This window comes from Klebsiella sp. Shm-1, from assembly GCF_040804525.1.
GTDB classification, from domain to species: domain Bacteria; phylum Pseudomonadota; class Gammaproteobacteria; order Enterobacterales; family Enterobacteriaceae; genus Klebsiella; species Klebsiella pneumoniae.
This window is the reverse complement of sequence record NZ_CP161823.1, coordinates 4,832,498-4,889,463: the sequence shown is the minus strand read 5'-3', so window position 1 is coordinate 4,889,463 and position 56,966 is coordinate 4,832,498. Positions and strand designations below refer to the sequence as shown.

Annotated in this window: 48 protein-coding genes and 2 pseudogenes (1 of these 50 cut by a window edge); 29 read left to right on the top strand and 21 right to left on the bottom strand. The window is 56.3% G+C overall.

Features of this window, described 5'->3' with window-relative positions; all coding sequences use genetic code 11:
- The first annotated feature begins 174 nt into the window (after positions 1-174).
- The 3 genes from aphA (at position 175) to AB1E37_RS23845 (ending at position 1,795) form a co-directional block, all read left to right on the top strand.
- The gene (gene aphA, locus AB1E37_RS23855) at positions 175-888 is read left to right on the top strand and encodes an acid phosphatase AphA (protein ID WP_004151745.1); all 714 of its coding nucleotides are present in this window, start codon (positions 175-177) and stop codon (positions 886-888) included.
- A 130-nt stretch (positions 889-1,018) separates the two neighbouring features.
- Positions 1,019-1,435, top strand: coding sequence for a secondary thiamine-phosphate synthase enzyme YjbQ (locus tag AB1E37_RS23850; protein ID WP_002884951.1), 417 nt, complete (start codon positions 1,019-1,021; stop codon positions 1,433-1,435).
- 3 nt (positions 1,436-1,438) lie between these two features.
- A complete protein-coding gene (locus AB1E37_RS23845) occupies positions 1,439-1,795 on the top strand; it encodes an MmcQ/YjbR family DNA-binding protein (protein WP_002884953.1) in 357 nt (118 codons plus the stop codon).
- Here the strand turns inward: AB1E37_RS23845 and uvrA are convergent, their stop codons facing one another.
- Positions 1,796-4,621, bottom strand: a complete 2,826-nt coding sequence (gene uvrA, locus AB1E37_RS23840) for an excinuclease ABC subunit UvrA (protein WP_004146620.1) — start codon at positions 4,619-4,621, stop codon at positions 1,796-1,798. It abuts the gene before it with no gap.
- A gap of 251 nt (positions 4,622-4,872) precedes the next feature.
- Here uvrA and ssb1 point away from each other — a divergent pair, with 251 nt between their 5' ends.
- Positions 4,873-5,397 (top strand): single-stranded DNA-binding protein SSB1, encoded by a 525-nt coding sequence (ssb1, locus tag AB1E37_RS23835; protein WP_004151744.1) that lies wholly within the window; start codon positions 4,873-4,875, stop codon positions 5,395-5,397.
- 124 nt (positions 5,398-5,521) lie between these two features.
- Here the strand turns inward: ssb1 and AB1E37_RS23830 are convergent, their stop codons facing one another.
- A complete protein-coding gene (locus tag AB1E37_RS23830) occupies positions 5,522-7,102 on the bottom strand; it encodes a lytic transglycosylase F (RefSeq protein ID WP_032448200.1) in 1,581 nt (526 codons plus the stop codon).
- Positions 7,103-7,689: 587 nt separating this feature from the next.
- Between AB1E37_RS23830 and AB1E37_RS23825 the strand changes: the two genes are divergently transcribed.
- Positions 7,690-9,948, top strand: a complete 2,259-nt coding sequence (locus AB1E37_RS23825) for a TonB-dependent siderophore receptor (protein WP_004209968.1) — start codon at positions 7,690-7,692, stop codon at positions 9,946-9,948.
- A 263-nt stretch (positions 9,949-10,211) separates the two neighbouring features.
- Here AB1E37_RS23825 and AB1E37_RS23820 read toward each other — a convergent pair whose 3' ends face one another.
- From AB1E37_RS23820 to AB1E37_RS23810, 3 genes are all read right to left on the bottom strand, one after another.
- Positions 10,212-10,580: a helix-turn-helix transcriptional regulator gene (locus AB1E37_RS23820; protein WP_004177844.1), complete on the bottom strand. Its 369-nt coding sequence runs from the start codon at positions 10,578-10,580 to the stop codon at positions 10,212-10,214.
- Between the two features lie 33 nt (positions 10,581-10,613).
- Complete coding sequence (locus AB1E37_RS23815) at positions 10,614-12,374, bottom strand: tannase/feruloyl esterase family alpha/beta hydrolase (RefSeq protein WP_004152934.1); 1,761 nt, start codon at positions 12,372-12,374, stop codon at positions 10,614-10,616.
- Positions 12,375-12,747: 373 nt separating this feature from the next.
- Complete coding sequence (locus AB1E37_RS23810) at positions 12,748-12,978, bottom strand: potassium:proton antiporter (protein ID WP_004146634.1); 231 nt, start codon at positions 12,976-12,978, stop codon at positions 12,748-12,750.
- Between the two features lie 21 nt (positions 12,979-12,999).
- On the opposite strand from AB1E37_RS23810, the gene bamA reads away from it, so the two are divergent.
- Positions 13,000-15,423: an outer membrane protein assembly factor BamA gene (gene bamA / locus AB1E37_RS23805; RefSeq protein ID WP_284302719.1), complete on the top strand. Its 2,424-nt coding sequence runs from the start codon at positions 13,000-13,002 to the stop codon at positions 15,421-15,423.
- 551 nt (positions 15,424-15,974) lie between these two features.
- Complete coding sequence (iraM, locus tag AB1E37_RS23800; RefSeq protein ID WP_002885039.1) at positions 15,975-16,328, top strand: anti-adapter protein IraM; 354 nt, start codon at positions 15,975-15,977, stop codon at positions 16,326-16,328.
- 38 nt (positions 16,329-16,366) lie between these two features.
- On the opposite strand, the pseudogene AB1E37_RS23795 reads toward iraM, so the two are convergent.
- Positions 16,367-16,648: pseudogene (locus tag AB1E37_RS23795) on the bottom strand (inositol monophosphatase); the annotation flags it as partial.
- 50 nt (positions 16,649-16,698) lie between these two features.
- Between AB1E37_RS23795 and AB1E37_RS23790 the strand changes: the two are divergent.
- A protein-coding gene (locus AB1E37_RS23790) for an IS3-like element ISKpn1 family transposase (RefSeq protein ID WP_085955203.1) occupies positions 16,699-18,062 on the top strand; the annotation gives its coding sequence in 2 pieces (ribosomal slippage) (positions 16,699-17,167 and positions 17,167-18,062; 1,365 coding nt in all).
- Positions 18,063-18,091: 29 nt separating this feature from the next.
- Here the strand turns inward: AB1E37_RS23790 and AB1E37_RS23785 are convergent.
- The 3 genes and pseudogenes from AB1E37_RS23785 to AB1E37_RS23775 all read right to left on the bottom strand — a co-directional run.
- Positions 18,092-18,577 (bottom strand): annotated as a pseudogene (locus AB1E37_RS23785) (inositol monophosphatase); the annotation flags it as partial.
- Between the two features lie 10 nt (positions 18,578-18,587).
- Complete coding sequence (locus AB1E37_RS23780) at positions 18,588-19,601, bottom strand: LacI family DNA-binding transcriptional regulator (protein ID WP_032448202.1); 1,014 nt, start codon at positions 19,599-19,601, stop codon at positions 18,588-18,590.
- Positions 19,598-20,368, bottom strand: a complete 771-nt coding sequence (locus tag AB1E37_RS23775; RefSeq protein ID WP_004178284.1) for an MBL fold metallo-hydrolase — start codon at positions 20,366-20,368, stop codon at positions 19,598-19,600. Before AB1E37_RS23775 ends, AB1E37_RS23780 begins: the two co-directional genes overlap by 4 nt.
- A 163-nt stretch (positions 20,369-20,531) precedes the next feature.
- Here AB1E37_RS23775 and AB1E37_RS23770 point away from each other — a divergent pair, with 163 nt between their 5' ends.
- The 4 genes from AB1E37_RS23770 to AB1E37_RS23755 are packed head-to-tail and all read left to right on the top strand — an operon-like array spanning position 20,532 to position 24,479.
- Entirely contained in the window at positions 20,532-21,563 is a 1,032-nt protein-coding gene (locus AB1E37_RS23770; RefSeq protein ID WP_004177837.1) for an ABC transporter ATP-binding protein, read from the top strand.
- Between the two features lie 29 nt (positions 21,564-21,592).
- Positions 21,593-22,732, top strand: coding sequence for an extracellular solute-binding protein (locus AB1E37_RS23765; RefSeq protein WP_004177835.1), 1,140 nt, complete (start codon positions 21,593-21,595; stop codon positions 22,730-22,732).
- A 59-nt stretch (positions 22,733-22,791) separates the two neighbouring features.
- Positions 22,792-23,625, top strand: a complete 834-nt coding sequence (locus AB1E37_RS23760) for an ABC transporter permease (protein ID WP_004177833.1) — start codon at positions 22,792-22,794, stop codon at positions 23,623-23,625.
- The gene (locus tag AB1E37_RS23755; protein ID WP_020802409.1) at positions 23,622-24,479 is read left to right on the top strand and encodes an ABC transporter permease; all 858 of its coding nucleotides are present in this window, start codon (positions 23,622-23,624) and stop codon (positions 24,477-24,479) included. Before AB1E37_RS23760 ends, AB1E37_RS23755 begins: the two co-directional genes overlap by 4 nt.
- Before the next feature lie 46 nt (positions 24,480-24,525).
- Here the strand turns inward: AB1E37_RS23755 and AB1E37_RS23750 are convergent, their stop codons facing one another.
- Positions 24,526-24,807 carry a YjcB family protein gene (locus tag AB1E37_RS23750; protein ID WP_002885064.1) on the bottom strand — a complete coding sequence of 94 codons (282 nt, stop codon included), beginning with the start codon at positions 24,805-24,807 and terminating at the stop codon, positions 24,526-24,528.
- A gap of 506 nt (positions 24,808-25,313) precedes the next feature.
- Here AB1E37_RS23750 and AB1E37_RS23745 point away from each other — a divergent pair.
- Entirely contained in the window at positions 25,314-26,918 is a 1,605-nt protein-coding gene (locus AB1E37_RS23745; protein ID WP_004177824.1) for an EAL domain-containing protein, read from the top strand.
- Here AB1E37_RS23745 and soxS read toward each other — a convergent pair.
- Positions 26,903-27,232, bottom strand: coding sequence for a superoxide response transcriptional regulator SoxS (soxS, locus tag AB1E37_RS23740; RefSeq protein ID WP_004151738.1), 330 nt, complete (start codon positions 27,230-27,232; stop codon positions 26,903-26,905). The genes AB1E37_RS23745 and soxS overlap by 16 nt on opposite strands.
- 84 nt (positions 27,233-27,316) lie before the next feature.
- Between soxS and soxR the strand changes: the two genes are divergently transcribed.
- The 4 genes from soxR (at position 27,317) to AB1E37_RS23720 (ending at position 32,235) form a co-directional block, all read left to right on the top strand.
- The gene (gene soxR, locus AB1E37_RS23735) at positions 27,317-27,775 is read left to right on the top strand and encodes a redox-sensitive transcriptional activator SoxR (protein WP_002885077.1); all 459 of its coding nucleotides are present in this window, start codon (positions 27,317-27,319) and stop codon (positions 27,773-27,775) included.
- Positions 27,776-28,034: 259 nt separating this feature from the next.
- Positions 28,035-28,703: a glutathione S-transferase family protein gene (locus tag AB1E37_RS23730; protein WP_032448203.1), complete on the top strand. Its 669-nt coding sequence runs from the start codon at positions 28,035-28,037 to the stop codon at positions 28,701-28,703.
- A 388-nt stretch (positions 28,704-29,091) separates the two neighbouring features.
- Entirely contained in the window at positions 29,092-30,441 is a 1,350-nt protein-coding gene (locus tag AB1E37_RS23725; protein ID WP_032448204.1) for an NCS2 family permease, read from the top strand.
- Positions 30,442-30,588: 147 nt separating this feature from the next.
- On the top strand, positions 30,589-32,235 hold the full coding sequence (locus AB1E37_RS23720) for a Na+/H+ antiporter (protein ID WP_002885082.1): 1,647 nt from the start codon (positions 30,589-30,591) through the stop codon (positions 32,233-32,235).
- 162 nt (positions 32,236-32,397) lie between these two features.
- Here AB1E37_RS23720 and AB1E37_RS23715 read toward each other — a convergent pair whose 3' ends face one another.
- Entirely contained in the window at positions 32,398-33,279 is an 882-nt protein-coding gene (locus AB1E37_RS23715) for a LysR family transcriptional regulator (protein WP_004177821.1), read from the bottom strand.
- A 105-nt stretch (positions 33,280-33,384) separates the two neighbouring features.
- Between AB1E37_RS23715 and AB1E37_RS23710 the strand changes: the two genes are divergently transcribed.
- The 7 genes from AB1E37_RS23710 to AB1E37_RS23680 all read left to right on the top strand — a co-directional run bounded on the left by AB1E37_RS23710 (position 33,385) and on the right by AB1E37_RS23680 (position 40,530).
- Positions 33,385-33,792, top strand: a complete 408-nt coding sequence (locus AB1E37_RS23710; protein ID WP_002885086.1) for a CidA/LrgA family protein — start codon at positions 33,385-33,387, stop codon at positions 33,790-33,792.
- Complete coding sequence (locus AB1E37_RS23705) at positions 33,789-34,478, top strand: LrgB family protein (RefSeq protein WP_002885088.1); 690 nt, start codon at positions 33,789-33,791, stop codon at positions 34,476-34,478. The genes AB1E37_RS23710 and AB1E37_RS23705 overlap by 4 nt, the downstream gene beginning before the upstream one ends.
- Positions 34,479-34,988: 510 nt before the next feature.
- Entirely contained in the window at positions 34,989-35,546 is a 558-nt protein-coding gene (locus AB1E37_RS23700) for a fimbrial protein (protein ID WP_004192602.1), read from the top strand.
- Positions 35,547-35,606: 60 nt separating this feature from the next.
- Positions 35,607-36,296 carry a fimbrial assembly chaperone gene (locus tag AB1E37_RS23695; protein WP_004210006.1) on the top strand — a complete coding sequence of 230 codons (690 nt, stop codon included), beginning with the start codon at positions 35,607-35,609 and terminating at the stop codon, positions 36,294-36,296.
- On the top strand, positions 36,250-38,829 hold the full coding sequence (locus AB1E37_RS23690; RefSeq protein WP_032435449.1) for a fimbria/pilus outer membrane usher protein: 2,580 nt from the start codon (positions 36,250-36,252) through the stop codon (positions 38,827-38,829). Before AB1E37_RS23695 ends, AB1E37_RS23690 begins: the two co-directional genes overlap by 47 nt.
- Before the next feature lie 35 nt (positions 38,830-38,864).
- Positions 38,865-39,413, top strand: a complete 549-nt coding sequence (locus AB1E37_RS23685) for a fimbrial protein (RefSeq protein WP_004151734.1) — start codon at positions 38,865-38,867, stop codon at positions 39,411-39,413.
- A gap of 19 nt (positions 39,414-39,432) precedes the next feature.
- Positions 39,433-40,530 (top strand): type 1 fimbrial protein, encoded by a 1,098-nt coding sequence (locus AB1E37_RS23680; RefSeq protein ID WP_002885139.1) that lies wholly within the window; start codon positions 39,433-39,435, stop codon positions 40,528-40,530.
- A gap of 46 nt (positions 40,531-40,576) precedes the next feature.
- Here the strand turns inward: AB1E37_RS23680 and actP are convergent, their stop codons facing one another.
- The 3 genes from actP to acs all read right to left on the bottom strand — a co-directional run bounded on the left by actP (position 40,577) and on the right by acs (position 44,682).
- Positions 40,577-42,229, bottom strand: a complete 1,653-nt coding sequence (gene actP / locus AB1E37_RS23675; protein WP_024623073.1) for a cation/acetate symporter ActP — start codon at positions 42,227-42,229, stop codon at positions 40,577-40,579.
- A complete protein-coding gene (locus AB1E37_RS23670) occupies positions 42,229-42,540 on the bottom strand; it encodes a DUF485 domain-containing protein (RefSeq protein WP_004177812.1) in 312 nt (103 codons plus the stop codon). The genes actP and AB1E37_RS23670 overlap by 1 nt, the downstream gene beginning before the upstream one ends.
- Before the next feature lie 183 nt (positions 42,541-42,723).
- Positions 42,724-44,682, bottom strand: coding sequence for an acetate--CoA ligase (gene acs / locus AB1E37_RS23665; RefSeq protein WP_002885145.1), 1,959 nt, complete (start codon positions 44,680-44,682; stop codon positions 42,724-42,726).
- Positions 44,683-44,782: 100 nt separating this feature from the next.
- Between acs and AB1E37_RS23660 the strand changes: the two genes are divergently transcribed.
- Together AB1E37_RS23660 and gltP are read left to right on the top strand one after the other, a co-directional pair.
- Positions 44,783-44,983 (top strand): hypothetical protein, encoded by a 201-nt coding sequence (locus AB1E37_RS23660; RefSeq protein WP_032448206.1) that lies wholly within the window; start codon positions 44,783-44,785, stop codon positions 44,981-44,983.
- Positions 44,984-45,094: 111 nt separating this feature from the next.
- Positions 45,095-46,408, top strand: a complete 1,314-nt coding sequence (gene gltP, locus AB1E37_RS23655; protein WP_004146659.1) for a glutamate/aspartate:proton symporter GltP — start codon at positions 45,095-45,097, stop codon at positions 46,406-46,408.
- Between the two features lie 36 nt (positions 46,409-46,444).
- On the opposite strand, the gene AB1E37_RS23650 is transcribed toward gltP, so the two are convergent.
- On the bottom strand, positions 46,445-47,131 hold the full coding sequence (locus tag AB1E37_RS23650) for a tetratricopeptide repeat protein (protein WP_032421940.1): 687 nt from the start codon (positions 47,129-47,131) through the stop codon (positions 46,445-46,447).
- Between the two features lie 345 nt (positions 47,132-47,476).
- Positions 47,477-49,624 (bottom strand): formate dehydrogenase H subunit alpha, selenocysteine-containing, encoded by a 2,148-nt coding sequence (locus tag AB1E37_RS23645; protein ID WP_012737173.1) that lies wholly within the window; start codon positions 49,622-49,624, stop codon positions 47,477-47,479.
- Positions 49,625-49,896: 272 nt separating this feature from the next.
- Here AB1E37_RS23645 and AB1E37_RS23640 point away from each other — a divergent pair, with 272 nt between their 5' ends.
- From AB1E37_RS23640 to AB1E37_RS23630, 3 genes are all read left to right on the top strand, one after another.
- Positions 49,897-50,625 (top strand): response regulator transcription factor, encoded by a 729-nt coding sequence (locus AB1E37_RS23640; protein ID WP_004177810.1) that lies wholly within the window; start codon positions 49,897-49,899, stop codon positions 50,623-50,625.
- 85 nt (positions 50,626-50,710) lie between these two features.
- Positions 50,711-51,469: a type IV toxin-antitoxin system AbiEi family antitoxin gene (locus AB1E37_RS23635; RefSeq protein ID WP_004177809.1), complete on the top strand. Its 759-nt coding sequence runs from the start codon at positions 50,711-50,713 to the stop codon at positions 51,467-51,469.
- 5 nt (positions 51,470-51,474) lie between these two features.
- The gene (locus AB1E37_RS23630) at positions 51,475-52,392 is read left to right on the top strand and encodes a nucleotidyl transferase AbiEii/AbiGii toxin family protein (protein ID WP_004146663.1); all 918 of its coding nucleotides are present in this window, start codon (positions 51,475-51,477) and stop codon (positions 52,390-52,392) included.
- A gap of 124 nt (positions 52,393-52,516) precedes the next feature.
- Here AB1E37_RS23630 and AB1E37_RS23625 read toward each other — a convergent pair whose 3' ends face one another.
- The 4 genes from AB1E37_RS23625 to AB1E37_RS23610 form a co-directional block, all read right to left on the bottom strand.
- Positions 52,517-53,524, bottom strand: a complete 1,008-nt coding sequence (locus AB1E37_RS23625; RefSeq protein WP_004221949.1) for a carbohydrate kinase family protein — start codon at positions 53,522-53,524, stop codon at positions 52,517-52,519.
- Positions 53,525-53,598: 74 nt separating this feature from the next.
- A complete protein-coding gene (locus tag AB1E37_RS23620; protein ID WP_002885156.1) occupies positions 53,599-54,540 on the bottom strand; it encodes an ABC transporter substrate-binding protein in 942 nt (313 codons plus the stop codon).
- Positions 54,541-54,570: 30 nt separating this feature from the next.
- Positions 54,571-55,569, bottom strand: a complete 999-nt coding sequence (locus AB1E37_RS23615; protein ID WP_002885172.1) for a ribose ABC transporter permease — start codon at positions 55,567-55,569, stop codon at positions 54,571-54,573.
- Positions 55,566-56,966: the 3' portion of a sugar ABC transporter ATP-binding protein gene (locus AB1E37_RS23610; protein WP_002885173.1), read on the bottom strand. It continues 120 nt past the right edge of the window; 1,401 of the gene's 1,521 nt are visible here — the last part of the coding sequence; its start codon lies beyond the right edge, outside the window — the gene reads right to left on this strand; its stop codon occupies positions 55,566-55,568. The genes AB1E37_RS23615 and AB1E37_RS23610 overlap by 4 nt, the downstream gene beginning before the upstream one ends.

Genomic DNA, 56,966 nt, shown 5'->3' with positions numbered 1-56,966 from the left:
GTCTCTGCCGGTCAACGGGCAGGGGCAACCCCCCCTCGGATGTGATCATCCTCTTTTTCTATGACATCTGCGCGAAAAAGGCTTTTCATCCATGCCGCCGGCGGGTAAGGTCGGGACGTTGATAAGCATGCACATTATTGAAAACAATAATGATTGATAGATTTAGGGATAAATATGCGCAAACTTACTCTCGCCCTTGCGGCGGCTTCTCTCCTGTTCACGCTGAACAGCGCCGTTGTGGCGCGCGCCTCCACGCCGCAGCCGCTGTGGGTTGGCACCAACGTGGCCCAGCTGGCCGAGCAGGCGCCGATCCACTGGGTTTCGGTGGCGCAAATTGAGAACAGCCTGCTGGGGCGGCCGCCGATGGCCGTCGGCTTTGATATCGATGACACCGTCCTCTTCTCCAGTCCGGGTTTCTGGCGCGGGCAAAAAACCTTCTCTCCCGGCAGCGAGGATTACCTGAAAAACCCACAGTTCTGGGAAAAAATGAACAATGGCTGGGATGAATTCAGCATGCCGAAAGAGGTGGCGCGCCAGCTGATTGCGATGCATGTGAAGCGCGGGGACAGCATCTGGTTCGTCACCGGCCGCAGCCAGACCAAAACCGAAACCGTTTCTAAAACCCTGCAGGATGATTTTCTCATCCCGGCCGCCAATATGAATCCGGTGATTTTCGCTGGCGATAAGCCTGGCCAAAACACCAAGACCCAGTGGCTGCAGGCGAAGCAGATAAAGGTTTTCTACGGCGATTCGGATAACGATATCACCGCCGCCCGCGAAGCGGGCGCCCGTGGCATCCGCGTGCTGCGGGCCGCCAACTCCTCCTATAAGCCGTTGCCGATGGCTGGCGCGCTGGGCGAGGAAGTAATCGTCAATTCCGAATACTGATGACCGCCTGAACGCGATAAACGGCAGCGACGGCGCTGCCGTTTTTTTATGCAAAATCAGGGGTGGAAGGTTTTACCTTTTCACGTATTGCTGCACACTTAGAAGGATTCATTCGCAAAAGGAGTCAATGATGTGGTATCAGCAAACCCTGACGCTTGGGCCAAAATCCCGCGGTTTTCATCTGGTCACCGACGAAATCCTTGGCCAGATCCGCGGGCTGTCCGGGGTGAAGGTTGGCCTGCTGCACCTCCTGCTCCAGCATACTTCCGCTTCCCTGACGCTCAACGAAAACTGCGATCCCACCGTCCGCTATGACATGGAGCAGTATTTTCTCAACGCCGTACCGGACAATGCGCCGTATGAACATGACTATGAAGGCCCTGACGATATGCCGTCGCACATCAAATCATCGATGCTTGGCGTGTCGCTAATGCTGCCGGTCGAGGACGGGCGCGTCAGGTTGGGAACCTGGCAGGGCATCTGGCTGGGGGAGCATCGGATACACGGCGGTTCGCGGCGCATCGTTGCGACGCTCATGGGGGAATAAAAGATGACAATTTCGGAGTTATTACAGTACTGCATGGCGAAACCGGGAGCAGAGCAGAGCGTCCACAGCGACTGGAAAGCCACGCAGATTAAGGTCTCAGACGTGCTGTTTGCCATGGTGAAGGAGGTTGAGGACCAGCGGCCGGCGGTCGCGCTGAAGGCGAGTCCGGAGCTGGCTGAGCTGCTGCGTCAGCAGCATCGCGATGTCCGGCCCAGCCAGCATCTCAATAAAGCGCACTGGAGCACCGTCTATCTGGATGGCTCGCTGCCGGATTCGCAAATCTACTATCTGGTCGATGCGTCTTATCAGCAGGCGGTGAAAATGCTGCCGGAGCCGGTCCGGCAGCAGCTTACCCGCTAATTATTTCAGCATGGGCTTGAGGAAGCGCGCGGTGTGCGAGGCTTCGCACTCGGCGACGGTTTCCGGCGTACCGGAGACCAGGATTTCGCCGCCGCCGCTGCCGCCTTCCGGGCCGAGATCGACAATCCAGTCGGCAGTTTTAATCACATCGAGGTTGTGCTCAATCACCACGATGGTATTGCCCTGATCGCGCAGCTGGTGCAGCACTTCCAGCAACTGCTGGATATCGGCGAAGTGCAGACCGGTGGTCGGCTCATCGAGGATATACAGCGTCTGGCCGGTACCGCGCTTGGACAACTCGCGCGCCAGCTTCACGCGCTGCGCCTCGCCGCCGGACAGGGTCGTCGCCGACTGGCCAAGGCGGATATAGGTCAGGCCGACGTCCATCAGGGTTTGCAGCTTACGCGCCAGCGCCGGTACGGCATCAAAGAATTCACGCGCCTCTTCAATGGTCATATCCAGCACTTCGTGGATGGTCTTACCCTTGTACTTAATCTCCAGCGTTTCGCGGTTATAGCGTTTGCCTTTGCACTGGTCGCACGGCACGTAGATATCCGGCAGGAAGTGCATCTCAACCTTAATGACGCCGTCACCCTGGCAGGCTTCGCAGCGCCCACCGCGAACGTTAAAGCTAAAGCGCCCCGGCGTATAGCCGCGTGAGCGAGACTCCGGTACGCCGGCGAACAGCTCGCGCACCGGGGTAAACACCCCGGTATAGGTTGCCGGGTTGGAGCGCGGCGTCCGGCCGATCGGGCTCTGGTCGATATCGATCACTTTATCGAAATGTTCCAGCCCCTGGATATCGCGATACGGCGCTGGTTCGGCGATGGTCGCGCCGTTGAGCTGGCGCTGGGCAATCGGGAACAGGGTATCGTTGATCAGCGTGGATTTACCCGAGCCGGAGACGCCGGTGATGCAGGTAAACAGGCCCACTGGCAGGGTGAGCGTTACATCCTTCAGGTTGTTGCCGCGCGCGCCGGTCAGCTTGAGGACTTTCTCCGGGTTGGCGGGCACGCGCTGTTTCGGCACTTCAATTTTGCGTTTACCGCTCATGAACTGGCCGGTCAGGGATTCCGGGACCGCCATAATGGCCTCCAGCGGCCCTTCCGCTACTACCTGGCCGCCGTGAACGCCAGCGCCGGGACCGATATCGATCACATGGTCGGCGGCGCGAATGGCGTCTTCGTCGTGCTCAACGACGATCACCGTGTTGCCTAAATTACGCAGGTGGATCAGGGTGCCGAGCAGGCGTTCGTTATCGCGCTGGTGCAGGCCGATAGAGGGTTCATCCAGCACGTACATCACGCCAACCAGCCCGGCGCCAATCTGGCTTGCCAGACGGATACGCTGGGCTTCGCCGCCGGAGAGCGTTTCCGCCGAGCGGGAGAGCGTCAGGTAGTTGAGGCCGACGTTGACGAGGAATTTCAGACGATCGCCAATCTCTTTCAGCACTTTTTCGGCGATTTTCGCCCGCTGGCCGGAGAGCTTCAGATTGTTGAAGAAATCCATCGCATGGCCGATGCTCATATCGGAGATGGTCGGCAGCGGGGTGTTTTCCACAAACACGTGGCGCGCCTCGCGACGCAGACGCGTGCCGTCGCAGCTGGCGCACGGACGGTTGCTGATGAACTTCGCCAGCTCTTCGCGCACCGCGCTGGATTCCGTCTCTTTGTAACGGCGCTCCATGTTATGCAGCACGCCTTCGAACGGATGGCGGCGCACCGAGGTATCGCCGCGATCGTTCATGTATTTGAATTCAATACTTTCTTTACCTGAACCGTACAGCACCACTTTCTGCACGTTGGCGCTGAGGGTGCCCCATGGCGCTTCGACGTCGAATTTATAGTGCTCCGCCAGCGACTTCAACATCTGGAAGTAGTAGAAGTTACGCCGATCCCAGCCGCGGATGGCGCCGCCCGCCAGCGACAGCTCGGGATTTTGCACCACGCGATCGGGATCGAAATATTGCTGCACGCCGAGGCCGTCGCAGGTCGGGCAGGCGCCCGCCGGGTTGTTAAAGGAGAACAGACGCGGCTCCAGCTCGCGCATGCTGTAGCCGCAGATCGGGCAGGCGAAGTTGGCGGAAAACAGCAGTTCTTCCGCTTTCTCATCATCCATATTAGCCACAATGGCGGTCCCGCCGGAGAGCTCCAGCGCGGTTTCAAACGACTCGGCCAGGCGCTGCGCCAGATCGTCGCGCACCTTGAAGCGGTCGATGACTACCTCAATGGTGTGCTTCTTCTGCAGCTCCAGCTTCGGCGGATCCGACAGATCGCAGACCTCGCCGTCGATCCGCGCGCGGATGTAGCCCTGACTGGCGAGGTTTTCCAGGGTTTTAGTGTGCTCGCCTTTGCGCTCTTTAATAATGGGCGCCAGAAGCATCAGGCGCAGGCCTTCCGGCTGGGCGAGGACATTATCGACCATCTGACTGACGGTTTGCGCCGCCAGCGGCACATCGTGATCCGGACAGCGCGGTTCGCCGACGCGGGCGTACAGCAGACGCAGATAGTCGTGAATTTCGGTAATAGTACCCACCGTCGAGCGGGGGTTGTGAGAGGTTGATTTCTGTTCGATGGAAATCGCCGGCGACAGCCCTTCGATATGGTCGACGTCCGGCTTCTCCATCAGCGACAGGAACTGTCGCGCATAGGCGGAGAGCGATTCGACGTAGCGACGCTGGCCTTCGGCATACAGGGTGTCGAAAGCGAGTGAAGATTTGCCAGACCCGGAAAGCCCGGTGACGACAATGAGTTTGTCGCGCGGGATAACGAGGTTGATGTTTTTGAGATTATGGGTGCGGGCGCCCCGAACTTCGATCTTATCCATTCACCTTTCCCGGTAGGTAGATACACGGATTGCCTGGTTTGCTTGAAGGACAAACGGCAGAAACGGCTAATTATGACACAATTTAACCTGAATGAATATACAGTATCGGAATGCAAATTCGGGTCGAGTGTGCAACAATGCCGTAGCCGGGTACTATCTCTGGAATCAGCCTCGCAGCTATTAAAATGCTACGTGGAAATGGTACACTCGCGCGTTTACACTATTAAGAAACGTATTCAGGAGACACGAACATGGCCAGCAGAGGCGTAAACAAGGTGATTCTCGTCGGTAATCTGGGGCAGGACCCGGAAGTACGCTACATGCCAAGTGGCGGCGCTGTCGCCAACTTCACGCTGGCAACTTCCGAATCCTGGCGTGACAAGCAGACCGGCGAAATGAAAGAGCAGACCGAGTGGCACCGCGTTGTGCTGTTCGGCAAACTGGCGGAAGTCGCTGGTGAGTATCTGCGTAAAGGCTCTCAGGTGTACATTGAAGGCCAGCTGCGTACCCGCAAGTGGACCGATCAATCCGGTCAGGACAAATACACCACCGAAGTGGTGGTGAACGTGGGCGGCACCATGCAGATGCTGGGCGGCCGTCAGGGCGGCGGCGCACCGGCAGGCGGCGGCCAGCAGCAGGGCGGTTGGGGTCAGCCGCAGCAGCCGCAGGGCGGCAACCAGTTCAGCGGCGGCGCGCAGTCCCGTCCGCAGCAGCAGGCCCCGGCAGCGCCTTCCAACGAACCGCCGATGGACTTCGACGACGACATCCCGTTCTAAGGCTTGCCTTAGGCGCACTGTCTGCGCAGTCGAAAACAGAAAGCCCCGGTTTCGCCGGGGCTTTTTCTTTGTTATTCCTGCACCGTCATTTCAGGATGGAATTTGACCTACGGTAACGAGCGATTCAGATGACGGGCACCTGAGCGGTGGCGGCTGTCGCCACGCTGGGCTGCGGTTTGGCTGGCTGCGCCACCGGCTCCTGCCGCGGTACGGCCGTCGCTTTCTGTTTGCGGGCCATGTCATCGACGATCAGCCGATAGGCGATGTAATACTTATAGATATTGCTGACGTAGGTTACCGTCTCGGCGCCAATTTTTTCTGCCGCCATATTTTCGACGTTACCGAACCAGACGTTCGGGTCAAATCCTCGCTGTTTAGTCATGGTGCGCAGGCGGGCGATACGCGCCGGACCCGCGTTATAGGAGGCAAAGGTAAACAGCGCTTTATCGAGCCGGGTCATGGGCTCATCGGCATAGTACCGATCCATCATCCAGCGCATGTATTTCACGCCGGCATGGATATTGGGATCCAGCTGTTTAATATCGCCCACCTTCAGCTCTTTTCCAGTGCTGGGCATCACCTGCATAACGCCGATGGCGCCGACGTGGCTCCGTACCGACTGATTCAGCCGCGACTCCTGGTATCCCTGGGCCGCCATCAGCAGCCAGTCGACGTCGTAACGATCGCCGTACTTGCGGAAGACATCTACCATCGCGAGGAATTTGCGTCGTTCCTTACTCGCCGCGGCATTTTTGACATATTTAGCATTTTTCAGGTAACGCAGCAGGAGAGTATTGCCCAGCGTGGTGCCCTGACGATTCTTTTTGACGAAGTTGTTCAGTACCGTCAGCAGCTGCGAGCTGTCTTTGCGTACCGCCCAGGCAATGTCGCCGCCGTCGCGCAGCACCACATTGTCATGGACCTGAATTTTTGGAAACACCTGTTTCCAGAACAACGCTTTATGCTGATCGACGACGATCAGCGGAATCAGCCCGGCGTTGAGCATTTCCAGCAGATCTTCATCCTCCAGCGCTTCCGGCGCCGCCTCCAGTATCACCGGTGGGCGCGACTCACCGGCAAATCGGGCGTTCAGCGCTTGCAGGCTGTCGTAATAGCTGGAGGAGCGGCGAACAAAGACGGTTTGACCAGAGAGTTGCTCCAGGCTGTCGACCTTCGGTGAAGCCGGGCCGGAGATCAGTAATTCTTTCACGTTGCTGTAGAGCGGCTGGGCGAAATCGACCTGTGCTTCCCGCGAGGACGTGATAGTCAGATTGGCAGCCGCAATATCGCCTTTACCTTCATTAAGCGCGATAAAGAGATTGTCCCGACTGACCGGCACAAAAACGATATGCAGCTTCAGGCGGCGCTGTTTGAGCTTTTTATCCTTCGCTAGCTGTTTATTCAGATCGTTTTCCAGCGCGATAAAAATGTCGTGCGTCGCCCCGCGCTGGGTGCCTTTATCAATAAAAAAGAAGGTCTTGCTGTAGGTGGTTAATACCCGAATGGTACGACGGTCGATCATGCCAGGCAAATCGCCTCTCCATGGCCGTAGCATATCGTCAATATGAATCGATAGCGTGTTGTCTTCGGCTGCTGCCGGCGGCGCTTTTTCCGCCTCTACTGCCGGCAGCAGAGGAGCGAATAACAGTGTCGCGAGGCAGGTGAGCCAGGCGATAAACAGACGTGATAGCGAGTAGGCGTTCATGGAGGAATACTCCGCAGGGGATGTGATTATTTTAGCAGAACGGCCGCCGTTAGCCGGGCACGACAAGGGCGTAAAAAACATAACAATGCCGATAAATAGTTTTCTCCCATTTTATCGCTTACTATTAATATGTTTTTATCTTTAATTTAACTATGGAGATAATATGGCGAAAATGTGTGTTTTTAATGATAAATAGAAAATAATGATGATGTTTTTATTTTATTTCTCCCCATCTGTTTTGTTGTAACCTTTTGATTGTTGGTGTTTATTTTATTTTTCTTCGAGATTGATTATTATCATCTTGATAATGAATCTCATTTTTATTACCGTAACACGGCACATTACTCTAATAACACGCTGTCTGGATTACGCTATCAAAGAATAGCGCGCAGCGCTTTTTCTCTAATGATGAAACAGGGCACTTAATTTTATTATGCCTCATGCTGTTTTCTTATTCCCATGACTATCGGGAAGGGGCTGACCTACGCCAAAATCTGGCGAGGCGCAGAGGCGAGTATTTTATCCCATTGTTTTTTCAATTGGGGAAGGCGTTATGCCCGACAGCAACAGAAAACAGGGCATATTCTATGAAATACACGTCTCACTTCCCGCTGGGGATCGTCATTCCTCTGCTCGCCTGTAGCGTGCCGCTGCAGGCGGCAGAGAACATGACAGAACAATCGACGCCTGACGAGAGCGCCGCCACTGCCGAAAATCACGAGGAGACGATGGTCATAACCGCCGCCAGGCAGAACCTGCAGGCGCCGGGCGTGTCGACCATCACCGCAGAAGAGATCCGCAAACATCCCCCCGCCCGCGATGTGTCGGAGTTAATTCGTACGCAGCCCGGGGTAAACCTGACCGGCAACTCTACCAGCGGGCAGCGCGGCAACAACCGGCAAATTGATATCCGTGGCATGGGGCCCGAGAATACGTTGGTGCTGGTCGATGGTAAACCGGTGACCAGCCGTAACTCGGTGCGGTATGGCTGGCGCGGCGATCGTGACTCCCGCGGCGATACCAGTTGGGTGCCAGCGGAGATGATCGATCATATCGATGTGATCCGCGGCCCGGCGGCGGCGCGCTATGGTAATGGCGCGATGGGTGGGGTCGTCAACATCGTGACCAAACCGACCACACCAGAATGGCACGGGTCGTGGAATACCTATATGAACGCTCCGCAGCACCGTAAAGAAGGGGCGACGAAACGTACTAACTTTAGCCTCAATGGTCCGCTGTCGGACAGTGTCAGCTTCAATCTCTGGGGTAATCTGAGTAAAACCCAGGCCGATGCGCAGGATATTAACGCCGGGCATGAAGCGGAACGTACCGGTTCCTACGCCGGTTCTTATCCCGCCGGACGTGAAGGGGTGGTGAACAAAGATATTCACAGTAAGCTGCGCTGGGAGTTTGCCCCGATGCAGGCCCTGGAGTTTGAGGCCGGTTACAGCCGCCAGGGTAATCTCTATGCCGGCGACACACAAAACACCAATACCAGTACGCTGGTGAAGAGTATGTACGGGAAAGAGACCAACCGTCTCTACCGGCAAACTTACGGCGTAACATGGACCGGCGGCTGGGATAATGGCGTGACCAGCAACAGCTATGCCCAGTACGAACACACCCGTAACTCGCGAATGGATGAAGGGCTGGCGGGCGGTACGGAAGGGATCTTCTCCAGTAGCGAGTTTTCAGATATCGATCTGGCCGATGTCCTGCTACATAGTGAAGTGAATATTCCGTTTACGCTGGGGGTCGATCAGAATCTGACCCTGGGGACAGAATGGAATCAGCAGCGGATGAAAGATGGCGTATCGACAACCCAGGCGCTCTCTTACGGCACTATCGATGGCGTATCGGCTACCGGTCGTAGCCCGTACTCCAGCGCCGAGATCTTCTCGCTGTTTACCGAAGATAATATGGCGCTAACGGACAGCACCATGCTGACACCCGCTCTGCGCTTCGATCACCACAGCATCGTCGGCAATAACTGGAGCCCCTCACTGAACCTGTCTCAGGAGCTGACGGACGACTGGACGCTGAAGCTGGGCATTGCCCGCGCTTACAAGGCGCCTAACCTCTACCAGTTGAACCCGAACTATATTCTCTACAGCAACGGTCAAGGCTGTTACGCCAGTAGTTCCGCCTGCTATCTGATGGGGAATAGCGATCTGAAAGCGGAGACCAGCGTTAATAAAGAGATTGGTCTTGAGTACAAGCATGATGGCTATCAGGCGGGGATCACCTGGTTCCGTAACGACTATCACAATAAGATTGAGTCAGGGTATGCGGCGGTGGGTACCGCCAGCAACGGCACCACCAATATCTATCAGTGGGAAAACGTACCAAAGGCGTTAGTGGAAGGCCTGGAAGGAACGCTGAATCTGCCGGTGGGGGAGGCGGTTAACTGGAGCAATAACCTGACCTGGATGCTGCAGAGCAAGAATAAGACGACCGGCGACCGGCTGTCAGTGATCCCGCAGTTTACCCTGAACTCGACCCTAAGCTGGCAGGTTCGTGAAGATCTCTCCCTGCAGAGCACCTTTACCTGGTATGGCCGACAGAAACCAAAACGCTTCAATTATAAGGGCGAGGCGGTCAGCGGCAGCGAACTAAACGAAGTCAGCCCATACAGCATTGTCGGCCTCAGTGCGACCTGGGATGTGAACAAAAATCTGAGCTTCACCAGCGGGATAGATAACCTGTTTGATATCCGCCACTACCGGGCAGGGAATGCGCAAACGACCGGCAACGCGACGACGGGAGCTTATCTGTATGGCGCGGGTGCCGAGACCTATAACGAATCGGGGCGGACCTTCTTTATGAGCGTTAATACTCATTTCTGATGATCCTGATGAGGAGTAAACCGGGTGCAACGCGACCCGGTTTTTTTATTTCAGATGAGAGCGGAGGTGGCGGTTATAAATCGTGACAAAATCTTCACGCCCTCTACATTATTAGCTCAACATATCCTTTTATACTGATTTCCGTCGCGCAAGGTCGTTGATCCCGACCGGGTTCGATAATAGCATCCTGCTATTTCCCTTCTGTAATATCCCCTGTCCCCCTTCCATTCCCAATCGCAGCGATGCGGAGGAGGGGGACCTCCTTATTTTTGCCGCGTGATCTGATAGCGATACTGAGTGGGCGTGAGCGCATGATATTTTTTGAAGGTACGATTAAACGCACTGAGATCGTCATAACCGACCATCATACAAATATCGACGATTCGGTAACCAGGCGTCGTCAGCAATAAACGGCGACACAGCGACATGCGCTGCTGGCGGATATATTCCATTGGCGAACGATCAAAATAATGACGGAAGAGCCGAAACAAATGCCAGGGGGAATAACCAGAGATATCGCTCAGATCGTCGACGGTCAGTTTCTTATCCAGATTATTATCGATCCACAAGAGCAGGTCGCTTAATACCGATTGCTGGAGCGTTTTGCTACGCATAATTGCGGCCAATCCCATAACGCAGGGCTCCTCAGTGAGGAGCCCTGGGGTTTATTGAACAGTGAGTGTGCCGTGGCGAACCTGATAATTTTTTTGATTATCAGGGCCAATATAGTCGCTGGCGGGTTTTGCCAGCTGCAGATGACCAAAGGCGGTAGTTTGCTCTGCATGATAATTTTCGCCGTCATTCACGTCGCCGCGCCCGTTATAACGGGCAATAGCCGGGAAGGGATACACCGGACGAGTCGCGATAACAGCTGGAGCAGCGTCAGCGTAAGGCTGACTGACTTTCTGCACGCCGTGAAACTGCGTTTGCGCATCTGGTTTTTCTGTCATCGGCGGCAGGTCGGCAGCGGCTGTTGCCCGTTTGCCGGCCATGATCTCCTGCGGCGCGATGCCTTCCTCGGTCCAGCGCATCAGCGGGGTAAGGAGATCAATTTGATCGTAACCTTCGCCATTACCGCAATGGGCTACCCCAGGCAGCAGGAATAACCGCAGGAAGGTATCCGTTGCGGCATGGCCCATCTCTGCTTCTACGCCGCGATAATAGGCGATAGAAAAGGCCGGACTGACGGAGTCATCGGCCAGACCGTGCCAGAGGATAAGCTTGCCGCCGCGCTGTTGATAGGCATGAAGATTGGTATTTGCCGCGTTATAGAGCGGCGCCAGTTGGGCGACGGCGTCAAAATTCTGCTGGTTAAGCGGGAAATCCCGCATCGATTGGATCTTCTGTTTTTCTCCTGGCAGGAGCACGGATTGCAGAGCCGGTAGTACCATCATTTCCGACATTGAGTGGCCGGTCGGCGTCTCGGGCACCGGCCAGCGTAGCTCGGAACCCAGCGGCAGACCGCCCGCGACGAACTGGGCGCCGTGGCTGTCGTAAGCCCCGCGGTAGAGCTTTTTCACCACCTCGATCTCTTCCTGCGTCAGGCAGGTAGAACGATCCCGAGCATCGGCAGGACAGCGAGGGAGCCATGACTCAGAGAACTGACAGGCATACGGATTTTGCAGGATACCATCCTGCACGCCGGAAAGCGTCGGGCAGTGAGCCAGCACGGCCTGGTGAATCAGAGGAAGGCGATTTTTCAGCAGGATAGCGGTACCGTCCGGGCGCTGATTGGCGGCCACATTCCAGCCGTGGAAGAAGGAGTTCTGAAACTGGAAAAAGGCCGCTGGCGCGCCAGCGCTGATACCGTCAAAATCCTGCGGAAAGCGCTGCGCTTCCATCAATGCTTCGCGACCGCCGTCTGAGCAGCCCATAAAGTAGGCATACTTTGGCGGCTGGCGGTAAAGCGTCTGCATCACCGCTTTGGCCAGCACGGCGGTCAGGTGGTTGGCGCGCCAGGCAAAATCGATGCGCTTTTGCGGATCTTCGGCCCATGACGCATCCATCATACTGCCATGGTGCCCCATATCGGTTGCTGCCACCACAAACTCGCCGTTCATTGCCGGCAGGCAGCCGCTGGCATTCGACAGACTCAGGTTAATACTCCCGCACAGTCCGCCACAGCCGACCTGCAAAAAACGTTGACTCCAGCGTTGAGTCGGCAGGGCAATCTGCACGCCAATCTCAGGGGCGATAGTGGCGCTCACCTTGCACCAGCTTCCCTGCGCGGAGGTCTGCATTTCAGTGTGATTGATAGTGACCTTTGCGCCAACGGCCGCGCTGAAGTCGGTAGCGCTTAGCGCATCGCATGTCAGCGCGGGAAGAACGATCGGCAGACTGGCGACAGCCTGCGTGGGTGAAGCGAACGATAACCCGAAGAGGGCGCAGAGGATGATGGGCAAGATTGTCTTGAGTAAGCGTGTCATACGCAGTTCCCTGTGGCTGATGATGGGAGGCGGCAGGATGGCGAAACCTATGCCTCACCTTCCCTGGCGAGGCGCCACTGCTTGGCTATTGTAGATAACGATAGACTTTCCTTGATGCCTTGATAAGGCGACCCTACTGTATTCTGCTATTTTGAGGAAAATATGGAGATGTTTGCCAACGGCGTCTGGCGGTGAATTCGGGGTAGAATGTTGTGATATCAGTTGCATAATTTATTCAATTTCTCTTCATTAAATCTGCTGGGTTGCAGGTTATTTTTCTCCCTGTTCCTGGTGATCCCAGAGAGCATCATTCCTAACGAGATCCTTCTCCCTTTCCATTAATAAGAAAGGGGGCTTTTTATTAATAAAACGTTCAGGCAAATCTAAATATAGTACTGGTGTTGGCCATTAGAACAATGCGCTTCAGAAAAAGTTCCATCATTAAATATATTTTTAAAGATGCTTTAATATCCATTTTTTCTCCATTTTGTCGCCATAATTGCATGTAATTCTGCGCCTCGCTCAGGTTATTTTCTGTCGCATATTTTAGAGATGCATCCTGAACAAATAAGCTCAACGCCAGCAGAACACTGCTATTGCTCATTATCTCGTAGACGACACATTCATGTTAAAAAAGACTCATATCATCAGCGGATTATTGATCGCCCCTTTAACGTTATATGCCGCAACATCATATCAAGTTGATGATATCCGTTTTGAAGGGCTACAGCGCGTGACCGTCGGGGCGGCGCTATTAAGTATGCCATTGCACGCGGGAGATGCGGTAACGCCAGAAGATGTCAGCGAGGCAGTGCGCGCGCTGTATGCGAGCGGCAATTTCGAAAATGTGCAGATCCTGCGCGATGGGAAAACGCTGGTGGTGCAGGTTAAGGAACGGCCCACTATTGCCAGCGTCAGTTTTTCCGGGAATAAGGCAGTGAAGGATGATGCGCTAAAGGAAAATCTCACCGCATCCGGTATTTCTGCAGGTAGTGCACTGGATCGAAATTCGCTTAGCGAAATAGAAAAGGGGTTGCAGGATTTCTATTACAGCGCGGGGAAATACAGTGCGCAGGTTCACGCGGTGGTGACCCCGTTACCGCGTAATCGCGTTGACTTAACGTTCGTTTTTCAGGAAGGCATCTCGGCGAAAATCGCACAAATAAACATTATCGGTAATCAGGCGTTTCGGGAAGAGACGCTCCTGGACCAGCTTCAGCTACGTGATAATGTGCCGTGGTGGAACGTGGTAGCCGATAAAAAATACCAGAAGCAGAAGCTGGAAGCCGATCTGGAAACGCTGCGCAGTTTTTATCTCGATCGCGGCTATGCGCGCTTTGCTATCGAGTCCACGCAGGTCAGTATGACGCCAGATAAAAAATCCCTGTATATCACTATCGCCCTCAATGAAGGCGAACGTTATCGGGTCGACCGAACTCAGGTGATGGGCGATCTGGCTCAGCATGGGCCGGAGATCGAGGCGCTTGCCCAGCCGCTGGCGGGGGCATGGTATAGCGGGGCGCAAGTCACCACGGTTGAAAATGAGATCAAAAAGCACTTTGGTAAGTATGGTTATGCCTGGCCGCAGGTGACGTCCACGCCGGAAATCGATGATGCGCATCACCGCGTGGTGCTGCATATTCAGGTCAACGCGGGCCGCCGCTACTCGGTACGCCAGATCCGCTTTTCCGGTAACGACACCTCCCGGGACGCGGTGCTGCGTCGTGAAATGCGCCAAATGGAAGGGGCGTGGCTCAACAACGAAAAAGTCGATCAAGGGAAGGTACGTCTTGATCGAACGGGTTTTTTTGAGAACGTTGAACAGCAGATCGTTCCGGTCAATGGAACGGCGGATCAGGTCGATGTGGTCTACAAGGTGAAGGAGCGCAACACCGGCTCATTCAATGTGGGCCTGGGATTTGGTACGGACAGCGGCGTGAGCTATCAGCTTGGCGTGACGCAGGATAACTGGCTGGGAACGGGTAATAGCGTTAGCTTCAATGGGACGCGCAACAGCTACCAGTCTTATCTTGAACTGGGGGCGACGAACCCGTGGTTTACCGTAGATGGCATCAGCCTGGGCGGAAAGATTTTTTATAACAGCTATGATGCTTCTGATGCGGATGCCGGGAGCTATAACCAGCAGAGCTATGGTTTAGGTAGTACGCTAGGGTTTCCCATTAGCGAAAATAACTCCCTGAACCTGGGACTGGATTATGTCCATAATCGCCTGACCAATATGGATCCGGAGCTGACGACCTGGCGCTACCTCAGCTCTCGGGGAATCGAGCCCAGCGTGGTGACGAAAGATGGCGACAGCGGCGCAAAATATAGCGCCAACGATTATTTTGTGAGTCTTGGATGGGGCTACAACGATCTCGATCGCGGCTTCTTCCCGCGTGCGGGAAACAAGAGCAGCCTGAGCGGTAAAGTGACGCTCCCCGGTTCGGATAATAGCTACTACAAACTCTCTTTTGACACCGCCCAGTATCTGCCGCTGAGCGAGAACAAGCGCTGGGTCTGGATGGAACGCCTGCGCGCAGGCTATGCCGGCGGGTTAGACGGCAAAAGTGTGCCGTTCTACGATAACTTTTACGCAGGCGGTTCGTCGTCAGTGCGCGGATTTTCTTCTAACACTATTGGGCCTAAAGCGGCCTATTACCGCTGTAACGGTAGCGAAAGCAGCTATAGCGCCTGCCCGCTGGACGCCTCGTCTGATGCGGTCGGCGGGAATGCCATGGCGGTGCTGAACAGCGAATTTATCATTCCAACCCCCTTTGTGAATGACAAATACGCCGATAGTCTGCGAACCTCGCTGTTTGTTGACGCGGGGACGGTCTGGAGTACATCCTGGCACAACACCGCGCAGACGCTGGCGGCAGGGATCCCTGACTACGGCGATCCGAGTTATATTCGTCTCTCCGCGGGGATTGCCGTGCAGTGGATGTCTCCCCTCGGTCCACTGGTCTTCTCCTGGGCAGAGCCGTTTAAAAAGTACGATGGTGATAAAGCAGAACAGTTTCAGTTTAATATCGGCAAAACCTGGTAGGGCTCCAACGGGGCCTGATAGACCGGCGTGGCTATATTCTGTGGACTGTCCTCCGACATAGCGATTGAGCAGAATATACTCAACCGCTATGTCGACATTATCGCTAAGGAATGCGATCTGGCGGGACACCCGCGACATTTACCCGAGCGCGGTCTGCGGGCCTCGCGGACCTGGTGACGTACGACGAGGTAACCACGCAATAAATAGCTGCCTGCTATGGTCCTCTCTTCTTGCCAAACCGCGGGTAATACTCAGTGCTGCATCATCTAATACCAATGGCTGAGGCCTCATCCAGAGGGACTAAGACGTATTGTCAATTAAGTTTATATTATCTTATTTTTTATTGTATTTTCTTTTTTAAGGTTAATTTGGCTGTTTTTCATCAGGCCTAACCATAAATTTAGAGAGGGAGATGAAACGTTACTAATAATGGAGTATGTTGTTAGGAATTGTCTTAAATCACATAATTGTCAGGGGTGCTTGCGATTTATAACAATGAATGCTATCACTATATATTGTAATAATTTGTAGCATCTTTATAAGGAAGGAATATGAAATGGACTATTCTTAATACCCTGATCTGCCCGCAATCTGGTATCGCCTTCTCGGCTATATCCAGTCTGCGTTTCTTGAAATTTATCATGTGGTACGAGGCTGATGTAATCCTGTTGCCCGGTGAGTCGATAAGACTCTATTCCTCGAGAGTTTTAATTAATGACCAGTATCATTCATTAAAAATCTATAATATTACGGTGTACGACGAGGCGCAGTGGGAAAAATTACGTGAGCGACCATCGTGCCCTTACCATGCCGGTGGCGAGCGGTCTGACTCCTGTTTTTACCAGTCCTTTTGCACGATTAAGCGTTGCCCGAATAATATTCCCCGCAGTGAACCCTGGCGTTAGCCAGTCCACGCCGCCGGTCAGACACCGGCGGCGTGACCTCATTTCGCCAGCAGGGCGGCCAGTCGAGGCTGGACGCTTGCGCAGCCGGCCAGCACGAGGTTGCCTCGCCGCAGGCCCGCATTGGCGAGAAACGCATTGCACGTTCCGCCCGCCTCCTCAATCAATAGCATGCCTGCCAGCGCATCCCAGCTGTTCATATGCGCTTCATAATAGGCGTGGAGCTGACCGGCGGCGACATGCGCCAGCATCAGGGCGCCCGCGCCAAAACGGCGATACTCCAGACCGGCGTCGAGCAGCGTGTTGATGGCCCGGGCGTAGTCGTGGACTGCACCCCAAAAGTTGGACACCCAACTGAGTAAGGTGCAATTTTATGGCTAAACCAAAGTATTCCCCTGAAACAAAACTGGCTGTGGTTAATCATTATTTGTCCGGTAAAGACGGAGAACAGAGTACAGCCGACCTTTTTGGTATTGAAAGAACATCTGTCCGTCGCTGGGTCAGGGCATGGCAGTTCCACGGTGCAGAAGGCCTGACTGCAAAAAATAATCATTATTCCGATGAATTTAAACTCGTGGTCGTCCGGGCGGTTATCAGTGACCGCCTGACGATGCGTGAAGCGGCTGCCCGGTTTAATCTCTCCGCAGAAATACTTGTCCGGCGCTGGCTCGACGTGTACAACGATGCCGGAGCGGAAGGTCTTTTAAACATGCAATGCGGACGGCCCGGACAAATGACAAAGCCAAAAAATATCCCACCACTGACAGATAAAGAGCTGGAAAAACTCTCCCCCGAAGAGCTCAGGGCCGAACTGCGTTATCTGCGGGCAGAGAATGCCTATCTAAAAAAGTTGAAAGCCTTGGTTCAGAGCGAAAAAAATGGCAAAAAGCCCTGATAATCAGTGAACTAAGGCATGAACACGCTCTGCGGGACCTTCTGCGGGCGGCCGGTATGTCCCGTAGCACGTGGTATTACAATATGAATGCACTGAAGCAAGGGGACAGGTATGCGGGTCTTAAAGAGAACATCAGGAAGATATACCACTATCACAAAGGTCGTTATGGCTACCGCAGGATCACGCTCGCACTGAGAAAACAGGGGCTGCGGATAAACCATAAAACAGTGCAGCGGCTGATGGCAGAACTGTCACTCCGGTCTGTGATAAGGGCGAAAAAATATCGTGCCTGGAAAGGGAGAACGGGCGAGGCCGCGCCCAATATCCTGAGCCGGAACTTCGGTGCGTCAAAAGCCAACGAAAAATGGGTAACAGATGTGACAGAGTTCCCGGTACAGGGAAAAAAGCTTTACCTGTCGTCAGTTCTCGATCTGTTTAACCGGGAGGTTATCGCCTACAGCCTGTCGGAAAGGCCGGTGATGGAGATGGTGAATACGATGCTGGACGGTGCGTTCCCGAAGCTCAGACCGGGAGATGCTCCGCTGCTGCACTCGGATCAGGGCTGGCATTACAGGATGAGGAGCTATCAGGAACGTTTAAAGGCGCATGGGATGACGCAGAGTATGTCGCGTAAAGGAAACTGCCTGGATAATGCAGTGATGGAAAACTTCTTCGGGACCCTGAAATCGGAGTGTTTTTATCTGAGGGAGTTCAGGAGTGTCAGTGCGCTAAGAAAAGCCGTAGAGGACTATATCCATTACTACAACAACGAGCGGATAAGCCTGAAATTAAAAGGCCTGAGTCCGGTAGAGTACCGAACCCAGGCTCTGAGAGCCGCTTAATATGAACCATCCAACTTTATGGGGTCAGTCCAGTCGCTGGCCGGGGCCCGGCTGGAGCGCCCCATGCCGATCACCACCGCATCGGGCTCCGGCTCGCGTAGCGTCAGGCGCCGACCGTTGAGATACGCGCCTTCGCCGCGGGCGGCGAAGAAAAATTCATCGCGATCGGGGGCGTAAATGATGCCGAGCGACAGCTCGCCCTGGCACACTCGCGCCAGTGAGATGCACCAGTAATCCATGCCGAGGATAAAGTTGGTGGTGCCATCGACAGGATCCAGCACCCAGACGGTCTGGTCGTCGCCTTCAAAACCGCTCTCCTCGCCGAGGAAACCCTCCTCGGGAAAGTGGGCCTGCAGCCAGCCTTTAATCTCTTGTTCTACCGCGAGATCCGCCTGCGACACAAAGTCCTGGCGCGCTTTTTTATCGACCTGTAATCCCGCATCGCGCAGCGCCTGGGCGTGGGCGCCTGCCTGGCGAATCAAGGCGCATAATGACTCTCGTTGTGCTTCCGTCATAGTCCTGCTCTCAGATAACAAAGGGCGACGTGCGCCGGTGAATTAAGGTTACCTCCACCCAGGTGGTGCGTGAAGGTTGCGAAGGGGCGGCGGCGCGCTCCAGAAGCCGGGCGAGCGCCTGGCGGGCGATCGCCGCCACATCCTGATGTAGCGTGGTGAGCTGATAGCTATATTGCGCGGTCGTCGGCGTGTTATCAAAACCAATCAGCTGAAAATCCGCCGGAGCCTCTCTGCCGCGCTGGCGCATTCCATCGAGAAAGCCACAGGCAAGCTGGGCGTTGGCGCAGAAGATCCCATCCAGCGCCTCGTCGGCGAGCGCCGCAGCCTGTAACCCGCCCGCGTAACCTTCTTGCTGACAGGCGAGGATCGCCAGGTGGCGTTCGACGTCCACTCCGCGCGTTTGCAGCGCCCGGCCGAACGCTTCCCCGCGCATGCGGCCGGCCCAGGTGGAAGGATGGTGGTTGAGCCAGCCAAAGCGCTGACAGCCGCTGCGCAGCAGCTGGTCGGCGGCCAGTTCGGCGCCGGCGGCGTTGTCAGAACAAACGTAATCCACGCCGGGGATCGTCGGCTGTCGATTAATGCCCACGACCGGAATATGCTGCTGGACGCACTCGTTCACCAGCGCCTCCGGCGGCTGGCCGGAGGTGACGATCACGCCGGAGACGCGAAACTGAGCGAAACGGCGTAAGGTCTGCGCCAGATCCTGCTCGCTGTGGATCTCGCTCACCAGCGCCTGAAAGCCCTGGCGCTGGATCTCGTTAAGCAGCGCATCAAGCAGGGTACTGCGAAAAGGATCGCTGATGCGCGAGACGATCACGCCGATTAAGTGGCTGCGCTGGCGGTTCAGCCCCTGGGCGAGGAAGTTAACCTGATACCCCAGCTCTTCGGCGGCGCGCAGTACCCGCGCCCGGGCGTCGGGAGAGATGCTGCCGTTGTTGCTCAACGCCCGGGACACCACTGCCCGGGAGACGCCCGCTCGCCGGGCAACATCCTGGGCGGTGACGCTGGGTTTGCGTGGGTTCATAGGAGGTACGTCTCGTCAGTGGGCGTGGGACGCGGCAGCGTTAAGGTGAGTCCATCCCGGGAAACGAATAAGCCCGGCCACGGCTGACAGGCCTGCTTTAGCGCCGACAGAGAAGCATCCTCGCAGTGATAGAGCCCCAGCGCCGGGAGCTGCAGCGTTCTGAACAGCATCAGGCAGGAGGGGAAATCGCCATGCGAGGCGTCATCGTCCAGGGCTGCTACCGAGGCGCACTCCTGAAACGCCAGCCCGGCGCCGGCCATCAGGGCTATCGAGTCGGCGGTCGGTCGGCCATCGCCGCTGTAAAACAGCGTCTGCCCGGCAATGGTGATGCGGATGGCGCGATTACTCAGCTCATGCTGGGTGGGGGCAGTGCGGATCTGCCAGTCCTGCCACGTCCAGGCTTCGCGGCATTCCTGCCAGTCGATGGTGAAACCAAGGTCCGCCTGCGGCCAGTTCGCCAGCGCGGCCAGCTGCATGAGCACCGGCTGCTGCGCCGGCTGGCAGTAGATAATGACTGGCTTCTGACGGGAATAACTTTTCCAGTGGTTCAGTAGCGCCGTCAGGCCGGTGCAGTGGTCCGGGTGAACGTGGGTGAAGTAGATCGCGTCGATATCGTTGACCTCGCCGCCGCGCTGCCAGAGCGCGCGGGGAACGGTGGGGCCGCAGTCGATTAACCACTGTTTGTTGTCCGCATCGATCACCCGCAGCGCGGAGGTATTTTGCGTGCAGGAAAAGGCGCTCCCGCAGCCAAGCACATCTATTTTCATTTACCCTCGCCAAAATTTTTTGCCGCTTAATTAAATTGTCATAAATACCCGACAAAGTAGGCTCACATCATGTCGAGTCAACGTTGCATTTTTTTTACAGCCAAATGAACACGTGTTCACCTTGCTAAAAAAAATGCCGCAGCAGCGCTTTCAGGTAGCGAATATGAGTTATTTACAGATCTCCGGCCTTAAAATTAGTTATGGCGATAAGGTGGTTTTACATAATATCGATCTGGCGGTAGAGCAGGGAGAGATGATTGCTCTACTGGGCCCGTCGGGATGCGGAAAAACCACGCTGCTGAACGCCCTCTGCGGCTTTATTCCGGTGCAAAGCGGCGAGGTGGCTATTGCCAGCCGAACGATCACTCATCTTGCGCCGGAGCAGCGCAATATCACCATGGTATTTCAAAGCTACGCCCTGTGGCCGCACCTGACGGTAGCGCGCAATATCGGCTATGGCCTGAAGCTGCGCAAATGGCGCGGGGCGGATATCGCGCGGCGGGTGGCGGAGCTGCTGCGAATAGTCAATCTCGAAGGGCTTGGCGAGGTGAAAGTGACCGAACTGTCGGGCGGCCAGCGGCAGCGGGTGGCGCTGGCGAGAGCCCTGGCCATAGAGCCCCAGGTGCTGGTGTTGGATGAGCCGTTATCTAATCTGGATGCCAAAGTGCGCCTGAATGTGCGCCATGAAATTAAATCTCTGCAAAAGAGACTGGGGTTCACGTCATTAATTGTCACCCACGATCAGCAGGAAGCCTTAGTGATGGCGGACCGCATTGCGGTATTAAATCAGGGGCGTATTGAACAAACCGGCACGCCGGAAGAAATATATCAACGCCCCGCGACGCCCTTCGTCGCTGATTTTATGGGGGCCGATAATAAAATAATTTCCGGTGAATTATCCGCTGCCGCAATATCCGGTTTATCTGCCGCTCAGCAGGGTGACAACGTTATTTATTTTCGCAGCGCCGATGCCGCGCTCGCTGAATTAACGCAGCCTGCGCCGCAGGAGGGGCTGGCTCTGGAAGGCGTGGTGGAGCAAAGCGCGTTTCTGGGCAATCTGTATCGTCACAGCGTGCGCTGCCATGACCGCCTGCTGCTGGCGGATGCCGCGCAGTGCTGGCCGACAAAAAGCCGCGTTCGGCTCCATGTGCCAACGCCGGCCCTGCATATTTTTCCTTTACCACTATCACAGTGATATCAGCGTGTTCATTCTGGGGACAATCCATGTTGACTAAGACGAAAGCAGCGATCGTAACGACCCTCTTCCTGAGCCTTGGCGCACAGGCCGACACCATTCTCAACGTCGCCACCGCGGGCGATCAGAATATGGTGGATTATGTAAAAACCTGGCTGGGGCCAAAATTTGAAGCCGCTCATCCCGGCGTCAAGGTGCGGGTGATCGGTACCGGCCCCGGCGACGCCGGGTCGAATAAAATTAGCGAGAAGCTAACGGCCCAGCAGGAGAGCGGCGCGCAGCAGTGGGATATCGACGTCGCGGTAGTGCACCAGAAGGCGGGCGGTGAGCAGGTGGCAAAGGGATTGCTGCAAAAATACCGTCAGGATATTCAGACCGGCGGCATGGTGAGTTCGCCGAGCGCCACCCAGGCGCTGGGCGTTAACGTTGACGGATACGTGATGCCAATGTTCTTAAGCCAGACCGCTATCGCCTGGAACAGCGATCTGGTCACTACCCCGCCGGCGTCGTATGACGAGCTGGTGGCCTGGACGCAGAAACACCCGCAGGCTTTTGGCTATAACGGCATCAAGAACGGCATGTCCGGCGTCAGCTTTGTGGTGGGCTGGATCTACGCCTACGGGACCGACGCCCAGCGTCTCTCCGCCGGGCCTTATGATAAAAGCGTCGAAAAAGGCTGGCAGCAGGCCTATGAGAAGCTAAAGGCGTTCAATAAAAACGTAACTTTCACCCCGGGCAACGCCGGGACGCTCGATATGCTGAGCCGGGGGGAAATTGCCATGGGCCCGGTGTGGGTCGATATGTTCTATAGCTGGAAAGATCAGGGCAAGCTGCCGCCGTCGATCAAGCTTGCTTTACTGGCGCCGGGCATGCCGGGCCAGCCGATGTATTACGTCATCCCGGCGAAGGCGGCGAATCCGCAGCTGGCGCGCGACTTTATCGCGCTAGCCACCAGCCCGGAAGTGCAGGCGCAGGGGATCGTCAAGCAGTTCAACTGGTATCCGGGCATCGACGCCGGGCAGGTGAAGCCGAAGCTGGATGCGGCGACCTGGCAAAAGCTGTTTGCCGAAATCTCGCCGGAAGCGCTGGCGAAGTATGGCAAAAGCTTCCCGATCGCCCCCTACTTTGACGATATCAAAGAGGGTTACGAAAGCCAGGTGGCTAATTAAACCTTTTCCAGCCCGGGCCGCCGTCCCGGGCGCTTGCTTGTGCTGACGCCAGGTTTATTATGTCCAGTTCATTAAAATATCTGCTGCTGGTTGCCCCGGCGGCGCTGATGATCGCGATCCTGTTTTTGTATCCGCTGGGGTTTTCGCTGGTCTCGGCGTTTACCGCGCCGGGACAGCCGTTCACCCTCGATCACTTCCGCAAGGTCTATGCGCTCTACGCCAGCGATGTGCTCTTTTCGCTGCTTATTGTGCTGATCTCGGTGGCGCTGTTAGCGCTGCTCGCCATTACCCTGTCGGCAGTGATTGCGCTGTCACCCTGCCGACCCGTTGTGCGTCTGCTGGGTTTTTTGTATCGCCTGCCGCTGTTTATTCCTTTTATCGTTGTTGCCCAGATGATGCGCACTTTTCTCGCCAAAAATGGCCTGATGAACAATGCGCTGGTGGCGGCCGACCTGGTCACGCCGCTGGAGACGCTCTCCTGGCTGGGATGGAAAGGGATAGTGATCACCTTTGTCTGGAAGCAACTGGCCTTTGCCACGCTGCTGATCTGCGGGGCGATGGCGGCGCTGGAGTCGTCGCAGATCCTTGCTGCACGTAATCTTGGCGCCTCCCGGCCGCGGATCCTGTTCGATATCATGCTGCCGCAGGTCCTGCCGACTATCGGCGTGGCGCTGGTGCTGTCGACGGTGACCATGATGTCGGTGCTGTCGGTACCGTTGATGATCGGCGTGGGGACCCCGACGATGCTAACCGTGGATATGGCGTTTCGCGTCAATTCCTATGGTGATTACGCGGTGGCGAATGCGCTTGGCGTGGTGTCGCTGGCGATCTGCGGCGCGCTGTCGTGGTTTTACCTGCGCCACAGCCTGCAGCAAAAAGGCGGTGAATCATGAAAGCGCTGGCCCTCGTATCAACCCCGGCATGGTGGGTGAAAGGGCGCCGTAAAGTGCGCGCCAGTCCGGTGCTGCAGACCCTGCTGCTGTTGTTTATGCTGCTGGCGATGTTTGGTCCGCTGCTGAACCTGTTGATCTGGACCGTAGCGGAAAGCTGGTATTTTCCCCATTCGCTGCCCAGTCGGTGGGGGCTGAAGTACTGGTATCAGGTTTTCAATCCATACAGCGATGTCTCCAGCTCGCTGTTAACCAGCGTGCTGATCGCTCTGTTATCGGTGGGGGTCTGTTTGCTGATTTCCGTACCCGCCGGCTATGCGCTTTCCCGGCGGAAAATGCCATTACGGATGCTGTTCATGCTGCTATTTCTTATCCCGCAGGCCTTTCCTAACCTGACGGTATACATGAATGTTGCCAGATTGTTTTATCAGTGGGGATTGAACGGCAGTATCGCAGGGGTGGTGCTGGTGCATAGCGTCCACGGTCTGATGTACTCGGTGTGGATCTGTGTGGCCGCGTTTTCAGCCATCGACCCGCTGCTGGCGCGGGCATCGCGTAACCTGGGCGCCGGGCCGGTGTATACCTTCTGGCACATTGTGCTGCCGCAGGCGGCGCCGGGGATCGTTGCCGCCAGCATCTTTGTTTTTCTGGAGTCGCTGGATGAGTTTACCGGCACTTTCTTCGTCGGGGCGCCGGATATCACCACGCTGCCGCTGCTGCTCTATAACGCCAGCATGTCGGGTAACTATCAGGTCTCGTCGATTACCGCGCTGATTTTGCTGGTCCCATCGCTGCTCTTTATGGTGGTGATCCATAAATTTATGCGTCCGGAGATGATGGCGAAATTAGGGAAATAAGGGCTGCAGAAAACGAAAAAGCTTCCCGTCGGGAAGCTTTTTAACCTCAGGTCATCATCATTGGCCACTCTGGCGGCGTCTGACTCATGACTTCAATCATCACATCTTTGATATTGCCCCAGATTTTGGCTATATCAAGCAGGGTGATACCGAGCAAACCGGTGGCGAACCAGCAGGCGGCGGCCAGGCCGAGGCAGCTGCAGATCACCGCCAGACCGGCGTAATCGCTTTTGCGAAGCTGAATATTCAGTGAGCTGGCGAGAAACATCAGTACCGCGCTCACCAGGGGCCAGCGCAATAATACGACACTGGTAGTAATGGAAGCCATTAACCTATCCTCAAAGAAAGTCGGGAGCCATGGACGACCTGACGCGACTGACGATGGCATAGCGCTCTGGTCTCAACTGGCGTACTAGAGAGTGATGAAACGCCATTTCTGTTTCATCAACTTGTGTGAACTATATCACACTTGGCGCTTTATTCACCAGTCAAAAAATGAGCTTTTGCTGCGTTTAATAACTATGAAATTTGTGTGGATATTGGTGAGCAACCCCGGGAAGCATATTTTCATTCACTGCCTAATGATTATTATTCTGCGGGTTTTATTACCTGTTCTTGTTTATTACACGGAGAAACCGAGTCAGATGCGCGTCTATTCTTAATCTTGCCGGAATATCTTCCGAATACCTGATAAATAAGTATTATTCATCACCATCAGAGGTAAAACTGACGCTCGTGAGGGCTGTCGGATGTCAGCTGATGTCTATCGCAATCGCGATTGCTAACGTGTTCGGGCTACCTTAATTAAGGCATATCGCATGGATGTAAGCGTAAATGGGTGACAGTGCGCCGCATAAGGCGCTAAGACTCATCGGAACAGGTTTGGTTATTTTATTGCCAGTGGTGCTGGCATTGTGGTTTGCCCAGCTGCGGGCTAAAGCCGAAACCATTGATCAATTACACTCATTTTCGCAGCTGGCGCTGCAAAAAACGGAAATGGTCATCCGGGAAGCGGATCAGGCTCGGGCTAAAGCCAGCCAGTATCGCGGTGAGTTGTGTTCAGCGGATCACCAGCGTTATTTACTGCATATTGTGCGCGGCCTGCTGTATGTGGAAGATCTGATCTACGCTAACGGCCAGCGCTTTATCTGTTCAACGTCCGTTCATCAGCAAACCGGCTGGCGGATGCCGGCGGCTAATTACACCAAAAAGCCGGATGTCGCGATTTACTATTACCGGGACACGCCGTTTTATCCGGGCTTTGCCATGAATTATATGCAGAAGGGGCCCTATGTTGTGGTGGTTAATCCCTTCTCGTACAGCTCGGTGATCGCCAGCGACCGCGATTTAGCCTATGGCGTTTTCGATACCAAAACCAACCTCTTTTTCTCGGTAAGTAACAATGTCGAGCCCGCGGAACTCCATGCGTTAATTCGCGAAGGCGATACCTTTTTTAATCAGAATGGCCGGGTGTATACGATCGCCCGCTCCGCTATTCGCCCCATCGCCGTCATTATGTCCACCTCGCGGGCCAGCTACTATCACAACTTTTGTGACCAGGCCAGTCTGACGCTGCCGCTGGGGATAATTTGCAGTATTTTACTGGTGCTGGTGTGGTCGCGCACCCGCCGACAGTATCACTCGCCGCGCAATATGCTGCAGCGGGCTCTGAGCTGCCGCCAGCTGCGCCTGCACTACCAGCCGATTATCGATATTAAAAATAACCGCTGCGTTGGGGCGGAAGCGCTGCTGCGCTGGCCTGGGTTTGACGGTCCGGTGATGAACCCGGCGGAGTTTATTCCGCTGGCGGAAAATGAAGGCATGATTGCCCAGGTCACGGACTACGTGGTGGATGAACTGTTTTATGAAATGGGTGAGTTTCTGGCCAGCCATCCACAGTTGTATATAGCCATCAATCTCTCTGCGTCGGATTTCCATTCGGCGCGGCTGATTTCACAGATCAGTGAGAAAGCGCACAGCTACGCGGTCTGTATCGGACAAATCAAAATCGAAGTGACCGAGCGCGGGTTTATCGACGTACCGAAGACCACGCCGGTGATCCAGGCGTTCCGCGAAGCAGGCTATGAAATTGCCATCGACGATTTCGGCACCGGCTACTCGAATCTGCATAATCTGCACGCGCTGAACGTCGATATCCTCAAAATCGATAAAACCTTCGTCGATACGCTCACCACCAACAACACCAGCCACCTGATTGCTGAACATATCATCGAGATGGCGCGCGGGTTGCGGTTAAAGACGATTGCAGAAGGCGTGGAGACGCCGGAGCAGGTAAGCTGGCTCTACAAGCGCGGCGTACAGTATTGCCAGGGCTGGCTGTTTGCGAAAGCGATGCCGGCGCGGGAGTTTATGCAGTGGTTAGCCAATGCTCCCGCGCCCGCGAACGTGCCTCAGCCGCCGCGTCACGCGGAGATCTGATGGCGATAGTCGCTGGGAGTGCGGTCAAACTCGCGGCGGAACACCCGGGAGAAGGTTTGCTGCGAGACGTAGCCCAGATCCATGGCGATATCAAAGATCGGCCGCTGGGTGGTTCGCAACGCTTCCGCCGCCAGCAGCAGGCGGCGCTGGCGAATATAGTCCCCCAGCGTCTGATGCATCACGGTACGGAACATCCGCTGCAGGTACCACTTCGAGTATCCTGACTTTCTGGCGACTATATCAATGTTAAGTGGTTGATCGATATGTTCATCAATCCATTCAATCAAAGTTTGAATAATATCCTGATGGGACATAAAGCGGCCTCTCTCAATTCTCGATTCGTCGTTTTGTCTGCAGGCGAGTATAATTCCTCAAGTTAACTTGAGGTAAAGCGCTTTATGGAAAAGAAATCACCCCGCATCAAAATGCTGTTGACGCCTGGAGAAGTGGCAAAACGAACCGGCGTGGCGGTCTCGGCCCTCCATTTTTATGAGAGTAAAGGATTGATCCACAGTCAGCGGAATGCCGGCAATCAGCGGCGCTACCGGCGTGACGTTCTGCGCGCGGTGGCGATTATCAAAATTGCGCAACGTATTGGCATCCCGCTGGCCACTATCGGCGACGCGTTTGGCGTGCTGCCGGAAGGGCACAATCTCAGCGCAAAAGAGTGGAAGATGCTGTCATCGCAGTGGCGTGAGGAGCTGGATCGGCGCATTCATACCCTGACGGCGCTACGCGACCAGCTCGACGGCTGTATCGGCTGCGGCTGTTTATCGCGACGCGACTGCCCGCTGCGCAACCCGGGCGATAAACTGGGGGAAGAGGGAACCGGCGCCCGGTTGCTGGAAGACGAGTGATAAAACTAAAGCGCCACAACTGGGCGCTTTAGTTGTTTTCCGGTCTTGGTCTTTCGCATTATCTCGCTGGTTCGCGAGAGGGTTTCCCCCGACGTCGACGTCCCTCAGTATTGCGCAATCTGTTGATGGAGGTTCCGGTTTGCGTCGACACTTTAACTATGGCATCTGCCGTCGCTTTTTCCTCACTATTTTGCTGAAATTTTCCCGGCAATGAGCGCCTGTTCCTATAGTTAATTTGAACAAACTACGGGAGAGGCTCATGCTGACGGTTCATCATCTTAATCAATCACGATCGCAACGCGTACTGTGGGCACTGGAAGAGCTGCAGCTGCCTTATCAGATAGTCCGCTATCAGCGGGAGAAAACGATGCTGGCGCCGGCGGCGCTGAAAAAAATCCATCCGTTGGGCAAATCACCGGTACTGGAAGACAACGGCTATGTGCTGGCGGAGTCCGGGGCGATCCTCGAGTATTTGCAGGAAACCTGGGACAGCGGCGGGTTGTTGAAGCCGCAGGGAATTGACGACAAACTGCAGTACCGCTTCTGGCTGCACTATGCCGAAGGCTCGCTGATGCCGCTGTTGTTAATGAAGCTGGTGTTCGCCAGCCTTGGCAAACCCCCTGTGCCCTTTGGCATTCGCTCGCTGGGTTCGCTGCTGGGCAAGGGGATACAGAAAACGTGGCTCGATCCGCAGCTGGCCACCCATGCGCGGTTCATTGACGACCATCTTGCCGCGCGGCCATGGTTCGCTGGCGAGCGGCTGAGCATGGCCGATATCCAGATGAGCTTCCCGGTGATGGCATTGTTGGCGCGTGGCGGCATGCATGACCTTGTCCATATCGAGGCCTGGTGTCAGCGAGTGGAACAGCGACCGGCCTGGCAACGCGCCATCGAGCGCGGCGGCCCCTTCACCTTACCCGGCGCCTGAGATATCAGCGGATCCGATGACGTCAATAAATGAAAGCAACTCACTAAAAAATTGTTAGCGGATTGCGCATGGACGATAACGTTTGCGCATCGTCTGGTTATTTTCTGTTCGTCATAAGCGAAATTTAGCGAAATACGATAAACATCGGTTGAAAAGGGTTATCTAAAGGCCGGATAATCGTTTGCCTTTCTGTTTCGCTCCCCCTTTTTTCTGCTGTCCGGGGGAGGCGATAAGGTTGACCACCGTAGTGTATGCGCGGAGTTAAACGTTTGCTTTTTTGCGGCCCCCCTGGCGCTGCGATTCGGTACATGGAGATCGCGTTTAACTGGCAGTGGACGGTCCACCACGCATATCAACGAACGATAAAAATTTTCAGGGGAAGTTTTCTATGTCTACGCCTTCAGAGCGTACCGGCGGTTCATTGGACGCCTGGTTTAAAATTTCGGCGCGCGGCAGCACCGTGCGTCAGGAGATTGTTGCAGGTCTTACTACCTTTCTGGCGATGGTGTACTCCGTCATCGTGGTGCCGGGCATGCTCGGTAAAGCGGGCTTCCCGCCGGCCGCGGTGTTTGTCTCGACCTGTCTGGTAGCGGGCGTTGGCTCGCTGGCGATGGGATTATGGGCGAATCTGCCGATGGCGATCGGTTGCGCTATCTCGTTGACCGCCTTCACCGCCTTCAGCCTGGTGCTGGGGCAGCAGATCAGTATTCCGGTAGCCCTCGGCGCAGTATTCCTGATGGGGGTCCTGTTTACGGTGATCTCGGCAACCGGCATCCGCAGCTGGATCTTGCGTAACCTGCCGCAAGGCGTGGCGCACGGTACCGGGATCGGCATTGGCCTGTTCCTGCTGCTGATCGCCGCCAACGGCGTTGGTCTGGTGATCAAAAACCCGCTGGACGGTTTGCCGGTGGCGTTGGGCAACTTTGACAGTTTCCCGGTGGTGATGTCGCTGATTGGCCTCGCGGTGATCATTGGTCTGGAAAAAATGAAGGTGCCGGGCGGCATTCTGCTGACCATTATCGGCGTGTCGATTGTCGGCCTGATTTTCGATCCCAACGTCCATTTCTCCGGCATTTTCGCTATGCCATCCCTGAGCGATGGCCAGGGTAATTCCCTGATCGGCAGCCTGGATATCGTCGGCGCGCTCAACCCGGTCGTGCTGCCAAGCGTGCTGGCGCTGGTGATGACGGCGGTCTTTGACGCCACCGGTACCATCCGCGCGGTGGCTGGCCAGGCGAATCTGCTGGATAAGGACGGACAGATCATCAACGGCGGTAAAGCGCTGACCACCGACTCCCTGAGCAGCGTCTTCTCCGGTTTAGTCGGGGCGGCGCCGGCGGCGGTTTATATCGAATCGGCGGCGGGTACCGCGGCCGGTGGTAAAACCGGTCTGACCGCGGTGACGGTCGGTGTCCTGTTCCTGCTGATCCTGTTCCTCTCCCCGCTCTCTTATCTGGTGCCGGCCTACGCGACCGCGCCGGCGCTGATGTACGTTGGCCTGCTGATGCTGAGCAACGTGGCGAAAATCGATTTCAATGACTTTGTTGACGCGATGGCTGGCCTGATCACCGCGGTGTTTATCGTGCTGACCTGTAACATCGTGACGGGCATCATGATCGGATTCGCGACCCTGGTTATTGGCCGTCTGGTCTCCGGCGAGTGGCGCAAACTGAACCTCGGCACGGTGATTATCGCTGTGGCGCTGGTGGTGTTCTACGCCGGCGGCTGGGCGATTTAAACCCTTCGTGCTCCTCACGGGCGGCTCAGGCCGCCCGTTTTATTTTTAAGCCACATCCTGTTTCCATTTGCGTTAATCTGGGTAGCGTATGATTCACAGGCATGACGCCTTACAGGTATAAAAGAAAACGCAGCAAACAGGGAACACATGGAAATATTCTTTACCATCCTCATCATGACCCTTGTGGTCTCACTCTCCGGGGTAGTGACGCGCGTACTGCCCTTTCAGGTTCCACTTCCACTGATGCAAATCGCCATTGGCGCGCTTCTGGCGTGGCCGACCTTTGGTTTGCACGTTGAATTTGATCCAGAGCTGTTTCTGGTACTGTTTATCCCGCCGCTGCTATTCGCCGACGGCTGGAAAACGCCAACCCGCGAATTTATTGAACACGGGCGCGAGATCCTCGGCCTGGCGCTAGCGCTGGTGGTCGTGACGGTGGTCGGCATCGGCTTTCTGATCTACTGGATTGTGCCGGGCATTCCGCTGATCCCGGCGTTCGCACTGGCGGCCGTGCTGTCGCCGACCGACGCCGTGGCGCTTTCGGGCATCGTTGGGGAAGGGCGGATACCGAAGAAAATCATGGGCATTCTGCAGGGGGAGGCGCTAATGAACGACGCCTCCGGCCTGGTCTCGCTCAAGTTTGCCGTCGCGGTGGCGATGGGCACCATGGTCTTTACCGTTGGCGGCGCCACCGTAGAATTTCTGAAGGTGGCGATTGGCGGCGTGCTGGCCGGGTTTGTGGTGAGCTGGTCGTATGGCCGCTCGATGCGCTTCCTCAGCCGCTGGGGCGGGGATGAACCCGCCACGCAGATTGTCCTGCTGTTCCTGCTGCCGTTTGCCTCCTATCTGATTGCCGAACATATCGGTGTCTCCGGCATCCTGGCGGCGGTGGCGGCGGGGATGACCATCACCCGTTCCGGCGTGATGCGCACCGCGCCCTTGGCCATGCGCCTGCGCGCCAACAGCACCTGGGCAATGTTGGAGTTTGTCTTCAACGGCATGGTCTTCCTGTTGTTGGGCCTGCAGCTGCCGGATATCCTCTCCAGTTCGCTGGTGGCGGCGGAGGCCGACCCCAACGTTGAGACCTGGATGCTGTTTACCGACATTATCCTGATCTATGCCGCGCTGATGCTGGTGCGTTTTGGCTGGCTATGGTCGATGCGTAAGCTCAGTCAGCGCTTCCTGAAGAAGAAGCCGATGGAGTTTGGCTCCTGGACCACGCGCGAGCTGCTGATCTCCTCCGTTGCCGGGGTGCGCGGGGCGATTACCCTCGCCGGTGTGCTCTCCATTCCTCTGCTGCTGCCTGACGGGAATGTCTTTCCGGCGCGCTATGAGCTGATTTTCCTCGCCGCCGGGGTGATCCTGTTCTCGCTGTTCGTCGGGGTGATTGCGCTGCCGATCCTGCTACGTCACATTGAATCGAGCGATAATGTGCAGCAGCGGAAAGAGGAGCGTCTGGCGCGCGCGGCAACGGCTGACGTGGCGATTGTGGCGATCCAGAAGATGGAAGAGCGTCTGGCGGCGGATACCAAAGAGAATATCGATACCCAGCTGCTGACCGAAGTCAGTTCGCGGGTGATCGGTAACCTGCGCCGGCGCGCCGATGGGCGTAACGACGTGGAAACCTCTATGCTCGAAGAGAGTCTGGAACGCCGCTTCCGCCTGGCGGCGCTGCGCTCTGAGCGCGGCGAGCTGTATCATCTGCGCGCCACCCGGCAGATCAGTAACGAGACGCTGCAGAAGCTGCTCCACGATCTCGACCTGCTGGAAGCGCTGTTAATCGAAGATCAATAACCTGTAATCCGGATAGCGCGACGCTTATTCGGACTACTGGCGAGACTGCAGTAAATGTGTAGCCCCGGTAAGCGTTAGCGCGACCGGGGGAAACCCGGGCAGCGGCGCAAGCGCCTGACCCGGGCTACCCCTTCCCTTGCGGAACGCGTTGTCACCAGGGAATTATTCCAGCCAGAACGCTTTGCTGCACGCCAGCCAGGCCTCAGCGCTGCGCGACATATATACGCCTTCCCGCCAAATCATCCCCAGCTCCCAGCGCAGCTCGCTTTGCAACGGGATCCAGCAAAAATTCTGCCGGTCGAGACGCTGGCAAATCGGTTCCGGCAGGATCGCTACGCCAATGCCCGCCTGCACCATGGCGGCGAGAAAATCCCACTGGCCGCTGCGCACTGCGATACGTGGCTTCACGTCATGCTCGGCAAACAGCCGCATCAGCTGCTGGCTAAGGGCAAATTCCTCGTTGTAGATAACCAGCGGATGCGACGCCAGCTCGGCCGGCGAGAGCGAGGTTTTACCTTCCCACTCCGCGGTTCTTGGCGTCAGGACGCACAGCGGGTGATTGAACAACGGCAGAATGGTGAGGCTGCTATCCTCCTCGACAGGCAGGGCGGTCATCGCCATATCAAGTTCGCCATTGCTGACCGCCTGCTGGACCGTCAGGCCGCCAAACTCGGCGATCTTCAGCTCGACGCCCGGATAGCGCTGGCGGAAGCGACTGATCGGCTCGGCCATCAGCATCCCGACCATCGGCGGAATGCCAAGCCGCAGCACCCCTTTATGCAGGTGGTTGATATCGCTCAGCTCTGACTCCAGCTGGCTGAACTCGCCCAAGATCGCCTGGCCGCGTTCAAAAACGACGCGCCCGGTATCGGTGAGCAGTAGTTTGCGGCCGTCGCGGATCAACAGCGTGCAGTTCAGCTCATCTTCGAGATTCTTGAGCATCTTGCTGATGGTGGGCTGTGTGACAAACAGCTTTTCCGCCGCGCGAGTAAAACTCTGCTGACGAACCACTTCAACGAAATAGCGCAGCGTTCGGATATCCATAATTATTCCCTGAGACTATACCTGCGATGATTTTAATTCATTTCTGTCCGCTTCGGCGGCTCTCTATACTGCTCGCCTGACTTCTTTTTTTCAGGACTATCGCACATGGCCTTCGCGCCAGCTCGCGTTGCCCCCGCCGTGGCGCAACGACTTCAGATCCCGGTACAGGTACTTCTCTACGTCGGGTTATTCATCTTCGCACAATATCTGGTGAACAGGTGGCAGGTACCGCTGCCGGCTAACCTGGTCGGCATGGTGATGCTCCTGCTGCTGATCGTCTGCCGGGTGATACCGGTAAGCTGGGTGCGCGCCGGCGCCCGCTGGCTGCTGGCGGAGATGCTGCTGTTTTTCGTCCCGGCGGTGGTCGCGGTGGTGAACTACGCCCAGCTGTTGATGGTCGATGGTTGGCGGATATTTCTGGTGATTGCCTTAAGCACGCTGATGGTGCTCGGCGCCACCGCCTGGGTCGTTGACAAGGTCTATCGTTACGAAGTGGGCAGGTTAAAAAAATGAGCGATGCCGTGCTGAGTATCCTGTGCCTGGTGGCGACGCTGGTCCTCTATTACGCCAACAAAAAACTGTATCGCCGTTTTCATAAACTCCCTCTGATGCCGCTGGTGTTCACGCCGATCCTGCTGGTGCTGATTCTGGTGGTAGGCCACATCTCTTATCAGAGCTATATGGGAGAGACCCACTGGCTGCTGTGGCTGCTGGGCCCGGCGACCATCGCCTTTGCCGTTCCGGTGTATGAAAATGTCGCGGTGATTAAACGCCACTGGATGTCGCTCAGCGCCGGGGTGGTGACGGCGGTAGTGGTGGCTGTCACCAGTTCCGTATGGCTGGCGCGCGGGTTTATGTTGTCTGATGAAATTCAGCGTAGCCTGGCGGTGCGCTCGGTGACCACGCCCTTTGCGCTGGCGGCGGCGAAACCGCTCGGCGGTCAACCCGATCTGGTGGCGCTGTTTGTGGTGATCACCGGCGTGTTTGGCATGGCGGTGGGAGATATGCTGTTTTTACGTCTTGCTATCCGGGAAGGGATGGCGAAAGGAGCCGGGTTCGGCGCGGCTTCCCATGGTGCGGGAACGGCGCGCTCGTATGAGCTGGGCCAGCAGGAGGGCGTGGTGGCCAGCCTGGTGATGATGCTGTCAGGCGTAGTGGTGGTGCTGGCTGCGCCGGTCGTCCGCTGGCTGCTGTTTTAACATTATCGCCAGAGTGAATGTTAATAAATATTGAGGAGAGGAATAGCTATCGGCTATTCCCTGTTTTTGTTATTGATGCATTTAACGGTTCATCATAAAAGATTAAGCCAATTCTTATATCAGCACTGACTTTGTAACTAAATGTTTCTCTGCATGCCCGTATTTAATTATGGGGTAAATATTATATAAATATCCAATTATCTTTGCGAATTTTATAACTTTATAACTATTTGATTTTTATGGTTTTGAGTATGGCCACTCATGCGTTGCGATGTTATGTCGCAAAAAATCAATTTTTACATTAATAATTGAGTTCTTACCTCATGCTAGTTATTATTTTTACGCGAGCTTGTATTATTGAATGGATTCAAATGCTGGTCGTTTATTTATGAATAATATTAATTGTCATAAACCATATGTCATGTAAATACATGCATGACGCCGCGCTGCTTGAATTTCATTCTCTAATATCGCTGCATAAAGCAATTGACGGACTGATTGTCGTTTATAATGGATATGGGAATAAATATGAAGATGAGTAAAAAATTTCTGGCGGGTGCCCTGATTTTCTCTGCCTGCAGCGCGCTGTCTACCGTTGCGCAGGCTGATAACACCATTACCTTTAATGGTATTGTTTCCGATACCACCTGTACGGCGACCATTGATGGCGGTGTAACGGCTATTGATATGGGCACCACCTCAGTGGCGGATCTGAAAGCGTATACCTTCGGCGCTGCCAAGAACTTCTCCTTTAGCTTAGCTGATTGCCCGACCGCGGAAGAAGGTGGCAACAGTATCGCCCGCGTCACTTTTGGCGGTGTTTCCGATACCGCGAACAGCGATTATTTTAAAAACCAGGCAACTGATGAGCCGGCAACCGGCGTCGCTGTGGCCCTTTTCGACGAAGCGGGCAATGTGATGAAGAATAACGAAGAGGGTTCTGATGTTGATATCTCTTCGGGTGCAGCAACCATTCCATTCACCGTTAAAATGGTGAAATCGGGTGATGCCGATCCGACGAAAGGTACCGTTCAGACAACCGTGACTTATAACGTGACCTATCATTAATTCGGCTTCTTGTTGAATGGAGAAAGGGGAATCGCCTGCTATTCCCCTTAAATTAAACATATGAGATATCCTTTTTTTGCGATCGGTTTATTGCTGTCTTCTTCCTTCGCGCAGGCCAGCGTGGTCGTTGGCGGTACGCGTCTGGTTTTTGATGGTACGAAAAATAACGCTGTAATAACGGTTGAGAATAAAGATCAGAACAGCAATATCGTTCAGTCCTGGCTCTCGGTGGTTGATGCAGCCTCACCCGCCAAAGACGCATTTATTATTACGCCGCCGCTGTTTCGTCTCAAAGCCGGGGAGAAAGGATTTGTCCGCGTAGTTCGATCAGGAAAGAAATTACCCGACGATCGCGAGTCGATGTTTTGGCTCAATATTAAAGGGATCCCGGCAACAGAATATGTACCTGATAAAAATGTCGTACAGTTTGCGATTAATTCGAAAATAAAATTGATTTATCGACCCGCTGCGTTAAAAGGTAATACACCGGAAGCGTACGCTGAAAAATTACAGTGGGGGAAAGAGGGGACGTCGGTGACGGTAAAAAATAACTCACCGCTGTATATGAATTTCTCACAGGTTAGCCTTAACGGTAAAAATATTTCTGGCGCATGGTTTGCTGCCCCGTTTTCCACCTTAAAAATACCCGTGCAGAGTAGCCTGTCGGCGACAGGAAAAAAAGAGATCACATGGAGCGTGATTAATGATTATGGTATGTCAGGGAAGAAATATACCGCTATCATTCAGTAGCGTTGAGCTGCTATTTTCAACTAAAAGTATCTGCGTCGCTATTATTCTGTGCCTAAGTACTCTACCCTCTCGCGCGGAGGCCGGCGAATATTTCAACCCAAATTTACTCGAAGTCGCTGAGAGTCCTGCGGCTTCGGTTGATCTATCCTATTTTTCGCAAGATGGCATACCGCCGGGCACCTATCACCTGGATGTTTACATCAACGATAAGTACGTCAGTTCAGACTCGCTGACTTTTCAGGAAATTAGCCATGACGCAGGCGCGACTGCTTCTCCCTGCCTGTCCGCGGAGTATCTGAATTCATGGTTGATTAATACCACCGCCTATCCGCAGTTGTTCGAGGCAGGGGAAACCTGCGCCCGGCTGTCGGCGATCCCCGGGATGACGTTCTCGGTATCTCTTGCCCAGCAGCGGATTGATTTTACCGTGCCGCAGGCCGCCATGCTGAATCGCCCCAGAGACTATATTCCCGAGAGCCAGTGGCAACAGGGGATCAATGCCGGTCTTCTCAACTATAGCGTCACCGGGCAGCGTAATGCGCCGCGGCATAACGGCGCCACTATCGACAGTCAGTTCGTCAGCCTGCAGCCTGGGCTGAATCTGGGACCATGGCGCCTGCGTAACTACAGCACCTATAGCCACAGCGATAACAACAGCCGCTGGGAGTCGGTTTACTCCTATCTTGCCCGCGATATTCACACCCTACGCAGCCAGCTGGTGGTCGGTAATACGTATACCTCTTCCGGCATTTTCGACAGTTTGAGTTTTACCGGTCTGCAGCTCAGTTCGGACAAAGAGATGCTGCCGGATAGCCTGCATGGCTTTGCGCCGACGATTCGAGGGATCGCGCGCACCACCGCGGAGGTCTCGGTTTATCAGAATGGTTACAGCATTTATAAAACCACCGTCGCTCCCGGCGCCTTTGAAATTAACGATCTGTACGCCACCGGCAGCGCCGGCGACCTGTACGTCAACATTAAAGAGTCTGACGGCAGCGAGCAAAACTTTGTGGTGCCTTTCGCGTCGCTGGCGATCCTGCAACGTGAGGGCCAGCTGGACTATGCGCTGAGCAGCGGCAGGACGCGATCGGGTAGCTCCGACGATAAAGAATATAACTTTATTCAGTCTTCCCTGGCCTATGGCGCCACCAGCAACATCACTCTTTATACTGGTTTCCAGCAGGCGGAAGATAAATACACCAACCTGTTGTTAGGCGCTGGCTTTAACCTCGGTACTATCGGTGCGCTGTCGTTTGATGGCTCTCAGTCGTGGGCCGACGTGAAAACCAGCGATACGGCCTCGTCAACCAGTAAAGAGCAAGGGCAATCGTATCGCGTCCGCTTCAGTAAAAGCTTTCTGCAGACGGGCACCAGCTTTTCCGTGGCCGGTTATCGCTACTCCACCTCGGGATATTATTCGTTTCAGGACTTTGTCGATAACTCTTCCACACAGCGCGACTGCTGTACGCAGAGCGGCAGAACGAAAGGCCGGTTTGACGCATCGTTGTCGCAGACGCTGTTTGGCTATGGTTCGCTCTCGCTTTCGTTGGTCAATGAGACCTACTGGGACAGTTCGCGTATGGAATCGGTGGGCGTGGGCTATAGCGGATCGATTGGCAAGGCCTCCTACTTTATTAACTATTCCTATAACCGCAATGTGCAAAGCACCGATGACAGCGACAATAACCGGCCGGCCAGCGATACCGTCATCTCCCTGACGTTAAGTATTCCGCTTGGCGAGACGCTCTCGGCAAATTACACCATGAACCATGGTCGACATAACGATACCACGCACAGCGTGGGGCTCAACGGCTCGGCGTTTGAGGATCGTTCCCTGAACTGGAGCGTACTGGAAGGGTACAACACGCAGGATAAAAGCACCTCCGGCAACCTCAGCGTCAACTACCAGGGCTCGAAAGGGGATGTGGCTGGCGGCTATGGCTACGACCGCTACAGCAATCACTACAACTATTCGCTGCGCGGGGGCATGGTCGCCCATGCGGGCGGACTCACGCTATCACGCTTTCTTGGCGAGAGTTCTGCGCTGGTCGAAACGCCTGGCGTCAGCGATGTGACAGTGCGCGGTCAGACAAACGTGACGACGGATGCCGCCGGATATGCGGTGGTGCCTTACGTCCGTCCGTACCATCGTAACAGCCTGGCGCTGGATGAACAGGAAATACCTGGCGCTGAAGTGGATAACGTCGCCAGAACGGTGGTTCCGACGCGCAATGCGATCGTCAAAGTGAAGTACGACACGCGAATTGGCTATAAGGCGATGCTCACCCTGCGTACCCGCAATGGCGTGGTGCCTTTCGGCGCGCTGGTGACCCTCGATAATGATCACGGTAGCGCGTCGCGCAGCAATATCGTTGGCGATGAGGGGCAGGTGTATCTAACGGGGCTGCAGAAAAAAGGCCAGCTGTTAGCGCGCTGGGGGGAGAAAAGCAGTGAGCAGTGCACCGTTCATTATGACTTCTCCGGCATGGCCCTTGGCGACGATATTCTGTTCTATCAGGCCGAATGTCGGTAATGGATGCAGGTTTTCAACATGGAAGAGGGGCTGATATGAATATGCGAGACGGCAGCACAAGGGGCCTCCTGGTGGCCATTTTGCTGCTCTCCCTTCCGGCGCTGGCTTATGAGGGCAGCAGCACGGTCAATTTTAACGTCACGGGCACCATCGAAGCGCCTTCCTGTGAGGTGGCCGTGGAGCCGTCGAACAGTATCGATTTAGGCACCGTCTCCTCGCAGACGTTCTCCGGACATGCCGGGGCGAGCGGCGCCAGCGTGCCGGTTAAGCTGGTCTTTTCCAGCTGTTCCGCCGATGCGTCGGCGGTGACCATCGCGTTTAGCGGCACCAGCTTCGATAGCACCCACGCTTCAATCTATAAAAACTTCCAGACTGGCAGCAACGGTGCCAGCGGCGTCGGTTTGCAGCTGCAGAGCATGGCCGACCAGCAGCCCCTTGGCCCCGGCGACCAGTATCTCTATACCTTTGGGGACGATGCGGATATCCATACCTTTAATATGGTGGCACGTATGTTTTCGCCTTATGGCCAGGTAAGGTCCGGGATGGTCGGGTTTACCGCCACGTTCGATGTGGCTTACAAATAACGTTTCGACAGGGATGGGTATGAAAAAACTGATCTTATTGCTCATATTGGCACTGTGTCCCGTCTATAGCTGGGCGGCCTGCACGGGAACCAACTATGGCGATGTCTCGATGACCAACCTGCCGGAAAAGATCCTGGTCAATGCCGGGAGCTATACCGCAGGGACGGTACTGTATGACTCGGGGAAGATTACGCGCTCGCAAACGGAATTGCTTAACTGTGAGGGGAGCACCTACGCGGTTTTTGCCTGGTCCTCGAACAATGCCGGGGCACTGATAGGGGATAATATCTATGCCACCTCGGTGCAGGGGATCGGTATCCGCGTCAAGGTGTGGCTCAATATCAGCGGTGAATATGGCGATGACACCGATGATTTCAGCCCCGACTCGCAGGTGCATTATATTGGTGATGTGAATTATTACCTCGGAAAGCCGACAGGTCTTTTCGACTCTTTCGCGTCGACTCATTATACCCCGGCGTATCAGCTGCAGCTGGTGGCCACCGGCGGCGCCATCGCCAGCAAGAGTCAATTATCGTTCAGCGACCCGGTGGCCACGGTATCGGCCAAGGATAAAAAGGGGACCATCGCTATTTCACAACTGCACATCAGCGGCACAACCAGCATCCAGCTAATCCCGATGGGGTGTATTGTCGGTAGCAATAATCTCAGTTTTTCCATGGGCAGCATCAATGCCAGTGAGTTTAATACCGCGACGAAGGTGGGTAGCGCGCGGCAGTCTCTGAGCCTCTCCTGCGAGCCGGGAACTAACGTTTCGATGCGTGTGGCGGCTGCTTCTGCAAGCGGGGATAACCCTGACAATACGGTGATGGCCCTCACGGCGGAACAGAATGCCGCCACTGGCGTGGGAGTGCAGTTAAATTTGAATGGCAAAGCACTGCCGTTAAATACCGATATCAGCCTCTATACTTCGAGCCGCGCGACGGTGACCAACAGCGGCGCGGATGCCAGCTACAGCTATTTCACCAACCCCGACAGCCCCGGAGGCGCAGCGGCCATGCAGACGCTCGCCTTATCCACTAACTATTACAGGACGGGGAGCGCGGTGACCGCGGGGACAGCCAACGCCACCGGGGTGATCACCTTTACTTATAACTGAGGGGAGAATCCCTTCCCCGAACGATGCCGGGGAAGGGAGAGGACGATTAATGCGCCTGGCCGCGTTCGATACCGATCCCGGTTTGTGAACGGATAAACTGGGCGCGGAACTGCTCGCGCTCGCGCATCCCTTCCGGTGAGTTATCGGTGGCGGAGAAGACCCAGATGCCAATGAACGCGATGGCAATGGAGAACAGCGCCGGATATTCATACGGGAACAGCGCTTTCTCATGGCCGAGGATCTGCACCCAAATGGTGGGGCCGAGGATCATCAGAATGACCGCAGTCAGCAGGCCCAGCCAGCCGCCGACCATCGCGCCGCGGGTGGTCAGCTTCGACCAGTACATCGACAGCAGAATAATCGGGAAGTTACAGCTGGCGGCGATGGAGAAGGCCAGGCCGACCATGAAAGCAATATTCTGATTTTCAAACAGAATACCCAGCAGAATGGCCACCACCCCAAGGATCAGCACGGTGATCTTGGAGACCTTCAGCTCCTGACGCTCGGTCGCGCCCTTGCGGAAGACGTTGGCGTACAGGTCGTGCGACACCGCTGACGCGCCGGCGAGGGTCAGGCCCGCCACCACCGCCAGGATAGTGGCGAAGGCTACCGCAGAGATAAACCCGAGGAACAGGTTGCCGCCAACCGCATCCGCCAGGTGCACCGCCGCCATGTTATTGCCGCCGATAAGCTGTCCGGCCGCGTCTTTAAACGCCGGGTTCGCGCCGACCAGCATGATGGCGCCGAAGCCGATGATAAAGGTCAGGATATAGAAATAGCCCATAAAACCGGTGGCGTAGAAGACGCTTTTACGCGCTTCTTTGGCGTCGCTCACGGTAAAGAAGCGCATCAGAATATGCGGCAGGCCAGCGGTACCGAACATCAGACCCAGACCCAGAGAGAGCGCCGATATCGGATCTTTCACCAGTCCGCCGGGACTCATAATCGCGGCCCCTTTCGGGTGGACCGCCATCGCCTCGGTAAACAGGTTATTGAAGCTGAAGCCGACGTGCTTCATGACCATAAAGGCCATAAAACTGGCGCCGCACAGCAGCAGAACCGCTTTAATAATCTGCACCCAGGTGGTCGCCAGCATGCCGCCGAACAGGACATAGAGCACCATCAGCACGCCAACCAGCACTACGGCGACATGGTAATTAAGGCCGAACAGCAGCTGGATTAGCTTGCCGGCGCCCACCATCTGGGCAATCAGATACAGGGCCACCACCACCAGCGAACCGCAGGCGGAGAGGGTGCGGATCGGCCCCTGCTTCAGGCGGTAAGAGGCGACATCGGCAAAAGTATAGCGGCCAAGATTGCGCAGACGTTCAGCAATTAGAAACAGGATAATCGGCCAGCCGACGAGAAAGCCCAGCGAGTAGATCAGCCCATCGTAGCCGGAGGTATACACCAGCGCGGAGATACCGAGGAACGACGCCGCTGACATAAAGTCGCCGGCAATCGCCAGCCCGTTCTGGAAGCCGGTAATATTGCCGCCGGCGGTGTAGTAATCGCTGCGCGAACGCACCCGTTTTGAGGCCCAGTAGGTGATGTACAGCGTCAGGGCGACGAAAATCAGGAACATGACAATCGCCTGCCAGTTGGTCGGCTGGCGCTGTACCGCGCCGGTAATAGCGTCTGCGGCGTGGGCGCCGAGGGGCAGCAGCGTGGCGGCGAGCGCCGTCAGGACTCTCTTGATCATGCTTTTACCTCGTTGAGAACGCTTTTGGTCAAACGGTCGAATTCACCGTTAGCTCGCCAGACATAAATACCGGTCAGGATAAACGAAATGACGATCACGCCAATGCCGAGCGGGATCCCGCGGGTGACGCTGGTTCCGGCGTGCAGCGGGGTGCCGAGCCAGCCGGGTGCAAAGGCGATAAGCAAAATAAAGCCCACGTAGATCACTAACATAATCACTGACAGAATGGCGGCAAACCGTTGCCGTGATGCAACTAACTCCCTGAAATGCGCACTATTTTCTATCCGCTGACAAAGTTGTTCATTCATCTTAGCGTCTCCAGAGGTCTCCCTTTCGTCATCCACTCGGCGGACGCTGGCGACAGCAACCCCTCCGGCGACGGAGCCGGGACAGGTTTTGCTGACGGCGTTCCTGCGAGTGAAATCCTGGGGGAGGGACTTATTTTTATCCTCTCCCCGGAAGGGGAGAGGGTGTAGGGAATCGGTCCTTACTTACGATGGCATGGTAATGGCCTGCTTCTCTTCGAGCAGTTTTTCCACGACGCCAGGATCGGCGAGGGTCGAGGTATCGCCGAGGTTGCTGGTGTCGCCTGCGGCAATCTTACGCAGAATGCGGCGCATGATTTTGCCCGAGCGGGTTTTCGGCAGCGAATCGGTCCAGTGCAGCACATCCGGCGTCGCCAGCGGACCGATCTCTTTGCGTACCCAGTTACGCACTTCGGCATACAACTCCGGCGTCGGTTCTTCGCCGTGATTGAGCGTCACGTAGGCATAGATGGCCTGGCCTTTGATGTTATGCGGGATCCCCACCACCGCCGCTTCGGCGATTTTTGGGTGCGACACCAGCGCCGATTCGATCTCGGCGGTCCCCAGACGGTGTCCGGAGACGTTCAGGACGTCATCCACCCGGCCGGTGATCCAGTAATAGCCATCTTCATCACGACGCGCGCCGTCGCCGCTAAAGTACATATTTTTGAAGGTGGAGAAGTAGGTTTGCTCAAAGCGCTCATGGTCGCCGAACAGGGTACGCGCCTGGCCGGGCCAGGAGTCGGCGATGGCGAGGTTGCCCTCGGTGGCGCCATCCAGCGGCAGGCCTTCGTTATCCACCAGCACCGGCTGGACGCCGAAGAACGGACGCGTCGCGGAGCCGGCCTTCAGCTCAATCGCGCCCGGCAGCGGAGTGATCATAAAGCCGCCTGTTTCGGTCTGCCACCAGGTGTCCATCACCGGGCACTTCTCGTTACCGATCTTCTTCCAGTACCACTCCCAGGCTTCCGGGTTAATCGGTTCGCCGACCGAGCCAAGAATGCGCAGCGAGGAGCGGTCTGTGCCTTCGATAGCTTTGTCGCCTTCCGCCATCAGGGCGCGAATAGCCGTCGGGGCGGTATAGAGAATGCTGACCTTATGCTTATCGACGACCTGGCACATGCGCGCCGGCGTAGGCCAGTTCGGCACCCCTTCGAACATCAGGGTGGTGGCGCCGCAGGCCAGTGGGCCGTACAGCAGATAGCTATGGCCGGTGACCCAGCCCACGTCGGCGGTGCACCAATAAATATCGCCCGGATGGTAGTCGAAAACGTATTTAAAGGTGGTGGCCGCATAGACCAGATAGCCGCCGGTGGTGTGCAGCACCCCTTTCGGTTTACCGGTGGAGCCGGAGGTATAGAGGATGAACAGCGGATCTTCGGCGTTCATTTCGACGGGCCGGTGTTCGGCGCTGGCGTTCGCAATCAGGTCGCTCCACCACAGATCGCGGCCTTCCTGCCAGTCGATATTGCCGCCGGTGCGTTTCAGGACCACCACGTGCTCAATGCTTTTCACGTTCGGGTTTTTCAGCGCGTCATCGACGTTTTTCTTCAGCGGGATGGCGCGACCGGCGCGCAGCCCTTCGTCAGCGGTGATCACCAGGCGTGAGCTGGAGTCGATAATGCGTCCGGCCACCGCCTCCGGCGAGAAGCCGCCGAAAATGACCGAGTGGATTGCCCCGATGCGGGCGCAGGCCAGCATCGCCACCGCGGCTTCCGGCACCATCGGCATATAGATAGCGACCACGTCGCCTTTTTTAATCCCGAGGTCGAGCAGCACATTGGCGAAACGGCACACGTCGGCATGCAGTTCACGGTAGGTGATGTGCTTGCTTTGGCTGGCGTCGTCGCCTTCCCAGATGATGGCGGTTTGATCGCCGCGTTCGGCGAGGTGGCGGTCGAGACAGTTAGCGGCGAGGTTCAGGGTGCCATCTTCATACCATTTGATGGAAATATTACCCGGTGCGAAGGAGGTGTTCTTTACACGGGTATAGGGCCGCATCCAGTCAAGGATCTTGCCCTGCTCGCCCCAAAATGTATCAGGGTCGGTTATGGATTGTTGGTACTGCGCCTTGTACTGATCCGGGTTAATCAGGCAACGTTCCGCAATATTAGCGGGAATAGGGTGTTTGTGAATTTGGCTCATGGCTTTTTTTCTCCTTTGAACTTGTTAAATATATGTCAAACAAACGTTAAGAGTAGGGGTTTTGACAGCTTTGTTTGTTAATTGGGGGGCAGATCACGCAATGATTAAACTGGGTGAAATTTCATCAAATGAAACTTTGAAGCGAAATAATTACGCCAATGAATTTATAGAAACGGAAGCTGTGAAAATTTTTTTATTACAAATACTTATGCAATGTAACTGGGGGAAATTCGCTGCTTTATGCATAAAAGTAGAGGAAAGCCCTGTTCTTAAAGGCTTGCGCAGCATGCCGTGCAAATGATACTGATATTGCGCGTTAAATAACCCCACAAAGCAACGCAACACAATTCATACCCCCTGCAGTGGGTACCATGACGAAAAGGAATGGTGCCTTTCATTGAGGAAGTCAGTAGTGAAGAAAACAAAAAAAGTCAGTCTGGCCTGGCAAATTTTGCTAGCCCTGGTGCTGGGTATCCTTCTGGGCAGTTATCTGCATTACCACGCTGAAAGTCGCGATTGGTTAATTAGCAATTTGCTGACGCCGGCGGGCGATATCTTTATCCATCTGATTAAAATGATCGTGGTCCCGATTGTCATTTCGACCCTGGTGGTCGGGATTGCCGGCGTGGGTGACGCCAAACAGTTAGGGCGGATCGGTGCCAAAACCATTATCTATTTCGAAGTGATCACCACGGTGGCGATTGTGCTGGGTATCACCCTGGCCAACGTCTTCCAGCCGGGGACGGGCATTGATATGTCGCAGCTGGCGGCAGTTGATATTTCGAAATATCAGAACACCACCGCCGAAGTGCAGAGCCATGCGCACGGTCTGATGGGTACCATCCTGTCGCTGGTGCCGACCAATATCGTGGCATCGATGGCGAAAGGCGATATGCTGCCGATTATCTTCTTCTCGGTGCTGTTTGGCCTGGGGCTCTCCTCGCTGCCGGCGACCCACCGTGAGCCGCTGGTGACGGTCTTCCGCTCTATCTCCGAGACCATGTTTAAAGTCACCCATATGGTGATGCGCTATGCGCCGGTCGGGGTATTCGCCCTGATTTCGGTAACCGTCGCCACCTTCGGTTTCGCCTCGCTGTGGCCGCTGGCCAAGCTAGTGTTGCTGGTTTACTTTGCGATCCTGTTCTTCGCGCTGGTGGTGCTGGGGATTGTCGCGCGCCTGTGTGGTCTGAGCATCTGGATCCTGATCCGCATCCTGAAAGATGAGCTGATTCTGGCTTATTCTACCGCCAGTTCGGAGAGCGTACTGCCGCGCATTATTGAGAAGATGGAAGCCTACGGCGCGCCGGCGTCGATCACCAGCTTTGTGGTGCCGACCGGTTACTCCTTCAACCTCGATGGTTCAACGCTGTATCAGAGCATCGCGGCGATCTTTATCGCCCAGCTGTACGGTATTGACCTCTCTATCTGGCAGGAGATTACCCTGGTGCTGACCCTGATGGTGACCTCGAAAGGGATCGCCGGCGTGCCGGGCGTCTCCTTCGTGGTGCTGCTGGCCACCCTGGGTAGCGTCGGGATCCCGCTGGAAGGGCTTGCCTTTATTGCCGGCGTCGACCGTATCCTCGATATGGCGCGTACCGCGCTGAACGTGGTGGGTAATGCGCTGGCGGTGCTGGTTATCGCCAAGTGGGAGCATAAGTTCGATCGCAAAAAAGCGCTGGCCTATGAACGCGAAGTGCTGGGCAAGTTTGATAAAACCGCCCAATAAAACACAAAGCCCGGCGCGATAGCGCCGGGCTTTTTCTTATCCTTTACTGATCCGGTCAAACTCTTCGCAGCCGGTATCAAACCCCTCCAGGCAACTGACGTTGAGCCAGTGCAGCGCCTTCTGCTTATTCGGTTCGATAAAGCCTTTCTCTCCCTGCTGGAACATCATCCCGGCCCAGTATTCGGCATAGCCGGTGCGGGAAAGTGATGAACTGCCTTTGAAGTATTCGCTTGCTTTCACATCATCCTCCGGGCCGTGTACGCCGCTGGCGTAGATCAGCCCCAGCAGCATCTGGGCATCTACCGCCGCATCGCTTTCGCTATCCCGGGCTGCATCCTGCAGCAGCGTGATGGCGTGCGCTACGTCGGTGGCGCCAGCCTGACGGTTGACCAGCACCCGCGCGAGGACGATCTCTCCGGATTTACTGCCGGCCTCGACGGCTTTTTCCGCCAGCTGGCGGGCCTGCGGATAGTCCGCCTGTTGGGGGTTACGGATTTTGAGCTGCGCCAGCAGCGCCAGCGCATCGCCATCGCCCTGGGCGGCCGCCTTCTGCGCCCAGTATTCGGCTTTTTGATAATCGCCGGAGCTGACCCAGGTATCGGCAAGGTAATATTGCGCGCGTCGATCGCCGGCTTCGGCCTGCTGTTGATACTGACTGCCAGGTTCGGTGGCCACCGCTGTGCCGCTGGTGAAAACCAGTAGAAATAAAAAGAGGTATTTCATTTGTATTTATTATCAGTAAGGAACATAGCGCGCAGTATAAAGGGAGGCGAAAAAGAAGAAAATGGCGGGTATCGGTAGGTAGGGCCGATTTGCGCTACCTGACCGTAGGCCCGCGCAAGCGCAGCGCCGCCGGGCGGCAGACTGCGGACACGTAGCCGTTTATGTGCCGGGTGGCGGCTGCGCCTGACCCGGCCTACGGATGGAGATGCGCCTGCCAGCCGTAGGCCCGCGCAAGCGCAGCGCCGCCGGGCGACAGACTGTGGACACGGAGCCGTTTATGTGCCGGGTGGCGGCTGCGCCTGACCCGGCCTACGCATCGCGCGAGCCGGGTCAGACCGCCGAACCTTAACCCATCGCGCTTTCGCGCAGGCGGGATTTCAGCTTGTTGTACTCGTCGATCACGTACTGTTCCGCGGCGCGCTGATCGGCAATCCGCTCAACGTTGACCGCGCAGTACTTGTACTCCGGCGTTTTGGTTATTGGACTCAGGTTCTCTGAGACCAGCTCGTTACAGGCGCCGATCCACCACTGGTAGGTCATGTACACCGCGCCTTTATTCGGCCGATCGCTGACCTGCGCGCGGGTGATGATGCGCCCCTTACGCGAATTGACCCATACCAGCTCTTCATCTTCGATGCCTAGCCGTTCGGCGTCGGCGGTGTTGATTTGCGCATAGCCTGGTTCATCCGCCAGCGCCGCCAGCGCCGCGCAGTTACCGGTCATTGAACGGCACGAGTAGTGGCCGACCTCGCGCACCGTCGACAATACCATCGGGTACTCGTCGGTAAGCTTATCGATCGGCGCGACCCAGTCGCAGGTGAAGAACTGCGCCAGTCCGTTCGGGGTATCGAACTTCTCTTTAAACAGATACGACGTTCCCTGATCGGCGTCGGACTCATCGCGGCACGGCCACATGACATAGCCGAGCTCACCCATTTTCTCGTAGGTGGCGCCGTAGAAGTCCGGGCACAGATGCCGCAACTCGTCCCAGATCTCCTGGGTGTTGTTGTAATGCATCGGATAGCCCATCCGGGTGGCGATTTCGCTGATGATCTGCCAGTCGGTTTTCAGGTCCCACTTCGGCTCCACCGCTTTAAAGAAGCGCTGGAAGCCGCGGTCCGCTGCGGTATACACGCCTTCGTGCTCGCCCCACGAGGTGGACGGCAGGATGACGTCAGCCGCGGAGGCGGTTTTGGTCATGAAAATGTCCTGGACGATAACCAGTTCCAGATCGTCGAACGCTTTGCGGACCGCCGAGAGTTCGGCGTCGGTCTGCAGCGGATCCTCACCCATAATGTACGCCGCCCGCACTTCACCGTGCGCCGCGCGGTGCGGCAATTCGCTGATGCGATAGCCGGTATGCGCAGGCAGGCTTTCCACGCCCCAGGCTTTGGCGAATTTTTCGCGGTTCTCCGGGAACTTGACGTACTGATAGCCCGGATAGGTATCCGGTAGCGCACCCATATCGCAGGCGCCCTGAACGTTGTTCTGGCCGCGTACCGGGTTGACGCCGACGCTCGGCTTGCCGAGGTTGCCGGTGAGGATCGCGAGGCTGGTCAGCGACCGCACCGTCTCCACGCCCTGGTAGAACTGGGTGACGCCCATGCCCCACAGGATGGCGGCGGATTTGGCGCTGGCATACATCCGGGCGCAGGCGCGGATCTCCTGGGCGCTGACCCCGGTGATCTCCTCCACCGACTCCGGCGTATAGCCTTCAACGATTTTGCGATACTCCTCGAAGCCTTCGGAACGGCTGGCGACGAAGGATTTATCGTACAGATCCTCTTCAATAATCACGTGGCCAATGGCGTTGAGCAGCGCGATGTTCGAGCCGTTCTTCAGCGCAATGTGCATATCGGCGATGCGCGCGGTTTCAATTTTGCGCGGGTCGCAGACGATAATTTTCGCCCCGTTGCGTTTAGCGTTAATGACGTGATTCGCCACGATAGGGTGGGAATCCGCCGGGTTGTAACCGAAGATAAACACCAGATCGGTGTTATCAATCTCCGTGATGGCATTACTCATGGCGCCGTTACCGACCGACTGGTGCAGACCTGCAACCGAAGGGCCGTGTCAGACGCGAGCGCAGCAGTCGACGTTATTGGTACCAATAACGGCGCGCGCGAATTTTTGCATCACATAGTTGGTTTCATTACCGGTGCCGCGGGAGGAGCCGGTGGTTTGGATCGCATCCGGGCCATATTTGGCTTTAATGGCGCTGAGGCGGGTGGCGACGTAATCCAGCGCCTCGTCCCAGGAGACGGCTTCCAGCTTGCCGCCGCGTTGACGGCGGATCATGGGGGTTTTCAGGCGCGGCGTTAGGATCTGGGTATCGTTAATGAAGTCCCAGCCATAATAGCCCTTCAGGCACAGGGTTCCCTGGTTGGTTTTCCCCTGCGCCGCTTCAGCCCGAACGATTTTGCCGTTATCGACCACCAGGTTGATTTTGCAACCTGATGCGCAATACGGGCAAACCGTGACGACTTTTTTCATCGGTCTTGCTCCAGTTATTCAATGGGCGCGTTTGCGCTATCGCGCCGTCACTATGCATCTTCTATGCCATATTTTCATTGTGGGTATTCCTTGATGATACGCGGGTTTTTTGGGCGGAATGCTGACGAAAAACAGCCTGTCGACAGATTTGACGTGTCGATACCCTGGAGATGTGACGGCGCTTGAAAAAATGTCACCGGGAGAGGAATTTGTCGGCGCAGGCTTGCAGAATCGATCAGACTGACACTAATTCCCGGCGGGCAGAGGCAAAAATGAAACCAGTCATTTTAGTGGTGGATGATGACAGGGCAATGGGCGAGCTGCTCAGCGATGTGCTCGGCGCGCACGCGTTTGAAGTGCTTGTCAGCCAGACCGGCAACGACGCGCTGGCGACGGTGGCGCAGCGGGCGGATATTGCGCTGGTCTTACTGGACATGATCCTGCCGGATACCTATGGCCTGCAGGTGCTCCAGCAGCTGCAGCGCACGCGGCCTGAGCTGCCGGTGGTGATGCTCTCCGGTCTGGGCAGTGAGTCTGATGTGGTGGTGGGCCTGGAGATGGGCGCCGATGATTACATCGCCAAACCGTTCAGCTCGCGGGTGGTGGTCGCCCGGGTGAAAGCGGTACTGCGACGCAGCGGGGCGCTGGCCGGCGAGGCGTCGGGCGCCGGTGCTGGCCTGACGTTTAACGGCTGGCGGCTGGATACCACGCGCTGTGAACTGTATAACCCGCAGCAGCAGGCGATCCCGCTGACCCAGGGAGAATATGGCCTGCTGCTGGCGCTGGCGCAGAACGCGCGCCGGGTATTGAATCGCGAACAGCTGCTGGCGCTGACCCATAACGAAAGCACCGAGGTATTCGACCGGACCATCGATGTGCTGATCATGCGCCTGCGGCGCAAAATTGAGCTCAACCCGCATCAGCCGACGTTGATTAAAACCCTGCGCGGTCTGGGCTATGTCTTTTCCGCCGACGTGACCCACAGCGAGAAGGCGGCGTAGGGCGGGTTTGCTGCCAACCCGCTGTTGACTTTATTTGGCGCAGGGAGTTTACTTTTTTTATTAAAGTGACACTCTGGGTTAATCTATGGCAACAAAATTAAACTGGCTGCTGCAAAACAGCGCTCCCGGAGATGTGATCCTTCAGTCCTGGTTAAGCCAGCATGCCATCTCTCCCTCTCTGGCCTTTAAATACGCGCAAAGTGGCTGGTTAAAAAAAAGAGGCAACGGCGTATATGCGCGTGCGGGACGTGAGCCGGAGTGGAACGATGCATTAGCATGTTTGCAAAATCAGCTTGCCGCTCCGGTGTATGTTGCGGGGCTCAGTAGCTTAGTCTGGCAGGGCCGTTCACACTATCTACAGCTAAAACAAAACCAGTGCTGGCTTAGTGTGGAAAATAAAGCGCTGCTGCCGAAATGGTTCAGGGAATTCCCGGGTGTGGAGTGGATAGTCATATCGGGGAAAAAACTGCCGGTGCTGGATGATAGATACCGTGTAACGCTTGATATAAAAGGGAAAAAACTCATCGGCAGTGCGCCAGAACTGGCTGCTTACGAGTTGCTGAGCGCGGTGCCGGGGACCCTCTCATTTAACCACGCTGCAGAGCTTTTCCAGGGGCTGGTTAATCTTAATCCTCGTAAAGTAGAGTATCTTCTTTCCGTCAGCCAGTCCGTGCAGGCCAAGCGTTTGTATCTCTTCTTCGCCAGTTTTTACGAGCATGGCTGGCTCAAACGAATCGATAGCCAAAAAATCGATCTGGGAGCGGGCAAGCGGCAAATCGTGGAAAATGGAAAGTTCAATGCTCAATACCAAATCACAGTGCCTGAACGCTTTCAAAAGGAATAAAAAATATGGATATACAGGCGCCTTATTATCGGCAGGTTGCTCTGCTAATGCAGGTTTTACCCTATGTTGCTGTCGAACGGGAATTTGCGCTGAAAGGTGGCACTGCAATCAATCTCTTTATCCGCGATTTCCCTCGATTATCGGTGGATATCGACCTCGCCTGGGTGCCCCTGGAAAGCAGAGCCATCGCTTTACCTCATATACGGGATGCGCTTGCACGTATTGCCGCCAATCTGCAACAACAGGCAGGTATGAGCGCTGTATTACAAGCTAATCGTTCAGATGAGATGCGTGTCATTGTTACTACCGATAGCGCGCAAATAAAGATAGAGGTTTCACCGGTCGCCCGGGGAACATTATATCCACCACAGGAGCGAGAAGTGGTGGGGGCGGTAGAGGACGTTTTTGGCTATGCCAGCCTTCCAGTGGTTTCGTTGCCTGACCTCTACGGTGGAAAATTATGCGCGGCGCTGGATCGCCAGCATCCCAGAGATTTTTATGACGTGAAATTACTTCTTGATGCGCAGGAGCTTGACCGTCCCATTTTCAATGGGTTTATCGCGTATTTACTGAGCCATAATCGGCCTCTGGCTGAAGTGCTGAATCCTCGCTGGAAAGATATTGCTGAACCTTTTTACCGTGAATTCAGCGGGATGACATTTGAGACGATAGCCCTGGAGGAACTGACAGCAGTCCCCAACAGGATGATTGCTGCGTTAAAATCCTGTTTCACACAACAGGATGTCGATTTTTTACTGTCATTTAAACGAGGCGAACCAGACTGGCGTTTAGCGCCGGAAATGCGTATTCAGGATTTGCCTGCCGTGCAGTGGAAATTGCGCAATATTCATCAGATGCCAGCGATAAAACGCGCTGAGTCATTAGATAAACTGGAAAAGGTGCTGGCCGAGTGGCGCAGTTAGTTACCTGGCCCGCCCTTGTTGAACTCAGCGTAAAACAGGCGTGATTTGAATAAACCGTATCCCTTTTCTCGCCATGACACGCCGTTCTCCTGTGGCATCGCCCTGATAGCGGGATCTACTCGATCTAAACATTCTGCAACTGAATAAACGCCTGTAGCTCAGGGAGCGTTTTGGCGCCGTCGATCGCATTGACGGCCTGCAGGCTGGCGCGGGCGCAGGCGTGGGCCAGCTGCAGACTGGCGGTTAACGGCCAGCGTTCGTGGCTGCCATACAGCAGGCCGGCGCAGAAGGCGTCCCCCGCGCCGACGCTGCCGATAATCTCCTCCGGCGGTAGCCGCCATGACGGTACCCAGCGCCCGGCTTCGGTACGGGAGACGCCCCATGCCCCCTCCGGACAATGGATCACTACCCGCTGGCGTACGCCGGCGTCAAGCAATGCGCTGGCGGCGCGGGCGATATTGGCGACGTGCGGCTCGCCGTTGGGTAGACGAATCTCCAGCCCGCTAAACTCGCTGGCTTCCAGTTCATTGATGGTCAGGTAGTCAAGATGCTTCAGCGCCGGCAGGACCAGCGGCCGGTAGCGCGGGTCGCCCTTGCGCGACACCAGATCGAGGGACACCTCATAGCCTCGCTCGCGCATCTGCGCCAGCAGTCGCGCGCTGCGGGTGCCGTACACTTCATCGGGGCGATCGAGGCTTTCGAGCAGCAGCAGATAGCCGAGATGGAAAATTTTCAGCGGCGCATCCAGCGGCTCAAAAGCCGGGAGATCAAGCAGGCGGTTGGCGCCGGGAGAGTGAAAGAAAGTGCGCTGGCCTTCGGCGTCGGTCATCACCTGGGTCATCGAGGTGGGGGCGGAGCTGGTGCGCTGTACGAGCTGGCGATTGATATGGTACTGATCGAGCATGGCGGTGATGTAGTCGCCATCGTTATCCTCGCCAATCAGGCCGACCGCCTGCAGCGGCAGCCCGGCGTGCATTTTGGCCAGGGTCAGCAGGACATTCAGCGGCGCGCCGCCGGTGGCGCGTTCGCTATGGACAATTTCCACCAGCCAGCCGCGCTCCGGCCACTGCCCGATCTGGTGGACATGATCGACCAGCATGTTGCCTGCGGCAATAATGCCTTTCCGTTCCATGATCGCTACTCCGCGCCGTCATATTCGTTAAGCGTAGCGCACAATCGGCGGAACGATTGTGCGCCTGGTTGCGCTTATTTCACGGTCCAGCCTTTGTAAGAGCTGACGTTATTTTTGTCGATCATCGTCACCGGGATCAGTACCGGCGCGGTCGGCGCAGGTTTGCCCTGCAGGATGTCGTAGCCAATCTCCACCGCCTTCGCTGCCATCACCTGTGGGTCCTGCGCTGGGGTGGCGACGAACAGCGAGTTCTTACGCTTCAGCGCCTCTTCGCCGTCCGGGCTGCCGTCGACGCCGACGATGAAGAACTCGCTGCGCTGCGCCTGTTTCGCTGCCAGATCAGCACCAATCGCCGTCGGATCGTTGATCGCGAACACGCCGTCAATCTTCGGATTGGCCGCCAGCAGGGAGGTCATCACCTCCAGGCCGCCTTCCCGGCTGCCTTTGGCGTTCTGGTTGGCGGAGAGGATTTTAATGTCCGGGTGTTTTTTGAACTCCGTTTCGCAGCCTTCGACGCGGTTTTGTACGGCGGAGACCGGCGGCCCGTTGATGATCACCACGTTGCCTTTGTTGTTCAGGCGGTCGCTAATGTATTTACAGGCCAGCTCGCCCGCCTGGGTGTTATCGGAGGTGATGGTGGCGTCGGCCCCTTCGGCGGCGACGTCAACCGCCACCACCACGATCCCGGCCTCTTTGGCCCGCTTCACCGCCGGGCCAATGCCTTTCGAATCGGCGGCGTTGAGGATGATCATATCGACTTTGGCGGCGATAAAGTTATCGATCTGCGCCACCTGCTGGCCCAGATCGTAGCCGCTGGAGACCAGCGTCACTTTGACGTTATCCCCCGCCAGCTTGCGGGCCTCCAGCTCCGCCCCTTTGGTGATCTGTACAAAGAACGGGTTGGCAAGGTCGCCCACCGTCACGCCAATCGCTTTCAGCTCTTTGGCCGACGCAAAAGGGGAGGCGGCCAGCAGCGCGCCAGCACACAGCGCGGTGACTATCGGTTTTAAACGCATTCGCTTTTCCTCGCAGGTAAGATGTTGTTGTTATGCACTTTGATGATGTCGGGTACGGTATTTGTCGATCAGCACCGCAATGATGATCACCGCCCCTTTGATCACCAGTTGCCAGAAGTAGGAGACCCCCATCAGGGTCATGCCGTTATTGAGGGTGGCGATAATTAGCGCCCCCACCAGTGTACCGGTGATGGTGCCGATACCGCCGACGAAGCTGGTGCCGCCGAGAATGACCGCGGCGATGGCGTCCAGCTCGTAGCCGACGCCGAGGTTGCCGTTGGCGCTGTACAGCCGCGAAGCGCTCATCACCCCGCCAAGGCCGGAGAGCAGGCCGCTCATGCCATAGACAAACAGCAGCACCAGCCAGACTTTGATGCCGGTCAGCCGCGCCGCCTGCATGTTGCCGCCCACCGCGTAGATATGCACCCCAAGGGTGGTGCGGCGCAGGATAAACCAGCACACCGCGATCACCGCCAGGGCGATGACTACCAGCCACGGCACCGGGCCGAGGTAGTCATTGCCGATCCACTCGAAGCTGATATCGGAGTTGATCACCGTGGTGCCGTCGGCCAGCAGATAGGCGGCGCCGCGCAGCGCCGTGTAGGTGCCGAGGGTGACGATAAACGGCGGTAGCCCGGCGAAGGCGACCAGCGCGCCGTTGAACAGGCCGAGCAGCAGGCCGAGCATCAGCGCCGCCGGAATCGACAGCAACGCAAACGCCGGGATCAGCGACACCACCATCGCGGCCACTGCGGTGGTGCCAAGGATGGAGCCGACGGAAAGGTCAATGCCGCCGGTGAGGATGATAAAGGTCATTCCCGCCGCCAGCACAATGTTGATCGAGGCCTGGCGGGTGATATTCAGCAGATTGCTTTCCGTGAAAAAGTTGGGGGCGATAAAGCCGAAAACGGCGACGATCAGGATGAGGATCGGCAGAATGCCGACGGTCTGCATCAGGTCGCCCATCAACATTTTTTTCGCCGAAGCGGATTTCGCGACCGGCGCGGAGGTCTCTTTCGGTATGCTCATAGTTGCCCTGCCTTAAGGTGAGAATCGGTCACGCCGGTGGCCAGCGTCATGATACTTTCCTGGCTAATATCACCGGCCTGTAGCTCGCCGGCGATAACGCCCTCGCGCATCACATAGACCCGGTCGCTCATGCCCACCACTTCGGGCAGCTCGCTGGAGATCATCAGAATGGCGACGCCCTGGCGCGCCATGTCGTTCATGATGCGGTAAATTTCGCTTTTCGCGCCGACGTCGACGCCGCGGGTGGGTTCATCGAGGATTAGAATGCGCGGGCCAATCGCCACCCAGCGCGAAATTAACAGCTTCTGCTGGTTGCCGCCGGACAGTCCGCCGGCGCGCACCTGGGCGTGCGGCACGCGGATGTTAAGCAACTGGATGGCGTCATCGGAGATGGTTTGCGCCTTCCGGCGGTTGAGCATCCCCCAGGTCGCGTCGCGCTCCAGCGTCGCCATGGTGATGTTTTCCTGGGCTGCCAGTTCGAGAAACAACCCCTGTTCTTTGCGGTTTTCGGTCAGAAAGCCGATCCCGAGGTCGATGGCTTCCCGCGGCGAGTGGATCACCACCGGCTCGCCGTCGATCTCAATCACCCCGGCGGTGGCTTTGCGCACCCCGAAGATCAGCTGCGCCAGTTCGGAACGCCCGGCGCCGACCAGCCCGGCGAGGCCGACGATTTCGCCGGCATGCACCACCAGGCTGCTGGGCTTAATCTTGCCGCCATCGGTCAGATCCTCGACCCGCAGGCGCGGCTGGCCGCGGGGAATGTCCCGTTCTTTATTGAACAGATCGCTGAGCGGGCGGCCGACCATCATGCGCACCAGCTCCGGCGCGTTGAGCTTGTCGCGCACCAGGCTGCCGACATACTGCCCATCGCGCAGGACGCTGACCCGGTCGGAGAGCTCATACACTTCCGCCATGCGGTGGCTGATATAGATGATCGCCATCCCCTCATCGCGCAGGCGCAGGATGAGCTCGAACAGGCGCTGGGTTTCCCGCGAGGAGAGGGCGGCGGTGGGTTCATCCATCACCAGAATGCGGCTTTGACGGTGCAGGGCGCGGGCGATCTCCACCTGCTGTTGTTCGGCGATGGTCAGGGTCATCACCCGGTCGCTGGCTTTGAACTGGGCGCCGAGACGGTCGATCACCGCCTGCGCCTGGCTGAGCATGGCTTTGCGCTGCACCAGACCACCGCGCGCCAGCTCGCTGCCGAGGAAAATGTTTTCCGCGACGGTCAGGTTCGGCGCCAGCTGCATCTCCTGGTAGATCAATGTGATCCCGGCGGCCAGCGCGTCCTTGGGGCCGCGGATGGTTTGCGGTTTTCCGTCGATCAGGATCTCGCCGCTGGTGGCGGTATAGGCGCCGGCGAGGATCTTCATCAGCGTGCTTTTTCCGGCGCCGTT

What these genes read in the sequence shown, in the direction of transcription:
- aphA (WP_004151745.1), top strand. Translation starts at nt 175, where the DNA reads ATGCGCAAACTTACTCTCGCCCTTGCGGCGGCTTCTCTCCTGTTCACG.
- AB1E37_RS23850 (WP_002884951.1), top strand. Translation starts at nt 1,019, where the DNA reads ATGTGGTATCAGCAAACCCTGACGCTTGGGCCAAAATCCCGCGGTTTT.
- AB1E37_RS23845 (WP_002884953.1), top strand. Translation starts at nt 1,439, where the DNA reads ATGACAATTTCGGAGTTATTACAGTACTGCATGGCGAAACCGGGAGCA.
- uvrA (WP_004146620.1), bottom strand. Translation starts at nt 4,621, where the DNA reads ATGGATAAGATCGAAGTTCGGGGCGCCCGCACCCATAATCTCAAAAAC.
- ssb1 (WP_004151744.1), top strand. Translation starts at nt 4,873, where the DNA reads ATGGCCAGCAGAGGCGTAAACAAGGTGATTCTCGTCGGTAATCTGGGG.
- AB1E37_RS23830 (WP_032448200.1), bottom strand. Translation starts at nt 7,102, where the DNA reads ATGAACGCCTACTCGCTATCACGTCTGTTTATCGCCTGGCTCACCTGC.
- AB1E37_RS23825 (WP_004209968.1), top strand. Translation starts at nt 7,690, where the DNA reads ATGAAATACACGTCTCACTTCCCGCTGGGGATCGTCATTCCTCTGCTC.
- AB1E37_RS23820 (WP_004177844.1), bottom strand. Translation starts at nt 10,580, where the DNA reads ATGGGATTGGCCGCAATTATGCGTAGCAAAACGCTCCAGCAATCGGTA.
- AB1E37_RS23815 (WP_004152934.1), bottom strand. Translation starts at nt 12,374, where the DNA reads ATGACACGCTTACTCAAGACAATCTTGCCCATCATCCTCTGCGCCCTC.
- AB1E37_RS23810 (WP_004146634.1), bottom strand. Translation starts at nt 12,978, where the DNA reads ATGAGCAATAGCAGTGTTCTGCTGGCGTTGAGCTTATTTGTTCAGGAT.
- bamA (WP_284302719.1), top strand. Translation starts at nt 13,000, where the DNA reads ATGTTAAAAAAGACTCATATCATCAGCGGATTATTGATCGCCCCTTTA.
- iraM (WP_002885039.1), top strand. Translation starts at nt 15,975, where the DNA reads ATGAAATGGACTATTCTTAATACCCTGATCTGCCCGCAATCTGGTATC.
- AB1E37_RS23780 (WP_032448202.1), bottom strand. Translation starts at nt 19,601, where the DNA reads ATGAACCCACGCAAACCCAGCGTCACCGCCCAGGATGTTGCCCGGCGA.
- AB1E37_RS23775 (WP_004178284.1), bottom strand. Translation starts at nt 20,368, where the DNA reads ATGAAAATAGATGTGCTTGGCTGCGGGAGCGCCTTTTCCTGCACGCAA.
- AB1E37_RS23770 (WP_004177837.1), top strand. Translation starts at nt 20,532, where the DNA reads ATGAGTTATTTACAGATCTCCGGCCTTAAAATTAGTTATGGCGATAAG.
- AB1E37_RS23765 (WP_004177835.1), top strand. Translation starts at nt 21,593, where the DNA reads ATGTTGACTAAGACGAAAGCAGCGATCGTAACGACCCTCTTCCTGAGC.
- AB1E37_RS23760 (WP_004177833.1), top strand. Translation starts at nt 22,792, where the DNA reads ATGTCCAGTTCATTAAAATATCTGCTGCTGGTTGCCCCGGCGGCGCTG.
- AB1E37_RS23755 (WP_020802409.1), top strand. Translation starts at nt 23,622, where the DNA reads ATGAAAGCGCTGGCCCTCGTATCAACCCCGGCATGGTGGGTGAAAGGG.
- AB1E37_RS23750 (WP_002885064.1), bottom strand. Translation starts at nt 24,807, where the DNA reads ATGGCTTCCATTACTACCAGTGTCGTATTATTGCGCTGGCCCCTGGTG.
- AB1E37_RS23745 (WP_004177824.1), top strand. Translation starts at nt 25,314, where the DNA reads ATGGGTGACAGTGCGCCGCATAAGGCGCTAAGACTCATCGGAACAGGT.
- soxS (WP_004151738.1), bottom strand. Translation starts at nt 27,232, where the DNA reads ATGTCCCATCAGGATATTATTCAAACTTTGATTGAATGGATTGATGAA.
- soxR (WP_002885077.1), top strand. Translation starts at nt 27,317, where the DNA reads ATGGAAAAGAAATCACCCCGCATCAAAATGCTGTTGACGCCTGGAGAA.
- AB1E37_RS23730 (WP_032448203.1), top strand. Translation starts at nt 28,035, where the DNA reads ATGCTGACGGTTCATCATCTTAATCAATCACGATCGCAACGCGTACTG.
- AB1E37_RS23725 (WP_032448204.1), top strand. Translation starts at nt 29,092, where the DNA reads ATGTCTACGCCTTCAGAGCGTACCGGCGGTTCATTGGACGCCTGGTTT.
- AB1E37_RS23720 (WP_002885082.1), top strand. Translation starts at nt 30,589, where the DNA reads ATGGAAATATTCTTTACCATCCTCATCATGACCCTTGTGGTCTCACTC.
- AB1E37_RS23715 (WP_004177821.1), bottom strand. Translation starts at nt 33,279, where the DNA reads ATGGATATCCGAACGCTGCGCTATTTCGTTGAAGTGGTTCGTCAGCAG.
- AB1E37_RS23710 (WP_002885086.1), top strand. Translation starts at nt 33,385, where the DNA reads ATGGCCTTCGCGCCAGCTCGCGTTGCCCCCGCCGTGGCGCAACGACTT.
- AB1E37_RS23705 (WP_002885088.1), top strand. Translation starts at nt 33,789, where the DNA reads ATGAGCGATGCCGTGCTGAGTATCCTGTGCCTGGTGGCGACGCTGGTC.
- AB1E37_RS23700 (WP_004192602.1), top strand. Translation starts at nt 34,989, where the DNA reads ATGGATATGGGAATAAATATGAAGATGAGTAAAAAATTTCTGGCGGGT.
- AB1E37_RS23695 (WP_004210006.1), top strand. Translation starts at nt 35,607, where the DNA reads ATGAGATATCCTTTTTTTGCGATCGGTTTATTGCTGTCTTCTTCCTTC.
- AB1E37_RS23690 (WP_032435449.1), top strand. Translation starts at nt 36,250, where the DNA reads ATGATTATGGTATGTCAGGGAAGAAATATACCGCTATCATTCAGTAGC.
- AB1E37_RS23685 (WP_004151734.1), top strand. Translation starts at nt 38,865, where the DNA reads ATGAATATGCGAGACGGCAGCACAAGGGGCCTCCTGGTGGCCATTTTG.
- AB1E37_RS23680 (WP_002885139.1), top strand. Translation starts at nt 39,433, where the DNA reads ATGAAAAAACTGATCTTATTGCTCATATTGGCACTGTGTCCCGTCTAT.
- AB1E37_RS23670 (WP_004177812.1), bottom strand. Translation starts at nt 42,540, where the DNA reads ATGAATGAACAACTTTGTCAGCGGATAGAAAATAGTGCGCATTTCAGG.
- acs (WP_002885145.1), bottom strand. Translation starts at nt 44,682, where the DNA reads ATGAGCCAAATTCACAAACACCCTATTCCCGCTAATATTGCGGAACGT.
- AB1E37_RS23660 (WP_032448206.1), top strand. Translation starts at nt 44,783, where the DNA reads ATGATTAAACTGGGTGAAATTTCATCAAATGAAACTTTGAAGCGAAAT.
- AB1E37_RS23650 (WP_032421940.1), bottom strand. Translation starts at nt 47,131, where the DNA reads ATGAAATACCTCTTTTTATTTCTACTGGTTTTCACCAGCGGCACAGCG.
- AB1E37_RS23640 (WP_004177810.1), top strand. Translation starts at nt 49,897, where the DNA reads ATGAAACCAGTCATTTTAGTGGTGGATGATGACAGGGCAATGGGCGAG.
- AB1E37_RS23635 (WP_004177809.1), top strand. Translation starts at nt 50,711, where the DNA reads ATGGCAACAAAATTAAACTGGCTGCTGCAAAACAGCGCTCCCGGAGAT.
- AB1E37_RS23630 (WP_004146663.1), top strand. Translation starts at nt 51,475, where the DNA reads ATGGATATACAGGCGCCTTATTATCGGCAGGTTGCTCTGCTAATGCAG.
- AB1E37_RS23625 (WP_004221949.1), bottom strand. Translation starts at nt 53,524, where the DNA reads ATGGAACGGAAAGGCATTATTGCCGCAGGCAACATGCTGGTCGATCAT.
- AB1E37_RS23620 (WP_002885156.1), bottom strand. Translation starts at nt 54,540, where the DNA reads ATGCGTTTAAAACCGATAGTCACCGCGCTGTGTGCTGGCGCGCTGCTG.
- AB1E37_RS23615 (WP_002885172.1), bottom strand. Translation starts at nt 55,569, where the DNA reads ATGAGCATACCGAAAGAGACCTCCGCGCCGGTCGCGAAATCCGCTTCG.